Below are 57671 nucleotides of genomic sequence, written 5' to 3' on the forward strand. Positions count from 1 at the left end.
CTCACCCAGGCCATCACGGTGATCGCTTGGCGGGTGTTCCAGAAAAACGACTTGAAGATGGGCGGCACCAACGGCATCCGTGTCACCTTTAGCGAAGAGCTGTTCGGCAACCCGATCGCGTTCCAGGAAGGCCTGTCGCTGGCCTCGCAAACCCGATTCAAGCTGTACATCCTCTCGGTGATTGCTTTGATCGTGACGCTGATTGTCGCCAAGGCGATGGTGCGTTCGGGCTACGGCCGAATCTTGCTGGCGATCCGCGACGACGAGACGCGCCTGCGTTTTTCGGGCTATCAGCCGTGGGTCTACAAGGCGCTGACCTTTACGGTTGCGGGCATGATGGCCGGACTCGGCGGGGCGCTGTACTTCCCGCAGAAAGGCATCATCACGCCCACCGAGATGGAGCCGTCGTGGTCGATCCTCGTGGTGGCCTGGGTCGCCTTCGGCGGGCGTGGCACATTGTGGGGCGCGGTGCTCGGGGCGCTGGCGATCAGCCAGATCTACAACTTCATGACTTCCGAGGCTCCGGAGTATTGGATGTATGTCCTCGGCGGGTTGTTCATCCTCGTGCCGTTGCTGCTGCCCGGCGGGCTGATGAGCATCCCGACGCTGATCGGTAACGGGCTGTCGCGTTCCAAGCCGGGCGGCACGCCACCGCCACCCGCGGTGCCCGCCTCCAACACGGGAGGTGCCGCGTAATGCAAACCGCCACGCCCCCCGCCACCGATCCCCGCCAGTACGACTACGCGGTCGAAGGCCCGCGTCAGAGCCAGCTCTGGGCGCAGCGTTACATCCTGTTCCTGCAGGACGTCACCGCGGTGTTCGACGGGTTCAAGGCCCTGGACATCGCCGACCTGGGCATCGGGCACAACGAGCTCCGCGTCGTTGTCGGCCCCAACGGCGCGGGCAAGACCACGATGTGCGACGTCATCTCCGGCCTAACCAAACCCACCACCGGCAAGGTCTACTTCAACGGCGGAGAGATCACCGGCCAGGACGAAACCCTCATCGCCCAGCAGGGCGTCGGCCGAAAGTTCCAGATCCCTAACGTGTTCGACTCGCTGAGCGTCTGGGAGAACATGCTGCTGGCCTTGCCCAACCCCGCTCAGGGCATCGGCAGCAAAGACCACCTGCGCAAACTCGACCCGCGCATCTCCGGCCCCGGCGGCCTGGCGATGCTGCGCTTCTTTAAGCACTGCCAGACCGTCGGCGGCAAGGCCACCCCCGAAGCCCGCGACCGGATCCACGACATCCTCACCCGCGTCCGCCTCATCGACGACCTGCACACCCCCGCCAAGTCGCTCAGCCACGGCCAGCGTCAATGGCTCGCCATCAGCTCGCTCATCCTCGCCAGCCCGAAGCTGCTGCTGGTCGACGAACCCGCCGCCGGCCTGACCGACGCCGAGACCGCGCTGACCGCCGAGCTCTTGCTTGAACTCAAAGACGAACACACCATCATCTGCATCGAGCACGACATGGAGTTTGTCCGCCAGCTCGATTCGCGCGTGACCGTGCTCAACGAAGGCCAGGTCCTGGCCGAGGGCACGCTGGATCAGGTGCAGAGCGACGAGGCCGTGATCGAAGCGTATTTGGGAAGATAAGAATCAGCATGCTCAATCTCCGCAACATCGAATTCGCCTACGGCGGCGTCAAGGCCCTGGACGACGTCAACATGACCATGGCCCCGGGCAAGATGACCTGTGTCATGGGTCGCAACGGCGTGGGCAAGACCACCCTGATGCAAAACATCATCGGGCTGCTGCGCGGCAGCGGCTCGATCACGCTCGGCGACGAAGAGATCAGCGGGATGACCGCGCACCGTCGGGCACAGATGGGTGTCGCCCTCGTACCCCAGGGCCGGATGATCTTCCCCAAGCTGACCGTGGAAGAAAACCTGCGCATCGGCCTGCAGGCCCGACGCGACGGCGGCAAGTCGATCCCACACGAAGTCTTCGAGGTCTTCCCCATCCTCAAGGACTTCCTCAAACGCAACGGCGGCGACCTCTCCGGCGGGCAGCAGCAGCAGCTCGCCATCGCCCGGGCCATGGTCGGCGAGCCGCGCGTCATGCTGCTCGATGAACCGACCGAAGGCATCCAGCCCAACGTGATCCAGCAGATCGGCCACGTGCTCAAAAAGCTCATCGCCGAGAAGGGCATGACCATCGTACTCGTCGAGCAGTACCTCGATTTCGTCAAAGAGTTTGGCGACCACGTCTACATCATGAACCGTGGCACGGTGGTTGCAGAAACCTCAGCCAGCGACATGACCCCTGAACTCGTCAACGACCACCTCAGCGTTTAACCTCCCACGATGCTCAGCGCCACCGCCCCGCCCGATCACGACTCAACGCCCCGCGCGCTAGCCGAGGCGGACCTGTCGAAGCCGGGCCGGGGGCACGTCGCGTTCGAGCACGTGGCGGGCAAGACCGCGATCACGCGCTGCCGTGCCGCGGCGCCGCTGAAATTCCTCACGCCGTCGCGGCGCGGCGACGCCGCCTGGGCCTACGCCAACACGTTCGGCGGCGGGCTCGTGGCGGGCGACACGATCGACCTGTCGCTCGACGTCGGCGACCACGCCACCGCGGTGCTGACGACGCAGGCCTCGACCAAAGTCTTCCACCAGCAAGACGGGCTCGGCGCCCAGCAGCACCTCACCGCTACGCTCGGCGAACAGGCAAAACTGCTCGTGCTGCCCGATCCGTTGACATGCTTCGCCGACGCGATCTACCGCCAGACCCAGCGTTTTGAACTAACGTCTTCGTCCTCATTGGTGTTGCTCGACTGGTTCACCGCCGGGCGCAGCGCCTCGGGTGAGAGCTGGGAATTTGCGGACTACCGCAGTCTCAACACCGTGCATGTCGATGGCCGGGAGATCGTGTTCGACCAGACACGGCTGACCGCCGACACGCTCGCCGGCACCGGGCCGATGTGCGTCGGGCCTTATCAGGTGGTGGCAAACCTTTTCCTGGTCGGCCCCGGCGTGAGCGAAGGGATCGACCAACTCGAACAGTGGATCGACAAGCGGCCCATCCACGACGAGTCGCGCTACCTCGCGGGCTTCAGTAGCGCAGACTGGGGCGGGGTCTTGCGCTTGATCGGGCGAAGCACACAGACGTTAACCGGGCTGCTCAAACAACAGCTATACTTCACCCACCCCTGGATCGGTGGGAGTCCATGGGACCGCAAGTGGTAGACGAGGAGTGAACCGCGATGCATTTGACGCCGCGCGAGATCGAAAAACTGATGCTGCACAACGCGGGCTTCGTCGCCCAGAAGCGCCTCGCCCGCGGATGCAAGCTCAACCAGCCCGAGACGGTCGCGCTCATCGCCACGGTCGTGATGGAGTTGATCCGTGACGGCAAGCGTGTCGCCGAGTGCATGGACCTCGGCCGGCAGATGCTGGGGCGTCGCCAAGTGATGCCGGGCATCGCCGAGATGCTGCACGACGTGCAGGTCGAAGCGACTTTCCCCGACGGCAGCAAGCTCGTGACCGTGCACCACCCCATCGCCGCAGAAGACGGCAACCTCGAACTCGCGCTCTACGGCAGCTTCCTGCCGGTGCCCGATCTTTCCGTCTTCGGCAACGCGTCCACCGCCACCGACAGCGCCCCCGGCCAGGTCACCGCGCAGGCGGGCGACATCGAACTCAACGCTGGCCGTGAAACCGTATCGATCGACGTGACCAACACCGGCGACCGCCCGATCCAGGTCGGCAGCCACTACCACTTCATCGAGACCAACGCGGGGCTGACCTTCGACCGCAGCGCTTCGTACGGCAAACGGCTGGACATACCGGCCGGCACCGCGGTACGTTTCGAGCCGGGCGAGACCAAGACCGTCACCCTCGTCGCCATCGCCGGCGACCAGATTATCCGCGGCGGCAACAACCTTGCCGACGGTCAAGTCGACTCCGCCCAACAAAGTGAAGCCCTCAAACGTGTCGAAGCCCAGGGCTTCGGCAACGCAACCAACTAACCCCTGTTTATTTCCTCTTACCCCAAAGGTAAAACCATGCTTCAAGCTCTGACCACCCTCGCCCACGAAGGCCACGACCACAGCTACTTCCTCGGCGGTGAACTGCACCACTGGCTCTGGATCGCTGCAGGCGTCGCTGCCGTTGCTGTCCTTGTCGCGCCCGCAGTCCGCCGTTGGTTCGGCCGCTGAGTTGATGGACCGCCATGCGTAGGGCGGGCACCGCCCACCACGTGATTTCAAAACGGTCGCGGTGGGCAGTGCCCACCCTACAAGGCCCATGGTTAATTCCCAAAGGTTGTAACCCATGCCCTACAACATGCCCCGCGACGCCTACGCCCAGATGTTCGGCCCCACCACGGGCGATCTCATGCGGCTGGGCGACACCTCGCTCACCCTCCGCGTTGAGAAAGACCTCACGTCCTACGGCGATGAGTGCAAGTTCGGCGGCGGCAAGGTGCTCCGCGAAGGCATGGGCCAGCGGGCCGGCGGCGACCCCGATGAAGCGCTCGACTACGTCATCACCAACGCCCTCATCGTCGACTACACCGGCATCTACAAGGCCGACGTCGGCATCAAGGCGGGGATGATCACGGGCATCGGCAAGGCCGGCAACCCCGACGTCATGCCCGGCGTCACGCCCGGCATGGTCGTGGGCGTCACCACCGAAGCCATCGCCGGCGAGGGCCACATTCTCACCGCCGGCGGCCTGGACACTCACGTCCACTACATCTGCCCGCAGATCGCCGACGAAGCGATCGCCTCCGGCCTCACCACGCTTGTCGGCGGAGGCACCGGCCCGGCGACGGGCACCTGCGCCACCACCTGCACGCCCGGCGCGAACAACATCGCGATGATGATGCAGGCCGTGGACGACATCCCCATGAACTTCGGCTTCCTGGGCAAAGGCAACACCGCCCTGCCCCAGGGCCTGCCCGAGCAGATCGCCGCCGGCGCGATCGGGATGAAGCTCCACGAAGACTGGGGCACCACCCCCGCCGCGATCGACTGCTGCCTCGGCGTGGCCGACGACATGGACGTGCAGGTCTGCATCCACACCGACACACTCAACGAGTCGGGTTTCGTCGAAGCCTCGATCGCCGCGTTCAAGGGACGCACGATCCACACCTACCACACCGAAGGCGCCGGCGGCGGCCACGCCCCGGACATCATCAAGGTCTGTGGCGAAGCCAACGTCATCCCGTCCTCGACCAACCCCACCCGGCCGTACACCGTCAACACGATGGATGAGCACCTGGACATGCTCATGGTCTGCCACCACCTCGACAAGAACCTACCCGAGGATGTCGCCTTCGCCGAGTCGCGCATCCGTGGCGAGACGATCATGGCCGAGGACATCCTGCACGACCTGGGCGCGTTCTCGATCATGGGCAGCGACAGCCAGGCCATGGGCCGCGTCGGCGAAGTCATCACCCGCACCTGGCAGACCGCCAGCAAGATGAAAGACCAGCGTGGCACGCTCGGCGGCGACACCGAAGGCCAGGGCGACAACGAGCGCATCAAACGCTACGTCGCCAAGTACACCATCAACCCCGCGATCGCCCACGGCATGTCGCACCTCATCGGCAGCATCGAGGTCGGCAAGCTCGCCGACCTGGTGCTCTGGAAACCCGCGTTCTTCGGGGCCAAGCCCGAGATCGTGATCAAGGGCGGCCACATCGCCTGGGCCCAGATGGGTGATCCCAACGCCTCGATCCCCACGCCCCAGGCCGTGTACATGCGTCCGCAGTTCGCGGCGTTGGGTAAGGCGGTCGGCCACACCTCGTTCAGCTTCGTCAGCCAGGCCGCCCAGGACGCCGACGTCCGCGAGGCCTATGGCCTGTCCAAGCGGACCGCCGCGGTGAAAAACTGCCGCAACATCGGCAAGGCCGACATGAAGCTCAACAGCACCGCTCCGAATATCGAAGTTGACCCGGAGACCTACAAAGTCACCGCCGACGGCGAGTTCCTGCAGTGCGAGCCCGCCGAGTCGCTGCCGCTGGCTCAGAAATACTTCCTGTTCTGAGCCCAACAGAGTCCGTTGATCAAGCTTTGGACGCCGGCTAAGGCCTGCCTGCTTTTTGTGCGACCGGGCGATGGTTTCATGGCTTTGCGCGGTTCTTAGGCGAAATCCCACCCTGAATCGGCCCAGAACCCACTGGCCTGGTTTTTGTTGGATGTAGGGACTCATGAGTCCCCGATTCTCCATGTTCAAAATGCTCGGGCTTCCGGTCGCCGTGTGCGTCGTGGTTTCGATGGTCGGCTGCGGGATGACCCCGGCGGCCTCGAACACCACGGCGGTTCGGCAGCTCGTCAGGGACCACGGTGGCTGGTCGCATCAGCCGGCCCACCAAGCGCAAGCCGAAGCACTGCTGGCGAGTTTGGCGCCGTGTCTCGGAGAATCAACCGACTTCACCCCACGCATCCGGGTGATCGCTACCTCGGCCCCCGTGGCCTACGCGGTGGCACCGTGTGATGTGCTGGTCTCGGAAGGTTTGCTGGACTGGGCCACGCCCGATCAGGTCCGCGCCGCGGTCGCCCACGAACTGGGGCACCTCATCGAAGCGGAAGACGGCGTGGTGTCGGCGTTGCTCGGGCAGCCCGGCATGGAATGCCCCGAGGCCCGAGCCGACCACCTGGGCGTCGGGTTGTTGGACGCCGCGGGCTTCGACAGCTCGGCCATGGCCACGCTCCTCAGCGATCTGGCCAACCACCCCACAACCCGCCAGGCCGTGCAACTCCACCTCGAACATCGCCACGGCCTTCTCACGCAACACACGCACTAACTTGCCGATGTGATTGCGACGGCCCTTTTTCACCACAAACCAAAAGAGAAAGCCGCGGACCTTTTGGCCCACGGCTCTCTCAGGATGGTCTTTGATGACCGGGAGGGATGGTTGGATCAGCGGTTGGTGTTACGGCCGCCGTTGATCACGTTGGCGTAACGGTTGGTCGAGCGGTCGGCTTTCTTCACGGCCACGGTTTGGCCGGTGAGGGCGTAGACGTTTTGCTGCGACTGGGCGTTCTGGAAGGCGATCCGGGCGTTGTCGGCACCGCGGTGTTGGGTGCGGGCTTCGGCGGAGGTCGCAGTGGCGAAGGTCAGTGCGGCGGCCAGGGCGGTAAAGGCAAAGAGCTTGTTCATGGTTTCATCCTGCTTTCGTTGGGCGGTTGGGCCCGAGGTTTCTGGGTTGGGTCCCGCAACGTGCGGGGCTCTTCTGAGTCTGGCGATCCCGGCCGGGTGTCGCGTTCGATGTCTGCCCTATCAACCCCGGATCACCACGTTGTATTTCCGCGACGGAAAAAATCTGACGGCCAGGTACGAACAGCTTGCAAACCCGCGGGGCGAAATACGCCGCCTTTCGGGCTGCGCAGCGAATAGGCAATCTGACCGAAAATAGATACACCCGCGCGTTTATTATGCGGGAGACCGCGTCTATCGGCTCAAAAACGGCCTTCGGGCAGCTGGCATCCCTTTTGCCAAAGAGAGGGTTAGCACTTGTTTCACACCCCGCCCGGAAACCCTTTGGAGAGATTCTCGATGACCCGATTCAAATCGCTTATCCGCCGCGCTGCCGCTGCCGCCCTCACGGGTGTGTTGGCTGTTGCCCCGTTCACCTCGGCCCAGGCCGACCCGCTGAAAATCGGCTACTCCGACTGGCCCGGCTGGGTCGCGTGGGAGATCGCCATCCAGAAAGGCTGGTTCGATGAGGCTGGCGTCGAAGTCGAGTTCGCGTGGTTCGACTACGTCGCCTCGATGGACGCCTACGCCGCCGGCCAACTCGACGCCGTGTGCATGACCAACGGCGACGCCCTGGTCACCGGCACCGCCAAGCCCTCGGTCGCCATCATCATCAACGACTACTCCAACGGCAACGACATGCTCGTCGCCACCCCCGACATCAAGTCCGTCAAGGACCTCGAAGGCAAGAAGATCGGTGCCGAGCTCGGCTTCGTCGCCCACCTCCTGGCCATCACCGCTCTGGAAGAGAACGGTATCGCGGTCGACAGCGTCGAATGGGTCAACACCCCCACCGACAAGACCCCGGCCATGCTCTCCTCGGGCAACGTCTCGGCCATCGCGGCCTGGCAGCCCAACTCCGGCGAAGCCCTGAAGGCCGTCCCCGGTTCGACCCCGATCTTCACCTCGGCCGACGCCCCGGGCATCATCTACGACGTCCTGGCGGTCAGCCCCGAAAGCCTCGCCGAGAACCGCGCCGAGTGGGCCAAGGTCGTGGCCGTGTGGTACCGCGTCGTGGACTACCTCAAGGACGAAGACAACTGGGACGACGCGCTGGCCATCCTCGCCGCCCGCGTGCAGATCAGCCCCGCCGAATACGAGCCGTTCTTCCAAGGCACCTACATCCTCTCGCTTGAGGAAGCCCTGAAGGTCTGGGAAGAAGGCGACGGCCTGAGCTCCATCTACGGCTCGACCGACTACTCCAACAAGTTCAACGTGGAGTACGAAGCCTACGACTCGCCCCTGGAATACAAGACCTACCTCGACCCCAGCCTGACGCTGGAATACGCCAAGTCGGTCAAGTAATCCCTTTCTCACCCGAATACCTCCGCCCAAGCCCGGCCTAACCGCCGGGCATGGGATTTGACGGCCCGATTTTTCCACCACGCCCCGCGACGGTTCATCCATGAGTGAGACTCCCCCGCCCAAACCACCCCGCGACCCGTGGTTCCGGATCCGCACCAACCTGACCGGACGCCGACGAGCGGTCCTCATGATCCTCTCGTTCGTACTGCCGATCGCGATCTGGTCGCTGGCGACCTACCTCCCGGCCTTCCAGTCCGAGATCAAGTTCACGCTGGTCACCGAAAAGATCGGCAACTCGGCCGCGTTCTCCGTGGGCGACCGTATCGACAAAGAATATTTCTCGGTGTACCTCGACCAGGTCCGCGACGAAAACAAAGCCATCCTCGAGGCGAGGGAAGCGGGCGACGCCAAAGGTTCATCCCGGGCCAACAAGAAACGCCTCCGCCAACTCATGCCGCTCGCCGAGTCCATGGGCGTCATGGACGGCGTCCCCCAAGACGACTTCGCCGCGGTGGACGGCAAGCTGTTCAGCCTCTACGGCTCGTTGGCCGAGGGAACCGCGACGGTCTCCAATGACCAGCTCACCGCCGAGAACCTGGAGATCGTGAAAGCCAACTGGGAACTGCTCAAAGAGTTCGCCCCGTACGACAGCAAGAACTTCATCAAGACGCCGCTGCTGCACCTGTTGCCGCAGGGGGTATCGTCGTCGCCGGTCTTCCTGCCGCCGCCGCACGAGTGCCTGATCGCGGCTTGGGACGACTTCACCAAGGAACCCGCGAACCAGCAGCCGTGGATGTACGAACGCCTGCTGGGTTCGCTCAAGGTGGTGTTTGGGGCGTTCCTCTTGGCGTGCTTGATCGGTATCCCGATCGGCCTGCTCTGCGGCACATACGACTTCTTCGCCAAGCTGATCGAGCCTTTCACCGACTTCTTCCGCTACATGCCCGCCCCGACGTTCGGTCTGCTGCTGCAAGCCATCTTCGGCGTGGCCGGAGCGCCCAAGATCGCGATGGTCTTCATCGGCACGTTCCCCCACATGATCCTGATGCTCGGCAACACCACCCGCCAGCTCGACCGCGGCCTGCTCGAAGCGGCCCAGACCCTGGGGGCCAAGCCCCGCGCTTTGTTCACCAAGGTGATCGTGCCCGGCATCATGCCGCGCATGTACAACGATCTGCGGGTGCTGCTCGGTTGGGCGTGGACCTGGCTGGTCATCGCCGAGCTGATCGGCGAGAAGACCGGGCTCACCGCCTTCATCGATACCCAGGGCGGCAAGTACAACTTCGACCGCGTCTTCCCGGTCATCATCATGATCGGCATCATCGGCTTCCTCACCGACCAGATCCTGCAGTGGATCGCCCGCGGCCTGTTCCCCTGGGAATACAACACGCAGGGCGGATTTATCTCCAAGATCGTCGGGCTGCCCGGCCGTCTGCTCTCGAAGATCGGCAAGAAAGAAGAAGCGATCATCCCCGCCGAAACCGCCTAAGCGCACTCGCCACTCGAAAGGTTCAACGTGTCCACCGAACAACCCATCATGGAAGGCCCCGCGCCGATGCCGCCCGACGTGGCCGAGCGTTTCGAACGCATCAAGCAGCGCCCGGTGGTCTTCGACGTACAACACCTGGGCCGGGTCTTCACCAGCCCGCAGGGCGAAGCGATCCAAGCCATCGGCGACCTGTCGTTCCAGATCCGCCGCCGCGAGTTCATCACCGTCATCGGCCCGTCGGGCTGCGGCAAGTCGACGCTGATCCGCATCATCGCGGGCCTCGAAAAAGCCACCTCCGGCCAGATGCTGCTCGACGGACAACCCGTCACCGGACCCGGGGCCGACCGCTGCATGGTCTTCCAGTCGTACACACTCTTCCCCTGGCTGTCGGTGAAGAAGAACGTCATGTTCGGCCTCGAACAAGCGGGCCACAGCCCGACCGGCGCGGCCAACGAAGCGATGCAGTGGATCGAGATGGTCGGCCTCGGAGACTTCGCCGAGCACTACCCACACCAGCTGTCCGGCGGCATGAAGCAGCGCGTCGCGATCGCCCGCGCTCTGGCCAACAAGCCGCGTGTGTTGCTGATGGACGAGCCCTTCGGTGCCCTCGACCCGCAGACGCGCTGCACGATGCAGAAGTACCTGCTGCAGATCTGGCAGAACGTGGACGTCACCATCATCTTCATCACCCACGATATGGACGAAGCGATCTACCTCGCCGACCGCGTCATGGTGCTGGGCCGCAACCCCGGCCACCTCAAGACCATGGTCGAGGTACCCCTGCCCCGCCCGCGTCACCCCGATCAACTCGTCGACCCGCTGTTTGTGCAGACCAAGAAGTACATCGACGACCTGATCCACCCCCCCGGGGAAGAAGAAGACAAACCCCTGCCGATCTATCGGATGACCGAAGTCGGCGACGACGTGTTCTGATTTTTTTGGCTGCGTAATTTCTGTACTCCGTCACTTGATCTCGATTTCCCATGGGCCTGAACAACCGCGAAGACGCGGAGAAAACCCGACGCCGGATCATCGACGCCGCGCTCATGCTCTTCTCGAAGCGCGGCTACGGCCACACGTCGCTGGAGATGATCGCCAAGGAAGTCGGCATGACCCGCGGCGCGGTGTACGGCCACTTCAAGAACAAACTCGCTCTCTACAGCGAACTCATGCAGCTCTCGCAGACCCCGCTGTACGACATCATGGAGCGGGCGTTGTCCAACCCCGCCCCCCCGCTCACGGCCCTGCGCAGTTTCATGATCGAGTGGTTCGAGCTGCTGGAAAGCAACCCGCAGCACCGCGAGGCCTTCGAGATCCTGCTGAACAAAACCGAACTGACCGAAGAGCTCAGCGAATACCTCGAATCGGAGTATTCGCTGACGCAGGCCATGGTGGACGGCATGGGGCGGCTGATCCAGACGGGGGTGGAACAACAGGCGTTGCCCGCGGACACGGACGTGCGTTTCCAGGCGTTGTCGGCTTACAACCTGCTCATGGGCGCGACGCACACCTGGCTCTTCAACCCCCGACTGTTTGCGATCAACACCTACGGCCCCCAGCTGGTGGACCAGTTCTTCTTTGCCCTGAAACGTTCGCCGGAACACAGTGCCGCGGCGAAGATCGCCTGACTTTCTCACCCCCGTTACGATACGGCTCTCGCTAATCAACCCGGCCTACTGGCCGACGCCTCAACCTCGGAGAATCACGGATGCCCGACGAACCCCTGAAAGAACCGCTCGACCCCAAACAGATGAAGGGCTACCTTGCGGCGCTCAAAGAAGAGACGCTCACCGAAACCGCGACGATGGACAAGATCGCGCAAGACCTCGAGATGGGCCTGCCCGGTGCCGACTCGATCAGCGACCCGAACATCAGCACGTTCTCCCGCGGCGAGCTGCCCCACTACGCGGGCATCAACACGGTCATGAAGACCAAGTATCTCGAAGACGTCCGCCAGATCGGCAACTACGACGTCGCCTTCATGGGCATCCCCTTCGACATCGGCACCACCTACCGCTCGGGCACCCGCTTCGGCCCTCAGGCGATGCGTCGCATCTCGGCGCTGTACACCAGCTACTTCTACGAGCTGGGCGTGGACCTCGTCGAGAAGGTCAAGATCTGCGACGTCGGCGACGTGTTTACCATCGGCAACATCGAAAAGTCCTTCGACCAGGTCAGCCGGGCCGTCAGCCACATCTACGCGAACGGCTGCTTCCCCATGCTGATGGGCGGGGACCACTCCCTGGGCTACCCCAACGTCCGCGGCATCGCGCCGCACGTCGACGGCGATATCGGCATCATCCACATCGACCGACACATCGACACCCAGGAAAAAGACATGGACGAGCGGATGCACACCTGCCCGTGGTTCCATGCGACCAACATCCCCAACGCCCCCGCCAAGAACCTCGTGCAGGTCGGCATCGGCGGCTGGCAGGTCCCCCGCCCCGGCGTCAAAGTCGCCCGTGAACGCGGCAGCACCATCATCTCGATGGACGACGTGGATGACCACGGCATCGACAAGGTCGCCGAGATGGCCCTCGAAGCCGCCTGGAAGGGCAACGTCAAACAGGTCTATCTGTCCTTCGACATCGACAGCGTCGACTGCGGCTTCGTCCCCGGCACCGGCTGGCCCGAGCCCGGCGGCTTCCTACCCCGCGAAGTCCTTAAGCTGCTCAAGCTCGTCGCCAAGGAAGGCATCTGCGCCATGGAATGCGTCGAGGTCGCCCCGGCCTACGACACCTCAGACATCACCGCGCTCCTTGGCATCCGCGCGATGCTCGACGTGCTCGCCACGCTCGTCGACGAAGGCCACCTGCCCCGCCAGAAGAAGCACACCTCCGACGCGGGCATCGATGCGTGGAAAGGTACGTAAAAACGTGCCTTTCCGTTAACCCCGGGTCAATGACCCGGGGCCGCCGCGGCCTTCAACCATGACCGACTCCACCCCCGACTTCCGCCCCCCATCCCAAGGCCTCGACGCCGTCGCCCGTGAGGCTTCCCTGCCCACCGGCAAACGGGAAGCGGCCGACGCCCGTGCGTTGGAGATGGGATTGCCCGGGGCCGAGTCGATCACCGATCCGAACATTGGCACGTTCTCGCGGGGCCCGCTCCCGCTCTACGCGGGCATCCCGACGATGCTGAAACTGCCCTACGTCGAAGACGTTCGGCAAGCACATCAACACGACGTGTCGTTCATGGGCGTGCCCTTCGACATCGGCACCACCTTCCGCCCCGGCACCCGCTTCGGCCCGCAGGGCATGCGCCGCGCTTCGGTGCAGTACACCAGCTTCTACAGCTTTGAGATGGGCGTGGACCTCTTCGAATCGCTGAACATGTGCGACCTCGGCGACGTGTTCACCATCGGCAACATCGAAAAGTCCTTCGACCAGATCAGCCGCGCGGTCGGCCACGCCTACACGCAAGGCACGTTCCCCGTGATCATGGGCGGCGACCACAGCATCGGCTACCCCTGCGTCCGCGGCCTCGCCCCGCACATCCGTAAACCGGACGGTTCCCCCGGCAAGCTCGGCATCATCCACATCGACCGCCACCTCGACACGCTCGAGAAGGACATGGACGAGCGGATGCACACCTGCCCGTGGTTCCACGCCACCAATATCCCCAACGCCCCGTCGACCAACCTCGTGCAGATGGGCATCGGCGGCTGGCAGACCTCACGCGAGTGGGTCAAGGGCGCACGCGACAAAGGGACATATGTCCTGACCATGGACGACATCGAGACCATGGGCATCGAAAAGGCCGCCGAGGTCGCACTCGACATCGCTTGGAAGGACGCGGATGCGGTGTACCTGAGTTTCGACATCGACAGCGTCGAAGCGGGCCACGTCCCCGGCACCGGCTGGCCCCAGCCCGGCGGGTTCCAGCCTCGCGAAGTGCTCAAGCTCCTACGCCTCATCGCATCGCGCGGTTTGGCGGCGATGGAATGCGTCGAGGTCGCCCCGTGCTACGACATCGCCGACGTCACCTCGATCATGGCCGTGCACGCCACCATGGAAGTGCTCGGCTCCCTCGTCGACCACGGCCACCTACCCGACAAACGTGCTCCCATACTCGACGCCGACCTGAATGCATGGAAAGGAACCTGAACCTCCAACACCCCAGGAAGCTCAAATCAATCCCCACTGACTTGTCTTCGCGCCCTCCGCGCCTTCGCGGTTCACCCTCACCCCCATGCACGAACTCTCCGTCGCCATCTCGATCGTCCAGAGCATCACCGACGCCACCGCCGCGGAAGACCACGGCCAGATCGCCGCGGTGAACGTCCGCGTCGGCGCGATGTCCGGTGTCATCCCCGAAGCCCTCCAGTTCGCCTGGACCCCCGCCACCCGCGACACGCCGCTCCAGGGCAGCGAACTCCGCGTCGAATTCATCCCCGCTGCGATCTATTGCGAAAACTGCTCCGACACCGTCGAATTGCCCGGGCAACGCCTGGTGTGCCCGGTCTGCCAGACCCGTTCGCCGCGCCTCGTGCGCGGCCGAGAACTCGATATCCTGTCCGTTGAACTTCAACCCGAGTCCCAACATGCCTCCTGAATCACCCACGCCTGCTTCCGATTCCGCCGTCGCCAAGCCCCGCATCCTCGAGGTCCGCACCCAGATCCTCAAGAAGAACGACGAGTTGGCCCGCGACCTGCGCGACCGCTTCCGGGCGGCGGGCTGCTTTGTCGTCAGCCTCGTCTCCAGCCCCGGCACCGGCAAGACCGAGTTCCTCAAGCAAACCCTTATCCGCCTGCAAGAGCGCGGCGGCCTGAAGATCGCCGCCCTCGTCGGCGACCTGCGCACCGACAACGACGCCGCCCGCCTCGCCGAGTCGGGCGTTGATGTCCGCCAGATCGAGACCGGCACGATGTGCCACCTCGAGGCCGACATGGTCGAACGCGCGATCGAAGAAGCGTCGTGGGACTGCGACGACCTCGACCTGCTCTTCGTCGAAAACGTCGGCAACCTCGTCTGCCCTTCCGGTTTCGACCTGGGCGAAGACCTCCGCCTCGTCTTGGTTTCGACCACCGAAGGCGAAGACAAGCCGCTGAAGTACCCGACGATCTTCAACACCGCCGACGTCGCGGTGATCACGAAGATGGACCTCGCCGAGGTGCTTGAGTACGACGCCGAGAAAATGCAGAACAGCATCCAGGACGTCCGCCCCGGCATGCGTGCCTTCGAAGTCTCGGCCAAGTCCGGCCAAGGCATGGACGAATGGATCCAGTGGCTGACCGATCAAGCCTCTTGAGTTAGCCGTTCCCGCACCGCGGCCCGCACATCCTCGTCCAGATCGAACTTCAATAGCTCCAGGCTTGATGGCGGCAGTGTCGGATTGGCCACCGCCGCCAACCGGATGGCGGGGATAGCGTCGTGTAGAAGCTCACCAAGTGCCTCGGCCGAGACATCGGCGCGGTTGACCAAAGCCCAACGGACATCGTGCGCCACGTCGTGCACCATCGCATCCGCGACCCCGGCGGGTGTTGCAGAGTTCTTGGCCACCGCGACGCGGACCGCCATGTCATCGTCGCGTGACAGTTTTTCGAGTTGGGTTGTATTGGCTGAGCGTTGTCGGGCCGCGAGGCGTCGTGCCCAAGGGCCAAGCTTGGCGAGTCGGTCGATTGACGCAACCGGTAGCGATCGTGCTCCCCGCTCAAAGCCTTGGAGGTCGTCGCTGCTGCCCGCCGCCACGAGCAGATCGATCAGGTCACGCGGGCAGGCGGGGTGACGCAGCGCCACATCACGCAGCATCGGATCACCCGATGTCACCAACACAGCGAGAATGCGGCTGGGCGTCGCGGGGTGCCGGGCGGCCAGGCGTTGGCCCCAACCCCCGGCCGCCGCGAGTTCTTCTAGCGAAGCTTCATCCAACGCGGGATCTGGCTCGATGAATTGCTGCAGGTCGGGCGTGGTCCCGGCCGCCGTGAGCCAATCCCGGTCGGCTTGGGTCAACGCGGGGTGTGCCGAGACAAATTCGCGCACCGCCGAGGAACCGTCGAGCGCGAGTTGGCGCAGCAACGACGCGGGCGTGCCCGGGTTGCGGGCGATCTCCACGCGGATGCGGATGTCGGGTTCTTCCGCGAGTTGTTCCAAAGTCGCTGCGGGGGTTTGGGGGTGTCCTGCGACGCGCTGCCGGGTCTCGAATACGTCCAGTCCCGCAAGCTCTTCGAGCAACACACCTGCTGCTGCGGGGTTCTCCGCCACGGCTGCCCGAACGCGCCAGTCGGAATCTTGGGCCAGCTCCGCCAAAGTGTCGGGATCGATGCGTGGATGACGTGCCGCAAGTTGCTTGCTGTAGCTACCCGCCGCGATCAGCCCTTCCGTATCGATTTCTCCCGCGGGCACGTCTTCTGCCCAACCCGATAGATCCGGTCGGCTGCCCGCGGCTTCCAACATCGCCACGGTCTCGCGGGGCACGTTCGGATGCGCCGCGGCCGCTTGTCGGACCTGCGCATCCACGTCGCCGCAGAGCGTGCGCAACACCTCGGCCGGACACGCCGGGTGCGTGGCCACCGTACGCCGCAGTGCATTACCCCCCGACTCGGCCAAGTTTCGCAGCGTCGCCGGACCGGTGTCGGCGTGCTGCGCCGCCAGCAGACGCCCCCACTCGCCAAGGCCAACCAGCTCGGCAATCTCCTGGGCCGACAACGCATCCGCGCCGCCGCCAAACCCCATCAGGTCCGATGTTGCCCCCGCCCGCCCAAGCAGTTGCAACGTCGCGCTCGGCGTCGAAGGATTCTTCGCCGCAGCGCGACGGACGTGCAAGTTCCCGTCCGCCGCCAGCATGGCCAACACCCCCGGCGGGGTGTCGGGCGACGAAGCCAAGGCCTGGCGCTGCGGCGCGGATTCCATCTCAGACTCAGACAACATGACGCGGATGATGACGCCAAACGACTCTTGCGTCTACTCGCAGACTCAAGAGGGCCGCGCTATCCGCGCAAAACAAAACCCCGCAAAAGCAAACGCTCGTGCGGGGTTAAGTGGGATGGGACGCGAGGTCCCAGTGGAGCCGGGGGGATTCGAACCCCCGTGTCGGTACAGTCAATCGGTAGCTTCTTCACGCATAGTCGTTGATTTAATTTCGAACCGCAGACGGCCAGCGACAGCCTGCTGCTTATCTAGTGCCAGTGTTGTTTAATCCGCACCAGCTGAAACGCCTGGATTGGACGAGCCCGTTGTCATCCCCATGTTTGCCACGGGCCCAGCGCCCATGGGGGTTCGTTACCTAATCAAGATTAGGCAGCGAGTCGCATTTGGCCGAAGCCGATGCGACCAGCGATGTTTTCATCGTTGGCATTTATGGTTTTGTACGTGGTTTAACGAGGCCAACGTACACCTCGACGTGCGACCACCGACCTTCCCTGTCCGGTCGATACCAGTCGGCCCCAATTGTCAAAGAGCGATCCACCATTATACCCATCGGCCACCCCGGAGGCGAGGGTTACAGCAGCCCCAGTTCCACCGCGGCCATCGCCCCGAGGAAGAACGGCAGGCTCAGACCGATCGCGGCAAGGATCACAATGAATAGCCCGGCGAGGCAGCCGACGTTGGTACAGCGGAATGAGAGTTCCATGGCTCATATTTTGGGGCCAAGGCCTCTCTCCGGGCCGGGAAACCGTCACCCGTCGCCCCCAAGTTCGCAGTTCCAGAACACGTGGCGGAACTCAAGCTTGCCTGGGTATCCGCATCCCACATTCCGGGCAAGCTCCCTTCGAAGCTCTGAGGTCGTAGCCACACTTGCGGCAAACGCCTGGGACCTGCGGAGAATGGTCTGAGGTCAAAGCGATCGATATCCCGATCACCAGTGAAACAAAACAACCAGCAAGCGCAGAAATACCTCCGAGTGCCGCGACACCAAACAACTCACTGCTTTCGTCACCGTAGACACGCGCCGCAATCACCATTGCGGTGATCAGAAGCAGCACACAGCCCCCGCATCCTACGGCTATCGCCATCAGGCCCTTTCCGATGGCTCTGAGTCGGCTGTTCAAAAAATACCCCTGGGTTCATGAGTGGGTGAGGACGCGACTGATGTGTTCAACGCATCAATCTTTAGTTTACATACGAATGACCCCAGATCGCGTTACGAGCTAAGTTCGCAGCTCCAGAACTCGTACCCGGGCTCGAATCCGCTGGACGCGTACAAGCCCTTGGCCACGGCGTTGTCGGCGTGGACCTCGAGTGTGGCGTAGCAGCAGCCGCGTTGCCGGGCCTCGGCGAGTACTGCCGCCATAAGTGCTCGGCCGACGCCGCGGCCGCGTGCTTCGGGGGACACCGCCAGGTCGTGGAGGTTCAGCTTCGGCTGGGCCCGGAAGGTCGACAGCCCTTCGAAACACACCGCGACGCCGAGCGGCGCTGCATCGTGCGAGTCGTCCGCGTAGGCCAGGAACACGACGCAGCCCGGCGTATTGTGAAGTGCCTCGGGTAAGCGCTCGCGGACTTCGTCGGGAAGCGTCACGCCGCCCGCCAGCGGGTCGGTCGCGTACATCGCCACCATCTCGACCACCGATTTGGCGTCACGCGCATCGGTCAGGTCGGCTTCGCGGACGAGCAGTTCGGGATAAGCGGGGTCTTGGGGCATCGGTGAATCCTTTACATCGAAACATACACAGAAAAACAGGCCGAGTACGCTCGGCCTGGGAGAAACAACGAAAGAGTAAGCGTTGGTTACAGGCCGTAGATCGGCAGCAGTTTGTTTTCGAGTTGGCGCATCAGCGGGTCGGCCGAGAGGTCTTTCCCCGTGACGTGCTTGCACAGCTCGGCCGAGTGGTAGGTGTTGCCCGACGAGTGGATGTTCGTGCGCAGCCAATCGAGCAGCGGGGCAAATTCGCCGCGTTCGAACATTCCGTGGACCGTATCGCTCCCGCCGAGCGCTTCGCAAGCGGCCTCAAAGAACTGGGCGGAGTACAGGTTGCCCAGCGTGTAGGTCGGGAAGTAACCCAGGGCGCCCATCGACCAGTGGATGTCTTGGAGGCAGCCCTGCGCATCGCTGGGCACGTCGATGCCGAGGTAGTCGCGGTACTTCTGGTTCCAGGCCTCCGGGAGGTCGGCCGCCTTGATGTCGCCCTTCAACATGGCCCGCTCCAATTCGAAGCGGATCATGATGTGCAGGTTGTAGGTCGCTTCGTCCGCCTCGACACGGATCAGGCTCGGCTGCACGCGGTTGGCTGCGGCGTACACGGCGTCGGGCGAGAGTCCCCCCACCGCGTCGCCGAAGTACTGCGCGAGCTTCGGGAAGCACCACGTCCAGAACGCGCGGGACCGCCCCACCTGGTTTTCCCAGAGGCGGGACTGGCTCTCGTGGATCGATAGGCCCACCGCGTTGCCGCGCGGCGTGCCGAGATGCTCGGCAGGCAGCCCTTGCTCGTACAGGCCGTGGCCGGTCTCGTGCAGGGTCGAGCCCAGCGCGTCGTTGACGTTGTTCTTGGCGAACCGCGTGGTCAAGCGGATGTCGGCGTAGTGCGTGCCCGAGCAGAACGGGTGGGACGACACGTCCAGCCGACCCCGGCCGTAGTCGAACCCAACCGCGGCGCTGACCTCACGCACAAACGCTTCCTGCTGGGCGATGGGGAGTTCCAACTCGTTGAACCCGTTGTCGGGTTGCGCCCCAGCCCCCATCAGCCGATCCAACAAGCCCACAAGCCGATCGCGCAGCGGCGTGAACACCCCCTCGACATAAGCCGCGGTCATCCCGGCCTCGTAGCCCTCGGCCAGCGCATCCCACGGCTCGCCGTCGTCCGACCAGCCGTAGCACTCCGCTTGCTTGCGGGAAAGCTCAATGATCTTGTCCAGCCACGGCGCGAAGCGGGCGTACTCATCGGCCTTGCGTGCCTCGGCCCACTCGGCCTTGGCTTTGCTGGTGGTCTCGGACATCTCCACCACCAGCGCAGCCGGCAGCTTGGTGGAGCGGTCGTAGCCGCGCCGCCACTCGCGGACGTTTACCGCGGCATCGCTCAGCGGGTCTTTAGTCACCGAATCATCTGCCTCGCAGGCCGAGAGCCAATCGGCGATCCGCGGATCGGTCGAGCGGGCGTGCACCATCTGCGCGAGTTGGGCGAGCTGCCGGCTCCGGTGCTCCAGACCGCCGGGCGGCATCATCACTTCCTGGTCCCAGCCCAAGAGCGACGCGGTGGACGACAGCAGCGACGCATCGCGCTGATGGTCGAGGAGTTCGGTGTAGGCCTGCGATGTCGTGGCGGGTGAATCCATGCCGAGATTGTAGAGGTAACTGCCGCGCTTGCCTTGCCCGCTCTCCCTCCGGGGGAGGGTTGGGGTGAGGGGACGCGGTTGATTTACACGTCCAAAGCGTATTCCAGAGTTAAGTTCCCCCTCCGACCCGCGACGCGGGCCACCTCCCCCGATGGGGGAGGGGTTCAAGAAAACCATCGCGGGGTTACCAGCTATTGAATCAAGCCTGATCGGTCGGGTCGAACTCGAAATCCAGCAGCTTGGTGTGCGGCGGGGTCATCGGGCAGGAGGGGCCGGTTTGCTCTTCTTCTTTGGCGAGCTGATGTTCGAGCCGTGCCTTGGCGTCGGCGATCGGGGACATGCGGGGGTTGATCGCGAGTGCCCGGCGGTAGCAGTCGATGGCCTGGCGGAGTTGGCCGAGGTGGGCGTAGCAGTGGCCGAGCCCCGCCATCGCGCCGAAGTGGGTCGGCATCAGGGCCAAGACCTGACGGCAGGCCGAGACCGACGCCTCCCACTCGCTGCTGAGGTAGTGGGCGATGGCCAGCTGGTTGTAGGCCTCGGCGAAGGCGGGGTCCTGGTCGACCGCCGCGCGGAACGCCTCGATCGCGGCGGGGTAGTCGTCTTCGGTGAGAGCGGTGACGCCGGCCCGGAATTGGTCGGCCGCGGCGCATTTGCCGCTGCGGAACCAGATGGACCACAAGGCGTCCTCGGCGAAGTGGTGCACCTGCTCGTCGTCGTCGTGGAGGCAGCGGGTGAGGCAGCCCACCACCGAGACGTCGCCGGTGACGCCGAGGGTGACCACGGCCGTGCGGCGGACGTCGAGCTCTTTGTGGCGTAGCAGGCCGCAGAGGTCGTGGGGCTTCCACTGGTCGCTGACGACCTCGCGCAACGCCTCCACGTCCCCGCTGTTGAGCGCGGGGGTCACGGTGGCCAGGAACTCATTGGCGTTAATACAGCCCATCTTCCAAAGCATAGGCGAGGCGGAGCAGCGATGCCGCTAGGGGGATTTACCAAATCTAAACCCGATCACGCCGTTCCGCGTTCAAGTTTTTGAATATCGGTCACCGATGAGGGTATTGGGTCCGAAAAGCTCACCCCGGACGGACCTTGATTCAGATTTCGCCCGGAAGACGGGAAAGAGAAAAGAGCCCTCATGATCATGCCCATCCTGACCCGAGACCGACGACGCAGCCCCCGTGTGCCGTGCGAGAAGCCGGTGAAAGTCCGCTGCGGTGTGACGGGCAAGTACCTCTCGGGCGAGACCATCGATTTGTCCGACGGCGGCTGCCTGATGCGGCTGGACCGCCGGGTCATCGTCCAGGCCGGGCAGACCGTCCGGGTCGGCATCGCCCACCGCCCCCTGCAGTCGCTGATCCTGGCCGACCAGATGATCGAGGGCACCATCGTCCGACGCTTCGGCCACGGCGACGCCCAGCACGTCGCGGTGAGCTACGAGAGCACGACCTCGCTCGCCGAAGCGGGTTGATCCAATCCACGACCTTTGAATACGCAGCGGGTTAGCCGCGTCGCTTGACGACGCGCGGGGCCAAGCCCCGCGGCTAACGTGGTGATGGCATTTTGCAGTCGCTTGCGGCTACAATGCGCCGATGGCGATGACCGAGCTGTTTGCCAGAACCATTGACCACTACCTGGCGCCGATCCGGCCCTACCTCAGCGACTCCTCCGTCACCGAGGTGATGGTCAACGCGCCCGACGAGATCTACGTCGAGCGTGAGGGGCAGCTCGTCCTGACCGACGCCAAGTTCGACGACAAAGAGATCTACGAGGCGGCGGTCAACAATATCCTGCAATTCACCGGGAAATCGCTCGCCGACGAGGAAACGCTCATCGACGCCCGGCTGCCGGACGGCTCGAGGGTCCACGTCGCCAAGGCCCCCTGCGCCCGCCACGGCACGGTGATGAGCATCCGCAAGTTCAGCAAGATGATGCTCGACATCGACTGGCTGATCGAGCTGGGCTCGCTGACCACCGAGGCCCGCGACTACCTCAAGATGGCGGTGATCGCCGAGCAGAACGTGCTCGTTGCCGGGGGCACCAGCTCGGGCAAGACGTCGCTGCTCAACGCGATGTCCGCGTTCATCCCCTCCGGCGAGCGGCTGGTCGTGATCGAAGACTCGGCCGAGCTGCAGCTGCAAAAAGAACACCTGGTCTCCTTGGAATCCAAGCCCGCCGACACGTTCGGCCGGGGCGCGGTGGGCGTGCGTGAGCTGTTCCGCTCGTCGCTGCGTCTGCGTCCGGACCGCATCATCATCGGCGAGGTGCGCGGCGGCGAGGCGCTGGACATGATCCAGGCGATGACCTCCGGCCACGGCGGATCGATGGGCACCCTCCACGCCAACACGCCGGCCGACGCACTAAACCGCCTCGAGACCATGGCGCTGATGTCCAAGGTCGAACTCCCGCTGCACGCGCTGCGCAGCCAAGTCAGCTCGGCGATCGATCTGGTCGTGCAGATGTCCCGGCAGATCGGCGGCCGACGCCTGGTCACCCACATCAGCGAGGTCCTGCCGCTGGGCGACCAAAGCTACTACCAGCTCCGCGACATCTTCACGCTCCAGCAGATCGATGATGATGAGGGCGGCAAAGCGATGTGGCTGACCTGGACCGGCCAGCCCTCGGTCTTGGCCGGCCGACTCGACGCGGATCAGCAGGCCCAGGCCGCCCCCGCCGTCCGCCCGATTTTTGGTCTGGATTGATCACCCCGGTTCCGATAAAATAGAGAACTATGGACGAAAGCCGTTTGTCCACCACCCCCCGCTCCGGATCATGCAAACACCGTATTGTCGTGTATTTATCGCGTTTTCGTAGAAAATGGCGAAGAAACGGCGAGCGTGGAGCTACGATGTTGGAGTGGGTGCTGCTGCTCGCCGCAGTCGCGCTGCCCAGTTACTTTATAATTCAGACTGGTTTGGCGATCCTTTTCGCCCACTACCGTCTGGTCACCACGATCAACGGCCTGCCGCTCCCCTAGTGACGCCCGGATAGGTCCCCCCACCGGCCCCCGCCACCCACCGCCGACGTCCCTCGTCGGCGACGCGCAGACCGTCGCCCGCATCCCCCGAGGCCCTCGCCATGAAAAAACTGCTTCCCCTGGTTCAGAAATCCCGGAGCGTCCTCTCGAAACTGCACCGCGACGAACGCGGCGCCGAAGGACTGGAAAAGCTCTTGATTGTTGCCGCGATCGTCCTGCCCCTGCTGGGCCTGCTGATCATCTTCCGCCAGACGCTGGGCGACTGGGTCGTCGGCGAATGGGACGATGTCCGAGATGCCGCGGACAGCGACCTGAGCGGCCCGAGCAACAGCGAGTAACGTCCACACCCGTTTGGACGGCCCGCCGTCCAACCCCGCCCCCCTCCTTCCGCGACGAGTGACAATATTTGGCTGTAACCGCGTGGATCATGTATTCGCTGTTGATGATCGTCGTCGCGGTGGCCGCGGTTATTGACTGGCGGACCCAGCGGGTCCCCAACCGCCTGACCTACCCCGCGATCCTGGCGGGCCTGATCATCTGGCCGATCGCCGGGGCCGTCCTCGGCGGGGGCGAACTGGCCCTCGAACTGGGCCGGGCGTCGTGGATCGGCATGCTTTGCGGGTTGATCCCGTTCGCCCTGCTGGTGATGACCGCGGGGCTCGGAGGAGGAGACATGAAACTCATGGCCGCCGTCGGTTCCCTGTCTGCTTCGTGGGAGGTCGTGCTGAGCACGACGATCTACGCGTTGGTGGTGGCGGTGGTGATGGCGGTGGTCGTGATGGTCCGCAAGGGCGTGGTGAAAGAAACGCTCAGCCGGGTGTTCTCCGCGGCCCTGCTCGCCTCGGCGAAGGTCAAGGCCGAGCTGCCCGAGGACGGGCCGAAGGTCGCCTTCGCGGCGGCCGTGGCGGTCGGGGCGGCGATCGCGGGGGCCGAGCAGATGCTGGGCCTGGCCACGCCCTGGCGCGGATTCAGCCCGTAACGCCCCTTTCGGGGGACCGAATTGTTCCTTGTTGCAATACCCCGCACGATTTACGCGTATTGCGGGTAAAATAAAAGGCCCCATGCCCGACCCCTCCACCCCCGGCAATCCGAACCCCGCCGTCACCACCCTAAGCCTCAAACCGGGCGACAAGGTGGACGCCTTCACCGTGGTCGACACCATCGCCACCACCGGCTCTGCGGTCGTCTACAAAGCCCACGACGACCTGCTCGATCGCCACGTCGCCATCAAGCAGATCATCCTCGGTCAGGAAGACTCCGACGAGGCCCTGCGCAAACGCATCCGCGAAGAAGCCGCGATCCACAAACGCGTCTCGACATCGCAGCCCAAGCACCTGATTCAGTTCATCGATGCCGTGGACGACCCGCGCGGCCTGATGCTGGTGGGCGAGTACTACCCGTCCACCTCGCTCGAAGACCTGCTCCAGAAAACCGACGCGCCGCTCGACGAACGCCAGGCCCTGGGCATCGTCGCCGCCACCGCCAAGGGGCTCGAAGCCATCCACGGCATGGGCGTCGTCCACCGCGACCTCAAGCCCAGCAACATCCTGCTCGGCGACGACGGCGGTCTGAAGATCTGCGACTTCGGGCTCTCCGCTCTCATCGAATCCCAAGACTCGCTCTCGCTCGGATCGGTCCGCTACATGGCCCCCGAGCTGCTCAAGTCCGAACCCGCCGACGGCCGGGCCGACCTCTACTCGCTGGGCATCATCGCCTACGAGATGCTCGCGGGCCGGGGCAACTTCGACGTGGCTTTCCGCAACGTCCTCCGCGACCAGCGCAACCAGGCGATGCGATGGATGAAGTGGCACACCAACCTGCGTGTGTCCGCCCCGCTGCTCGACGAATACCTGCCCGACCTGCCGACGCACCTGGTGCAGCTCGTGTCGCGGATGATGGACAAGGACCAGGCCCGCCGCGTGGGCTCGGCCGAAGACGTGGTCGAAGCGATCCGGCGCCACTTCACCGGCGACGGGCCCGACCTCGACCTTGCGCCCAGCCGATCCATCGACCACCCCGCCATCACCACCAGCACCCCCGGCGACACCACCGCCCTGCCCAGCCGCAGCAAGCTGCCCCTGCTCCTGGGCAGCTTCCTCCTGTTCTGGGTTGTCGTGTTCGGCGTCCTGTTTGCGATCAACGACTACAAGAAGACCGCGGCCTACGAACAGAAGCTCGCCGCCGCAACGACGTCGATGGACCAGGGCAACACGCTGTACCAGGAAGGCGACTTCGCCGGGTCGCTTGAGAGCTACGAATCCGTGGTCGCGGACTGGCCCGCCGAGAGCGACATGGCCCAGCGGGCGACGCGCGGCAAGCTCAAAGCCATGGGCCGGATCGCGTTTGCCGAAGCGCGTTACGACGACGCCGTGGACGTCTTCGAGCAGTACAAAGATGCTGGCGGCAACCCCGCCAACGTGGACGGCCTGATTCTCGAAGCGAAAGACAACGAAGCCTTCGCCCAGATCGATCTGACCATCCAGAACGACGTCGAAAACGCCGACTTCACGGCCGCGCAGGACACCCTGAAGAAAGCCCGCGAGCGTGACTGGAACGACGGGCAGAACGCCCGGCTGGATGCGCTCGAAACCCTGATCGAAGAACGCCGGGCCGAGGCCCTCGCCGCCCAGCGGATCGAAGACGCCCGCCGGCTGGTCAACGAAGGCGACCGCCCCGCCGCGATCGCCACCCTCGAAGACCTGGCCAACCTCCCCGAAGAGGGCCAGACCCTGCTCGAAACCCTCAAGGCCGACCAGGCCTACGACGACGCCATCGCCAAAGGCGAGGAAGCCATCCGCACCGGTCGGCTCGGCGAAGCCGTCGACTCGCTCAACGCCGCCCTCGCCCTCCGCCCCGACTCCGAACTGCAAGCCCGCATTATCAAACTCGACGCTCGGCGACTGGCTGCCGAGGCCGCCGCGCTGTTCGACGACGGCGAAGTGGGGGCCGCCAAACTCCGTATCGCCGCGGCGCTCGAAAAAGACCCCGAGAACCCCGACGCGCTGCGCCTTCAGAAACAGATCGCGGTGAAGACCGAGCTGACGCAGATCGAGCAACGGGGCGACGCCGCACTCGCCGCGGGCAACCTCGACGCTGCGATCACCGCGTTTGAAGAAGCCCTCGCGCTGGCCCCGGGCGACACCGCCCTCGCCGGCAAGCTCAACCGCACCCGCGTCCGACGCGGGCTCGATCAGGCCCGTGCCGCGATCGACGCCGACGAACTGACCCAGGCCGAGGCCCTACTCAAAGACGCCCAGCTCCTCGATCCCGACAGCGAAGACATCCTGGGCCTCCTCGCGCAAATCGAAACCCAACGCGGCTACGACACCTTCGTCCAGCAGGGCGACCGGGCCAAAGAAGCGGGCGACTTCGGACGCGCCAAACGCTTCTACCGCCAGGCCAAGGAGCTCATCCCCGGCAAGGAAATCGATCAACTGCTCGAAGACCTCGACTACGCCCAGTACCTCACCCAAGCCAGGGACTTCATCGCCAAGGGCGAGTTCGCCGCCGCCCGCGCCATGCTGCTGCAAGCACAACGCATCCGCTCAACGCCCGAGATCGAAGAGCTGATCAAGAAGACCGAAAGCCAGACCCCACCCGAGGGCGAAAGCCCGCCCCCCGCGGACGAGTGACCCCCACTCGTGAGCACCGCCCGATCCCGGCCTCGGCCGCGTCGGCCATCAACCCCACGCCCCGGACCGATACCCGGAACCGCCCCCCGGAACCCTTGCCATGAGTCAAATGCCCGGTTCGCCCACCGTTCCACTGCCCAAAAAACCCGGCAACCTCGGCGTCTCCAACCCCGGCCCCGCGCCCGCCAGCCCCAAGCTCGTGGGCCTTGCGCTGCTCATCGCGCTGATCGCCGTGGTACTGGTCAACCTCTACATCATCGGGATCAAGAAGGCCGCTCAGGAAGGCGAGTTCCGCTTCTTCCGTCTGGTTGTCGCCAAGGACGTCGGGCAAACGCTCGAGCTCGAAGACGTCCGCCTCGTGGGTGTGCCCGAGAGCTTCCGCGACGCGTTCCGCGACGTGGTCGAATCCAACAGCCAGGGCCAACCGCTGCGGCTGGGCGACCCGTTCACCCGCCGGGCCGAGGTCGGCGAGCCGCTCACCACCCGCATGTTCGACGACCTCACCGGCGACGAAGCCCGTCGGCTCATCACCCAGGGCTACCGCGGCGTCTCGCTGCCGGTGGTCTCCAAGACCCTGCCCGACCCGCTCAAGTCCGAGATGCGTGTCGACATCCTCGCCCCGGTGCGTGCCCCCGGCGGCCGACAAGAGATCCTGCCGGTCATGGAAAACGTCCGCGTGGTGAGCGTGGGCTCCCGCACGATCGTCGATGAAAAATCCGGCGGCCGCGCCTCGTCCAACTTTGAAACCCTCACGGTCGAAGTCCGACCCGACGAAGCCGTGTTGTTTGAAGCCATCACCCAGGAAGTACAGAAGACCGGCGTGTACCGCGTCCTGCTCCGCTCGCCCGACGATCAACGCCAGGCCTACATCACCGAAGGCGGCCTCAACCCCGAAATCCTCGAACGTTTCGGACTTAGCGCCGCTTCGCGGCAGTGATGAGTTAACAGTGAACAGTGATGAGTGAGAGTCACTGGAATCTGTAGAAAGCTCGTGCCTTTACTCATCACTGTTCACTCGTCACTCATCACTCTGACTTGATATGCAATTCTGGCTCTACGACCACAGCAACAACCTCCGTCACACCCTCGAGGCCGAGGGCGACCCGATCCATATCGGGCGTGACGACGGCTGTGACATCGTGCTCAAGAGCCCCTTCGTCGCCCCCCGCCACGCCCGCATCCTGCGCAAGGGCAACCGCATGGTCGTCGAAGCCCTCAGCCAGGCCGGTACCCGTGTGGCCAACCGCGAGGTGCAAAAAGGCACCCCGCTCTACGTGGACTTCGGCGACGAGATCCAGATCGGCCAGTTCACCATCGCGATGGTCGGACGCAACGGCGACGCCGTCGACTCCCGCACCGCCGACGACGAACTGCTCCAGGCCCGGCTCATGGAGCTCGAGCAAGAGGTCCACGCCGAGCTGCTCGAGCGGATGAACCTCCGCGTCACCGGCAGCATCCGCAAAGACGACTCGGCCTTCCTCAACGAAGTCCTGTTCCACCTCGACGAGGTCTTGCAGAGCCGCATCAACGCCCTCGACTCCGACATCATCCGCCTCGCCTGCCGACACCACCTCGAGCGCCTCGTGACCGCCGAGGTCGTCCGCCAGTGCCAGGGCAAAGTCCAGACCGAATACAAGTCCGGCGACGACCGGCTGCTCGACCCCGCTCAGGAAACCAAGATCACCGAGCTGGTCACGTCGCTCGTCGACATGATGCCGCTGCTGTTCGACCCGTCGAGCGTCAGCGAAGACCTGGCCGTGGCGGAAGACTCGTTCGACGAGTTATTCGACAACGAATACCCCACGCTCGACCACGAGGTGACTCGCTACATCGTCCAGCGCACCGTCGCCAAGGACATCCAGGACATCATGCTCGGCCTCGGCCCGCTGCAGGACCTCCTGGAGATGCCCTCGGTCAGCGAGATCATGGTCGTCGGCAAAGACCGCATCTACATCGAGAAGAACGGCATCATCCAGCCCACCACCCGTACGTTCTTCTCCGACGACGTGCTGCTGTCGATCATCGAGCGCATCCTCGCGCCCGTCGGCCGACGCGTGGACACCTCCGTGCCGCTGGTCGATGCGCGTCTGGCGGACGGCAGCCGCGTCAACGTGGTGATCCACCCGCTCTCGCTGGTCGGGCCGTGCCTGACGATCCGCAAGTTCGGCTGGGTGCCGTTCACCATGGACGACCTGGTCGAACGCGAGGCGCTGAGCGCCAACGTCGCCAGCTTCCTGCAGGGCTGCATCATCGGCCGCTCCAACATCGTCATCGCCGGCGGCACCGGCTCGGGTAAGACCACCCTGCTCAACGTGCTCGGCGCCTACGCCCGCCCCAACGAACGCATCATCACCGTCGAAGAGTCGGCCGAGCTGCAACTGCCCCAGCCCCACGTCGTGAAACTCGAAGGCCGTCCCGCCAACATCGAGGGCAAAGGGGCCTACACCATCCGCGAGCTGGTGCGCAACAGTCTGCGGATGCGCCCCGACCGCATCATCGTCGGCGAGGTCCGCGGCCCCGAAGCCATGGACATGCTCCAGGCCATGAACACCGGCCACGACGGCTCGCTCTCCACCGTCCACGCCAACAACCCCCACGACGCGATGAAGCGCCTCGAAGCCCTCGTTCTCATGGCCGTCGAGATGCCCATCCGCGCGATCCGCGAACAGATCGTCACCGCCGTCGACCTCGTCGTGCAGGTCACCCGCTTCGCCTCCGGCCACCGCCGCGTGACCGCGATCTCCGAAGTGACCTCCATCGACCCCGAGACCGGCCAGGTCCGCCTCGAAGACATCTTCACCCTCAAGAACCCTAAACAACCCACCCTCCGCCACACGGGATACATCCCCACCTTCGCGGAAGAGATGGTGGAGCGCGGCGACTTCGACGTCGACGTTTTTCTCTGACCCATGTTTAATCCTCCGCTCTTCATCCTGCTCAACCTCTGCGTGTTCGCCGCCGCGTACCTGCTGGTGCGCTACGGCAAAGAGCCCGCGGTGCAGTTCCGGGCGCGGCAGGAGTTGGCGTACGACCGCGTGCTGCGGCGACAGCTGATGATGGACGTCGAACCCAGCCAGGCGTTCTGGATGGCGGTGTCGGGGGTGGGGGTGGCGTTCCTGTTTTCGTTTTTCCTGACGTTCAACCTGTTCGTCGCGGTGGTGTGCGGCATCGCGGCCTACTTCATGCCGGCCATCGTGATCCGCCACCTCGAACAGAAACGCCGCCAGCAACTCGAGTCGCAACTGGTGGACGGGCTCACCACGATCTCGGCGGGCGTGAAGGCGGGGCTCAACCTCGTGCAGTCGATGGAGATGCTCGTCGATAACCAGACCGGCCCGATCAAGCAGGAGTTCGAGCAGCTGCTGCGTGAGTACAACATGGGGCGCGACCTCAACCAGGCGATGCGGGCGGCGAGCAACCGCATCGGCTCGCCGTTGTACCGGCTGACGTTCACCGCGATCGAGATGCACCGAGTGCGCGGCGGCGACACCGGCGAAAGCATGGACCGCCTGGCCGATGCGGTGCGTGAGATCAAGAAGCTCGAAGGCAAGCTCGACGCGATAACGGCCCAGAGCCGATCGCAGGCATCGATGATGGCGGTGATGCCGTTCGTGTTCGTGTTCATCCTGTGGATCATAGACCCCGAAGGCATCCGTCTGTTGTTCACCGAAACCATCGGCCGGGTGCTGCTGTTGATCTGCGGAGCGCTGATCCTCGGCGCGTTCCTGTGGATCCGAAAAATCATGGCGGTGGACGTGTGATGGACCTCGAACTGATCCTCATCTCGGTTATCGTTTTCGTCGGTGTGTTCCTGCCGATCTACGCGATCTTCCGCTACCCGGTGCCCGCCGCCCCGCCGGTGAACCGACGGATCGCGCGGGCGATGGGGGCCGACCGCGCGACGATCTTCGAGCTGCCCGCGCTCGCGCCGGTGCTGAACGCGGTCGTCGCGATCGCCAACCGGTTGAACCTGCCGAAGATCCGCGCCGACATCCGGCAGGACCTCGACGCCTCGGGCAACGCGTCGGGCTACAGCGTCGAGCAGTACCTGGCGTTGTGCGTGCTGTCGGCGTTGAGCGTGGCCTTCCTCGCGGGGCTCGGCGAGCTGTGGCTAGGCGGCGGCCTGCTGCTGGTGGTGCTGCCGCTGGGGGCGGCCGGCGGGTTCTACGTCCCGCTCATCCTCCTGCACGGGGCCCGCAACCGCCGCGTGATCCGCATCGCCAAGCAGCTGCCCTACACCCTCGACCTGATCGCGCTGGTCATGGCGGCGGGTTCGAGCTTCGGTGAAGCGATCCAAACGCTCATCCGCGACAACCCCGAAGACGAACTCAACCAGGAACTCAAGATCGCCTTGTCCGAGATCGAGTTCGGCGCGACGCGGGCCACGGCCCTGAAGAACCTGGCCCAACGCATCCCGCTGGAGAGCCTGCGCAGCGTCATCGCGTCGGTGAACCAGAGCGAAAAGCTCGGCACGCCCATGGCGGCGGTGCTGAAGGTCCAGGCCGACATGCTCCGGGCCCAGCGTGGCGTGATCGCCGAAAAAAAATCCGCCTCGGCGAGCCTGCGCATCCTCGTTCCTTCCATGATGATTATGATCGCGGTGGTGCTCATCGTGTTCTCGCCGATGATCATCCGTTTCATCAAGGGTGAACTGTTTTGAATCAGCATCTGCTCGAAATCACGATCACCGCCGGCCCGAGCGCGGGCCAACGCGTGCGGGTCAACCACTCCCCCGCCACGTTCGGCCGGGGCATGGACAACGCGCTGGTCATCGACCTGCAGACCGTCTCGCGCGTCCACGGCGAAATCCGATACGAGGACGATCGCTGGGTCGTGGCCAACCTCTCGAAGAACGGCACCAGGCTCAACCGCCGGGTCATCGGCCGTAAGCCCCGCCCGCTGAGCGACAACGACCAGATCGTCGTGGGCAATCAGCCGGTGATGACCGTGGCGCTGCGTGAGGGCGAGGGCGACGGGCCGACCGTAGCCGCCGCCGAAACCAAAGACGTGGGCACGGCCAACGCCGCGCCGCCCCGCCCGGGCATGAGCCCGCGGACCAAGCTCTGGCTGGCGATCCTGGGGTTCTGGGTGACTGTATTCGGCGTGGCGTTTTTTGTTTCGAGCGGGGCCGACAGCGGCGCGACCCGGACCGGGCCGAGCGTGCCCATGCTGACCGATCAGGAGATCGCCAAGGCCATCCGTGCCCCTCTGCCCAAGCAGGAGGCCTCGCCCCGCACCGCGGCGAATCACTTCGACGAGGCCGAGGCGTTCTACGGCATGATCAACGCCGACCCGCAAAACGCCTTCCGCGCCCTGTTCGCCTACAAGACCGCCCTGTCCTTCGCCTACAGCGACGACTTCATCGACGACCGCGACGACTGGGGCGGCAAACCCGTGGCCGACCTCGCCGTCGCCCAGAAGAACTACATCGAACTCGAAGCCCAGCTCATCGACGACGTCCAGCGTCTCTACAAAGACGCCCACGGCAAGCTGATGGACCGACGCCACGGTGAGGCTAAACTAGCTTTTGAGAAAGTCTTCAAACTCTACAACGACCCGCAGAACCCGATCTACAAAAACGCGCTCAAGCAGCGCGACCTCGCCCGGCAACGCCAGGACGCCAAAAAATAATCGCCCCTCGGAATGATCCCCGGGCCCGAAAGAACCCCATGAACCAGTCCGCCACCGAATCCGCTCTCCCCGCCGCCCCGTCGGTCCCCGACGAGTTGGGCCACTACGGCCCGTTCGGCGGCAGCTTCATCCCCGAGACGCTCCACAAAGCCGTCGCCGAGCTCGGCGAGGTTTACGAGGTCGCCAAGGACGACCCCGAGTTCCAGAAGCAGATGGCCGAACTCAACCGCGACTACATCGGCCGGGCCACGCCGCTGCAGTTCGCCCCCCGCCTCACCGAGCACGCAGGCGGCGCTCAGATCTGGATCAAACGCGAAGACCTCGCCCACACCGGCGCCCACAAGATCAACAACGCCATCGGCCAATGCCTGCTCACCATCCGTATGGGCAAGAAGCGCATCATCGCCGAGACCGGCGCTGGCCAACACGGCGTCGCCACCGCCACCGCCGCCGCGAAGTTTGGCCTCGACTGCGAAGTCTTCATGGGCACCGAAGACATGCGCCGCCAACGCCCCAACGTCCTGCGCATGCAGCTCATGGGCGCGAAAGTAACCGGCGTCGAGTCCGGCAGCAAAACCCTGAAAGACGCCACCAACGCCGCCATGCGCGACTGGATGGCCACCAGCGAAACCACCCACTACACCATCGGCAGCGTCGTCGGCCCCCACCCCTTCCCCATGATCGTCCGCGACTTCCAGTCGGTCATCGGTAAGGAAACCTACGAGCAGAGCCTCGCCCAGCTCGGCAGACTTCCCGACTGCATCACCGCGTGCGTCGGCGGCGGGTCCAACGCTGCGGGCATGTTCCACCCCTTCGCCGTGCGTGAAGAAGCCAAGGACGTCCGCCTCGTCGGCGTCGAGCCCGGCGGCGTCGGCACGGAGTTCGGCAAACACGCCGCGTCCCTCTCCCAGGGCAGCCCCGGCGTACTCCACGGCTCGCTCTCCTACGTCCTCCAGGACGACGACGGCCAAACCGCCCCCGTCCACTCCGTCTCCGCCGGCCTGGACTACCCCGGCGTCGGCCCCGAACACGCCTACTGGAAAGACTCCGGCCGCGTGTCCTACGCCAGCGTCACCGACACCGAAGCGCTCGACGCCTTCCAGCTCATGTCCAAGCTCGAAGGCATCCTCCCCGCCCTCGAGTGCAGCCACGCCATGGCCCACACCCTCAAGCTCGCCGCCGAGATGCCCAAGGACGAAATCATCGTCATGAACCTGAGTGGCCGCGGCGACAAAGACCTCGACGAAGTCGTCCGCGTCCTCAAGTTGTAATAAGCCGCTTGCGGCTCAGCGCTCCCCACCCCCACGAAGCGTCGCGGCTCCGCCGCGCTAACGCGGCCAAGCCGCGTCGCTTTCATGTAATGCCCCCATCCCGAAACACCTACTTACGGAAAAATCGCGTCCAAAATCGGTGTCCGCCAAACCATCACCACAACCGTCGCGCCACACAGGTACGGCCCGTAAGGGATCACGCGCACTTTGCCTTTAACCAGCGCCGCCACCCCCGCCATCACGACCGCCGCAACGATGCCGAAGAACGGCGCAATGAAAAACGCCAGCGTCGTGTCCCGCCAACCGATCACCGCGCCGACCGCCGCCATCAGGTGCACATCACCCAAGCCCATCGCTTCCTTGCCGAAGCCCAGCGTGCCGAGCACCCGGGTCGCCCAGACGATGCCGCCGCCCGCGAGGTAACCCAGCTGCACCCCGCCGATGACCTGCCATAACGGACTTATGGATTCATCGATCAGTTCGGGCGGTGCCGTCCGTCCAGCGGCAGCCAACGCTTCGCCAACAAAAAATCCTATCGCCGCGCCCACGATCGGGAAGATCAAAAACAACATCTCCTTGCCGATCTCACGCCGCGGGTGCGGGTGCACCAAAATCAGATTCGGGTCGTCCGGGTCCGCGCTCTCGGGCAGCGGGATTTCCTCCGCGAAACTCAGCGGCAGCTTTTTCAGCCGCAGCAACACGATCGCCACGATCAGCCCCACCGTGCCGCCGATCGCCAGGCCGACTTGATCCGTCACCGGGATCAACATCTCGTACGAATCGCCCACAACCAGCAAATCTTCCGGCACCCAACCCGCCGCCACCACAATCGGCAACCCGCCCACCGCGACGCCGGTGATGAGCCAGGTGATCCCCAGCGGGATGATGTACAGCTTCGCATCAATCATCGTCGCCGCGATCATGCACGACAGCAGCACCAAATGCACCGCCAGCACCGGCCACGTGTCCACCACGCCCGGCACCGCAAACACCTCACGCAAATCCGTGAAGTAGTACGCATACGTCAGCCCGAAGAACAACAACCCCGTCACCGCTTCGACCAGCGGGTACTGGATGCTGATCTTCATCTTGCAATACCGGCACTTGCCCCGCAGCCACAGCCAACCCAGCACGGGCACGTTGTCGTAGATCGCCAGCTTCTTCTCACACCCCGGGCAACGCGACGGCGGCGAGATCACGCTCAGCCCCGCCGGCACGCGGTAGATCACCACGTTCAGAAAACTGCCCACACAGGCGCCCCAAATGGTCAACAGGATGAGGGCAAAGACTTCGATGGGCATGGGGGTGGGGATTTCGGATTGGGGATTTGGGATTTCGGGAAGCTAGACGCTGGTATATCGGCTAGGAACGCGGACCATCCGAAATCCGCAATCCGAAATCGAGCTTCATTCGGCGTCTGAATCGCCTTCAGCCTCGCCATCCGCGGTCAGTTCCCCGATCTTCTTCTCCGCCGAGTCGAGGATCGATCGGCAGCGTTGGATGAGCTTGGTTCCGTCTTCGTAGCGCTTCAGCGCGTCTTCCAGGCCGATCTCGCCGGACTCGATCTGCTCGATGAGCTCTTCGAGTTGGTCGATGGCTTGCTCAAAACTCGGGGCCTTCTTGGTCATGGGCAGCATTATCGCGATTCGGGCGTGTTGTGCGTTCTCCCGGTCTCCGCCTCGGGTATCGGTGAGCCCAGGCATATGTGATCAGGCCCGCATTCTATTGCTCACATCGGTTAAGACCAATGCGACACTTTCCGAGGCCGTGCCACGCTGCGGCGTTGACTGCCGGATGGGGGCAAGCACGACGACAAGCGCTGTCTTGATCGATGGCGCAGAAGTGATCAAAACACAGCGGCTTTTATGTCAATCAACCGCTTTATTGCATTCATACTTAGGCCATGGCAGCAATTGCCTCGTCCCTCGCGGATGGTTGAGTTTCTTTTTTTGTTTCTATTCTGGAGCCCACACAATGAAATCGCGGTTTGGAATTTCTATCTGGGGTATCGCTGCGCTCGTGGCCATGCCATCCCTCGGTGGTCAGGCTTCGGCCCAGGATGTTTACCTTGAAAAAGACGGGCTACTAGTGCTCGAGGCCGAAGCCGCCGACGTTCCCAGCAACCACTGGCAAGTCGAGAGTGCCGTTGCGGGCGCTTCGGGCGGGACCTACCTGCGGGCCAAGACCAATTCATTCGGAACCCCGGGTATGGGCATCATCGATTACCACTTCGAAACCACCACCACCGGCACCTTCCAATTCAACTACCGCACCCGCATCGGCCAGGGCAGCAGCAGCACCGATCACAACGATACCTGGGTCCGCCTGGTGGATGACAACAGCAACCCGGTGGTGCCCGTGGTGAACAACAACGACATCCGCACGGGGCAGTGGATGAAGGCGTACCGCAATGGCGATATTACTCAGTGGATATCCCAAGCCTCGAATCTCGACAACGTCGGCCGATCGATTTCGTGGTCGCTGGAAGAAGGGATGCGCTACTCGCTACAGATCTCAAGTCGATCGGCCGGGCACCTGGTCGATCGACTTTATCTATGGGATAAGTCGCAATACAACTTCGCCGACAAGGATCGCGGCTTCGGAGCCAACGAGAACGCCCTGAATGCTTTTGGCAATTCCCAGCTGGTCCCCGAGCCGGGCACCGCGGTGCTCACGCTTGGCGTGGTAGGTGCCGTACTGTTGGGCCGCCGAAGATTCGGGACATCGGCTTAAACTGATCCGGTCTTTCCTCCGGACAACCGGCACGCTTTCGCGAAGTATCTCCAGGCTTTCACCGCTCGCCCCGAATCGCAAGGCTATTCACGCAAACAATGTCGGCTCGCCATCCTCGCCCTTCAGGGGTTTGGCCTTCCGGGGCGTGCGTGGTTTACGGGGCTTGGGGGCTGGCGTTTCGCCGTTGACCGTCGACACCACCTTTCCATCCGCCAATACGGTCGTCAGCTCGCTCCCGGCCGCGGCGTCATCGGCGTTTCGCAACAACTTCCCGCCCACCAGCGTGTAGCTGTACCCACGCTTGAGCACGTTCGTCGGCGAGACCGCATCGAGCGTCCGAGCCATCGCGTCCAGTCGCTTGCGTTCGTCGCCCACCCGACGGGGTAGGGAGGCGGCGAGTTGTTCGCCAAGCCGGTCGACGCGTTGGCGGGCGTCGTCAACAAACCGCTGGGGTTGGCTGAACAGCGGGTGACGGGCCGCGGCGTCGAGTCGGTGGCGGGCGACCTCGGCCCGGCGTTGCAACGCCAAGCTCATACGCCGAGCCAGTTGATCGACCTGCTGCTCAAGCACCGCACGGTCGGGCACCAGCGTCATCGCGGCTTGCGTCGGCGTGGCGCAGCGCAAGTCAGCAACCAACTCGGCGACGGTCGTATCGGTCTCGTGGCCGATGGCCGCGATGATGGGCAGCGAGCAGTCGTACACCGCGTCCGCCACGATGCGTTCGTTGAACGCCCAGAGGTCCTCGATGCTGCCGCCGCCGCGGGTGAGGATGATCGCGTCGATGCCTTGCTTGGTCCCGTTCTGCGACAGGTCTTCGAGCGCGGCGGCGATCTGCGGGGCCGCCTCATCACCCTGCACCCGAACGTCAACGAGCACGAGTTCGCAGCCCGCCCAACGCTGCTGAGCGGTGTTGATCACGTCCTGCAGGGCTGCGGCCGAGCGCGAGGTGACCACCGCGATCTTGCGCGGCACGGCCGGCAGCGGCTTCTTGTGTTCGAGGTCGAAATACCCCAGGCCACGCAGCTCCTGGATCATCGCTCGGAGCGCGAGTTCGCGGGCCCCCTCGCCGACGGGTTCGAGCTTGTCGACGTAGAGCTGGACGCTGCCCTGGGCGTCGTAGAAATCGATCCGGCCGGTGGCGACGACTTCGAGGCCGTCGCGGACCGGGAAGCCGACCTTGCGGGCCGCCGAGGCGAACATGACGCTGCGGATGGAGGCGTCCTGATCCTTGAGGCTGAAGAACCAGTGGTTGCGGTCCGAGAGGTTCGACACCTCGCCGACGACGCGGACCCGCCGGGGGAGGTTATCGGTGAGCGCCGCCTTGATCTGCCCCGCCAACTCCCCGACGGACCACGGGCGGTCGGCGGATTCATCGGGTTCGTTGCGATCTGAATACAAACTGGACATGGGGTCAGTGTAGCGGGTCGGCACCGTTCGCCGCGTCGCTTGACGACGCGCGTCCGGGGCGCTTACCGAGTCGTGGTCCAACACCCACGCGCGGGGACAAGCCCCGCGGCTAACGGATCGAACGCGCGCACAACACGTCGCATTGGCACAACGAAAACACGGCCCGTGTCAAAAAATTTTGTTTCTTGTCCGCACACAGTTTATGGGGAACGCCAAGTCCATCACGACCCCACAGTGCGCACCATGCCGACGCCCCGCCCCTCATTGACGACACCCCCGGAACGCGCTCTTTGACAACCGCATAGCTCACACCCCGCCGATGTTCGGCGGCTTGCCACTGGTCTGGTCTAATGGTGGTCTAACCGCAGACCAGACCACCAGACCAAAACCGGACCACTTCCGGACCCTCAGGCCGTGGGCAGTTCGCGGTTGAGCGTGACGCCGTTGCCGTGGGCAGCCGCGCCTTCGGGGAAGATCGCGACGCCGTCGGTGCCGAGCTTCACCCCGTCGGCCGGGTCGCTCCCGGGGGCGAGCAGCAGAGCCCCGTCCATATCGACGTAGTCGAGCAGCGGCAGGAACTGGGCCACCGCGCTGATGCCCACGGTCGTCTCGGTCATGCAGCCCATCATGACCTTGAGGTCGAGCTCACGAGCCTTAGCAATCATCCGCCGGGCGGGCGTCATGCCGCCGCACTTGCTGAGTTTGATGTTGATGCCGTGGAAGAGGCCCGCGCACTTCTCGACGTCGCTCTCGGTCTGACACGACTCATCCGCCATGATCGGCAGGTCGCTGCCGAAGTACACCGCCTCGTGCTCGCTCCGCGGCGCATCGGGCGGCAGCGGCTGCTCGATGAACTCGACGTCCAGGTCTCGCAGCGGGCCCGACGCGCGGATCGTTTGCTCCGCATCCCACCCCGTGTTCGCATCCACCCGGAACACCGCATGCGTCTCCTCCCGCAGCCGACGCAGCACCGCCAGGTCGACCTCCAGTCCACCATCCGCCTCCGGCCGACCGAGCTTGATCTTGTAACTCGGAAAGTCGGGGTACTCGCGGAGCTTGGCGACCATCACCTCGGGGGCGTCCATGCCGAGGGTGTAGTTGGAGAGGAGCGAATTTTGATGGTCAAGGTGGAGTAACTCGCCAGTTGAGATATCGCGGTTCTTGGCACAGAGATCATGAGCCGCTTGATCAATCGCGCATATCGCAAATTTAATCTGGGTTTCAAAACCGTCTGCGTAACCAGAAGGAAAGAAAGGTGGTTCATCCTGGCCGTACAACCCCCAATCGTCTTCCACAACGCCTGGCTCAGGTATGCCTGTGATGTAATTCAGAGTAGATGTTGGTCGTACTCCTTCAAACCATGCCACCATCTTTTCAACCGTCACCCCCATGTACGGAATCGCCGGTGCTTCGCCGTAGCCGGTGTGGCCGGTTTCGGGGTCGTGCAGGGCGACGATGAGGTTGCGTTGGACGGTGCGGGTGCCGTGGGCGATGGTCCAGGCGTGACGCAGGGGGAGTTCGACGGGGTGGAGGGTGAGTTGGAGCATCGCTTTGTTTTTGCCGCAGATTTCGCAGATGACGCAGATTCCGTTTCGAATTTAATCGGTGCAATCTGCGAAATCTGCGGCTAACTGCCTTTCCCAAGTTCAGCCTTCAACGCCAGCACCGCGTCCACCAACCGCCCCGGGCCTTCGCGGTAGACATCGCACACGGGCAAACCCAATTCGTCTTCAACGCGCTGGCGTTCGGCTTCCACGGCTGCGTCATCGGGTAACCGTCGGCTGTTGAGCGCGACGCCGATGAACTTGCACGGCTTTTCGAGGTTAGCGACGTGTTCGTAGAGTGGTTTGATCGTGGCGAGGGGCGTGAGCGGGAGGTGGGGTCGGCCGTGCATGTGGGGGCGGTCGGCCTCGTAGCAGAGGATCAGGCCGTCCGGCAGGGTGCCGTGGAGCAGGCCATAGGTCACGCTGGAGTAGCTGGGGTGGACGAGCGTGGCCTGGCCTTCGATGACGAGGATGTCGTGGTGCTGGTTGCGTTTGATGAGGCGCTCGGAGGCACCGTTGATGAAGTCGGCGACGACGCAGTCGATCGGGCTGCCACCCGCCGTCGGATCGTTTCGTTCCTCGTCGGTCATCTCGATCGCTTCGTTGATCCCGGGGGCGACCAGGATGCCCGTCTGCCCGGTGGCGACGAACTTGGCGTCCTGCCCGGCCCGCTGCAGCCCCAACGCCACCTCCACCGACGCGACCATCTTGCCACACGAACAGTCCTGCCCAACCGTGTGGATCTTCAAACACTCGGCCCGCAGGTCTTTGCGGTCCGCCACCACCCGCTCGTCGTTCTTCCGCACATCCCACAGCGTCGCCCCGCCCCGCTCGGCCGCCGCCACGATGCCCGGGTCATCGGCCAGGAACTGGTGCAGCCCGGCCGTGACATCGATGCCCCGGGCCGCGGCATGCAGGATCACGCTCCGCATCGCCCCGGGCAGCCGGCCGCCGGGCGGGGCGACGCCGACGATCAACTCCTCAGGCCACCCACCACTCTGTTCCAGTTGTTCCAACCCCGCCACGATCGGCGTGTCGCCACCACAACCCAGTAGAGCCTGGGCCGTACTCCCCGCTTGCTCGCTGTCGATCAACGCCACCACCTCGTCCCCGCGGTAGCGCAGCAGGCTTACGGCGGTCTTGGCGGACAACGGGTTGGTCTGTCCCTCGGTGAGGACGGCGAGACGGCGGGGCAAAGCGGGCTCCTGAAGGGGTTTGGACCTCGTTATAGGATACCGCCGAAGCCCGGCGGAGAGTGTCGTAAACACTTGTGATTCCGCACGTTTCTCGTCTTATTAACACGTCGGATTTGACACTAGGACTTAAATGCCTAGTGTGTCTGCTCACGCGCTGCCTGCGACGGCGGCCGAGGCTCACCGCCTCATCTCCCACCCCTCATTTTGGAGTATTAGAGCAATGGCGCTCAAAATCGGTATCAACGGATTCGGACGCATCGGCCGCCTCGTCTTCCGCGCCGCCCAGGCCACCGAAGGCGTCGAAGTCGTCGCCATCAACGACCTGTTCGACAACGACGCCCTGGCCTACCTGCTGAAGTACGACTCGGTCCACGGCCGATTCGACGGCGAAGTGTCGTCCGACGACGAGAACCTCTACGTCAACGGCAAGACCATCCGCTCCACCGCCGAGCGCGACCCCGCCAACCTCAAGTGGGACGCGGTCGGCGTCGACTACGTCGTCGACTCCACCGGCTTCTTCACCGACTACGACGGCTGCGTTAAGCACATCGCCGCCGGTGCCAAGCGTGCCGTGATCTCGGCCCCCACCAAGAGCCCCGACCAGGTGCCCACCATCGTCATGGGCGTCAACCACGAGTCGCTCGACGCCTCCGCCAAGGTCGTCTCCAACGCGTCCTGCACCACCAACTGCCTCGCCCCGATCGCCAAGGTCATCAACGATGAGTTCGGCATCGCCAAGGGCCTGATGACCACCGTCCACGCCATCACCGCCACCCAGCCCACCCAAGACGGTCCTTCCAAGAAGGACTGGCGCGGCGGCCGTGCCGCGGGCGTGAACTGCATCCCCGCCTCGACCGGCGCCGCCAAGGCCGTGGGCCTGGCCCTGCCCGAGCTCAAGGGCAAGCTCACCGGCATGGCGTTCCGTATGCCGACCATCGACGTCTCGGTCGTCGACCTCACCGTCGTCACCGAAAAAGAGACCAGCTACCAAGCCATCTCCGACGCCATGAAGGCCGCGGCTGAAGGCCCCATGAAGGGCTACCTCGCCTGGACCGACGACCAGGTCGTCTCCACCGACTTCATCCACGACCCCCACTCCTCGACCTTCGACCACGGCGCGGGCATCGAGCTCGACTCGACCTTCTTCAAGGTCGTCTCCTGGTACGACAACGAATGGGGCTACTCCAACCGCGTCATCGACCTGATGAAGTACATGGCCACCCAAGACGGCATCAGCTAAGACCGCCGCAACAACTTAAAGCCCAAAGCCCACACGTGATCTCAGATCATGTGTGGGCTTTTTTACAACGCCAGAGCGCAAGCGTTTCTTTTGCGGCGTCCCCGAATCTACATGGGAGGGCGAGGCTCTGCCGAGCCGTGAAATTTCGGCGACACCCGGCTCGGAAGGAGCCTCGCCCTCCCGTCAAACCGTTATGCATCCATCGGTTCCGCGATAAGCTATCGCTCATGGCCCGCCCCACGAAAACCGCCCAAGCCCTGATCGACGCCGCCCGCGAATTGTCCGATGCGTGCGACCGCCTGTCGTTTTCCGACCCGGTCACCCACGTCTACAACCCGCTCGCCTATGCCCGGCCAATGCACGAGCAGTACCTCTCGCGCTTCGGCCGATCACGCAAACGCATCCTCATGCTCGGCATGAACCCCGGGCCCTGGGGCATGGCCCAGACCGGCGTGCCCTTCGGCGAGGTCGCCGCCGTCCGCGACTGGATGAAGATCACCCAACAGCTCGACAACCCGCCCACCCCCGACACCGGCCAACACCCCAAGCGCCCCGTCGAAGGGTTGGCGTGTTCACGTTCCGAAGTCTCCGGCCGCCGCGTCTGGGAACTCATGCAGCGGCGCTACGGCCAACCCGAAGCATTCTTCAAAGAACACTTCATCACCAACTACTGCCCGCTCGTGTTCATGGAGCAAGGCGGCAAGAACCGCACCCCCGACAAGCTGCCCGCCAGCGAACGCGAGCCGCTCGAAGCCGTGTGCAACGCGCACCTCCAGCAGATCGTCGAGATACTCAAGCCCGCCTGCATCGTGGGCATCGGCAAGTTCGCCGAGCAAAAAGCCCGGACGGTACTCGGCGAAACCGATGCGATGAAGATCACCACGATCCTCCACCCCAGCCCCGCCAGCCCCCTGGCCAACCGCGGCTGGGCCGAACGCGCCACCCAGCAAATGATCGAAGCCGGTCTTTGGTCCGCCTAGCTCAAACCATTCCCGGTGATACAACAGATTGACCAAACCCCGAAATGTTTGATGAAATTTAGAAAGCGGGTGACCGGATTCGAACCGGCGACATTCAGCTTGGGAAGCTGACGCTCTACCAACTGAGCTACACCCGCATTTTGATCACAAGCCGTTGTTGGCAAGGGGCTTGCGAAGCCGAAATCCGTTAGGCGCATGGCCGCTCGGAGGGTTTCCAACCATGGTTCTAACCAAAACTTGGTTGAAGTGCCGAGTGTACCACCCTTGACGCCCGGCGACCACAGGTGGCTTGCAGATGCACTACAGGTGACGAGGCAGTGGTATGTCTCTCGATCGACCTAAGAGGTCGCATCGAAGGTTCCAGGAAAGTGCTTCAATTGTTCCCCTGGCTGGAGTTCCAAAACGGCGGTCGCATCCACTATATACCTGATCGGGGTCGACGGGCCAGGGCTATAGCACCTGATAGAAAGAGTACAGAGAAAGCACCTGGCTCCGGAATGTAACTGGTAATCCAATCCCCAGCATGTGACAGTCGCACGACGCCAACCATATCTGTGTAGCTTGAGTTGTTACTTCCATCCCATGCGAGGTTCATACTAATCGTTCCGATCAATACCGAGTCACCGTTAATTTCGGCAAAAACACCGCCTCCGCTATCACCGATCGTAGGAAGCATCTCTAGCGCCAACGGATCAGCCGCGCCCATGCGGTTGATTCTCCGATCGCCAGCCAAGATCGTTGGAATAGCGGTATCGCCGAACGCGGAGTTTGCAGGCAAGGCCAGTTCAAGCGGATATGGGTAATCAAAATCAGCCATCAAGAGACTGTCGTCTAGCAAGAACCAGAAATCCGAACCTACTTCATCGAGGGTGTTATGCCCCGCAATCTTCTGGCCAAAATTGCTAGTCGGTCCCGACAAGCCATGACCTGTGCGGCCGAAACCAACAAAAGTCGTGACTTCACCCAAGACTTGAGCCGAAACATCAATGACCGCAGGATTCACACCAACCACAGGACGGTCGAGATGCACCAGCGCCAGGTCATTGCCACGGAACACACTTCCGCTCCAGTCTGGATGGATCACTACGCGGTCGGCGTCGTAGATCACACCATCGATCAGAAAGTGGTTCCGCGAGCCAACAATTGTATGAGCGGCGGTCAGTACCCATCGGCTGCCAATCAGGGTGCCTGAACTGTATTGCCCTGAGCCCCCATCTTCAGCGCCCGACCAGATGCGTCCGACCGAAGGGTATTGCTCCGCGAGCTCACGATAATACTGATCAGATGTGTCGTGGCGAACAATGCCTGCAACTGTTGACCCACTCGTAACGGTCAAAAGAAGAAACACAAATGAGAACAAAATACAGAAAAGGTCAACTCTATTATCCATATCGATACTCCACTCAGTTATTTCACAAGGACCGGTGACGTCCACCTATACCCGCCAAAAGGCCAAGAATCGCCAATCCCGCAGTCCCCGGCTCCGGAATCACTCCGGGTGCGGTGAAGATGTGGGTATCACTTAAGGCCTGCGATTGGATAGCCCATACACAAAAGATCTGGTCATTAAAATCATCGTCGCTGGCATATCCATAGCCGTTCAATTCAGCTGTCGTTCGATGCAGGTCCTCAATACCCATCACAATGCTCTCACGCGACTCATTTGCAAACAGCATTGCCACATGTCGTGAATCCGCAAGCATGCTGTCGGTATCTAAACCTGCATTCGCTTCATTCTCAGGATTCAGCATATCCAGAGTGTAGAACACTAAGGGGTCTTCTTGGTCACCACCGAAACCGGCTACGTGGTCACCGGTCCACCCAGACTGGACCAGAAAAAAGCCAATCCGAGTGCCCGGATCAAATTCAGTACCATCGCCCAGCAGAACCGTATCACCATGAAGCAACCGCCCGCCTTTTCCTTGGGCGGCAGCTTTCGCAAAAACCATCCCGGTCTCGACGCCATCGATTGCACTGAGCTCAGAAATTGAAACCCCTTGAGTTAAATCAAGGTTGATGTCACCATGAGTTAGTGACTCAAAAGTACTTTCTTGATAAGTGAAATAACCCAGGCTATTTTGATATGAAGCGCCTTCATCGTTGAAAGTCACTGCAATCTGGGTTCTCGCCCCCACCACAAGATTAGGATCGTATTCCGGATTCAAGAATTCCGCTTGAACATTCGTTCGCTCAGGCAAATACTCACTGATGGCGTTTCGTGAATGCTCACAAACATCCACTTGAAATAAATTCGTAGGCCGATCAGATAATGATTGGATCGCAGTCGGAATCTGCGTATTAAAAAGCGCCTCGATTGGGTTTGAAGACACAAGGAACACTGCGTCATTGAAGTCTTCATCACTAGGAGCACGTTGGGGGCTATAGTTGGTACCCGTGCGTTTGAGATCTTCAAACCCCATAATGATCGACTCACGCTCCTGCCCGGCAAACAACATGGCAACGTGCCGCGAGTACGCCTCATTACTTGGGGTATTGATGGTAGCTTCAGGCCGATTTTCTGGATTTAGCATGTCAAGGGAGTAGAACGTTAGGGCGTCACCTGCGTCATCCGAATACCCTTTAACCACTCCACCAGCCCAGGCATTTTGCAACAGGAAGAAACCAACTTCCGTACCCGCATCAAATACGCGATTATCTGCTATCGCAACACTGTCTCCAGCAACCAACTGCCCCCCTCCGTTTAATCGCGATGAGTTGGGGAAGACAAGACCGTAATCAACGCCACCTACTTGTGATAACTCGTCGAGAGAAATCCCTCCACGACGATCCAGATCAATATCGCCATAGGTCAAAAAATCAAACGCACCGGTAGGATATGAGAAGTAACCTAGCGAATTACGGAAACCCGCACCTTCATCAAGAAACGTAACACTAATTTGCGCATCTTGGGACAAAAAGAGATTGGGCGAGTAACTCGGATCAAGAAAATTGGCATTGACTGCCGCACGCTCCGGGAGTTCGCGTCGTACAGTTGATACAAGTTCAGGCGACACCTCCTCCTGACTTATACCAATAGGAATTTCGTCTATAGACCCATGCGCATAGCAAGAGATAATCGACAAACAGGGTAAAAGTAATACGACAGGCAATGATTCTTTAATAACCACTTACAATCTCCCACAAAGATAGAAATAAATACATAATGTGATAATGGCAAGAACCGTGCCATATCACAGATTTGTTGTTTTTTCGTATGAAGAGATACTTATTCTCATAATGAGAATCAATCTGAAATAACTATATTTGTTTGTTTCAAAGTGACTCAATCGCTTGGCAAATAATGTCCAGCGATAATAAGTTTTTTAAAATATACAATTCATTACAGTTTTACTATTTTTGACTTACCTGTACGCGTAGAAGTACGCTGCCACAGAAGACATGCACTGCTATAAAGCAAACTCATAAGACGTGGTCGAAATCACACAGCATTTCGCAGAAGTCGCGACAGCTCTTCGACGCTTCGCCGAATATTCTCGATATTAGAATTACTTCGTATTAAGTCTTCACAAAGACCGGCGGCCTCTGTAATTTCCGGGAAGCCATGACTTGTCCCGGTACCCCTTAGGCGATGAGCAAGAGCTTGAACACTACCCCAATCACCGTTAGCAACAAACTCACTCATACTCGTTAGAGATGCCTGGAGTGATTCGAGATATGCCTCTAAAAGTGGCCTAAACTTCGCATTGTCAGCCATGGTACTAACGAGTGGCTCATACCCCCCCCCATCCAAGCCAACTACGTCTTGATCAGGCTGCAAGTCATCCTTGCTTATGAGCTTCGCGAGCGAACGGTAGAGGTTGTCCGGTACAATAGGCTTGCTCACATAATCATTGCAGCCAACGATTAGACAACGCGCTTTATCTTCAGCCATAGCATGAGCGGTTAACGCAATGATTGGAACCTGAACTCCATTTTCGCGCATGAGCCGCGTAGCGGAATACCCATCAAGGACGGGCATCTGGATATCCATCAGGACTGCATCAAATGCCTGATTAAGAGACGGATTAAGGATGATATCAACCGCTTCTTGGCCGTTCATCGCTGGGGTAACAGCAATATTCATTTCATCTAGAAGGAAACGAATGATCCGCTGATTGTCAGGGTTATCATCAACAACAAGGACATGAGCTTGATCAAGGCTTGCGTAGTCGCTTGTTTCGCCAATAGTCACCGAACAGTCATCTTCGGCATCTAAATATGAGGGCCCTTTGCAAAGAATATCAAATGCAAATTCACTACCTCCCTGCTCACCATTTCGCGCGGAGAGCTTTCCGCCAAGCATACCCACCAAATGGCGACATATCGTCAAGCCTAACCCAACTCCCCCGCCAGAGCTGGGCTGAGATTGCTTAATCTGATTAAAAGGCCGAAAAATCTCATCTAGTTTCTCTGCCGGTATACCCACGCCTGTATCTAAAACGGAGAAGCACATCCGGGACCCATTACTTTGGGAGTCGCCCACCACAACTTCCTCCACACATATTGTAACCGACCCGTGATCAGTAAATTTGAGAGCGTTGTGCACCAAGTTGATGAGTACCTGTCGCAAACGCGTCGGATCACTATGAAGCTTGCGATCTGTAGAGAACGACTTCACAACCCTTAGATCCAGCATCTTCTCCATGGCCAGAGGGCGAAGCAATGACGTTACATCATCGACAACATCATTCAATGAAAACGACTCATGGGAAATCGTTAGCTCACCTGCTTCAATCTTCGATAAATCAAGAATATCGTTTAACAACCCCAGCAAGTGCTCTGCACTGCGACGGGTTTGAGTGGCCCATTCTTGCTGCTCCTCGCCCGAAATATTTGGCCGAGTGAGCATATCGGCATAACCTAAAATAGCCGTCATGGGAGTACGAATCTCGTGGCTCATATTTGCCAAAAAACTACTTTTGGCTTTATTCGCAATTGTTTCTCGCTGAAGCGACTCACTAAGTTCGATGCGATGTTGCTCTTGGGCACGCTCAGCTATGTGACGCTCAATTGTACGAGACAAACTCTCAACTACGGTTAGTAACAGCGAGACCTCTTCATCCATCCACTCACGAGGGTACGTAGTTTCATCAAAACCCAATAGCCCGGTCAGCTTGCCATTGAGAATAATCGGCACGGCAAGTACTGCTCTTGTCTGATAGCGGCGCAGGGCTGCACAAATCCGGTCGGGCAAAACGGTTTCGTCCAGGTCTTGAATCACGATCGGCTTGCCGGTACTCAGTTCATCAATCCACCATCCGAACTCACTGATAGGAACATCTTGAAAACGGGAAGACTGGCTGGGGAAACCATCTGAAGTCCACTCGTGAGTATTGTAAACCAATTGTTCGCCATCGCGAAAACGCATAAAGTACGCGCGAGAAACGTCGAGGTGTTTCCCCATTTCGCTAAGGATATAGTTAATTGCTTGAGTTAAATCCTGAGATTTAACGAGATAGTGTGTTAAATCCTGAACAACTCGATTAAGCGCTGAAACACGATCTCGACGTGATCTCTGAGCGACACGCTCGCTAATGTCCCTCGCAAAAACACAGTTATATTCAATCCCATCCACCTTGATGTAGTTAGCCGACACCTCGACGGGAAAATGCTCACCCGATCTACTGACGTGTACTGATTCGATGGTGAGCGACTTCTTTTCACACAACTCGTTCCAGTGACCTGCCCAGTCAGAAGACATCATTTCGGCATCAAGATCAAATACACGCAGCTCTGCTATTTCTGCACGCGTGTAACCTGCGGCCCTACAAGCCGCATCGTTTGCATAGATAAAATTAGCGTCGGAATCCACCCAGTACACTGCATCGGCACACCGGTCGACCGCAAACTGTGTAATGCGCAGCTTGTCTTGCGCGTCTTGGCGCTGCTGCATTTCATCGCGCAGCCTAGCGTTTGCATCAGCCAGCTCCGCAACACGTGACTTCACTCGATCTTCTAGCGTTGCGTTTAGTGCATTGGCTATTTGATTTGCGTTGTATAGCTCGAGGCTTTTCGCCTCAAGTAGTTGTTCCGCAACCTCGCGAGCCTTGCGTTCACGGATTGCGCGCCGTTCCCAAGCTGACTCGGTCACATCACGCTCCGTAAGGTAAAGCGGACATAAGATCCTTTCGGATCTGCCAAATCTTCGCCATCTATGCTGACGTTTTCATTGAAGTGATTAAAGCAACCTTTCATAAGCCCTACTGCCAGGCCGGCAAAGCAACGCGAGGACCTATAGTCCAGAATGAGTATTGTAGGCTTCGGCTGCGAATATGAAAATGATGGCAACTCGGCATCAGGATAGAGCTTGCGCACTTCCACGTGTATCACGTCCTCGATTTGTTTTATAAACGTGAATGAATCCTCGATTCCGTCAAAGAAAGATGGGTATTTTTGCGCCAAAGAAGCAAACAAAGACACTCCAAATCCTTCGATCAGCTGATCGATATCGATGCCTGTCCGCTTGTGAAGGTAGCTGACCATCATCAGCAGCTCTTTGTGATCGTACGTCCCAACAGCGGTATATGCCCCGCCGTCGGTTAGGTTATTCGCCGCGATCATATCCTCACATATCTCGACACCAAGCTGGCTGGTTACGTGATCAAGAAACTCGGTAAAGATGATTCCTTTCATTCGGTCTATCTCCGTGTCTTTTCTAAGATCGCTTCCTGGTAGGCATTGATACCCGTATTTCGATGTCCACTATCGGAAATACTGCTAAAGTTAAAATCATTCACCGGCTCACCGATTTGCGTGGCAATTAGGCCTAGCTCAGCCGCACGACGAGCTATCATTAGTGTATCGGCAAGTTCGGCTCCAAATGTACGACTTGGTGCTTCACGCGGGACCAGAACGACGTCGCCGGGATGCAGACGAGCAGATAACCTAAGCTGATTTTGTCCTTTTTGTGCTAAGCTTTCCACGTTGCCGTCGGCCCTGATCACATAGACTTGGTCTTGATCTGCCAAATCGGTCGTACCGCCTACACGGTCTAACGCCTGCATTACTGTGAGCCCGTCTTCAGCAACAAAGCTGTTGGGTGTGAATACACAGCCGATGACTGCCACAGTTTCCTGGCGACGAGGTACCACCAGCCGATCCCCGGGTTCGAGAGCTAAGTTGTAGGGGCTGGACGGGAAGTCGGGGGTATTGAACGGGATTACGATCCGACCGTTGCTGTCCTGCCTGCGCATGCGATCTACCAATTGTTCGGTGTCCTGAAGTGCAAGCTTTGCTGCCAGCCCCTCTTGTGGACGCCCCGATTGAACCATACTACGAAGTGAGTCTTCAAAGAGTCGTTGAGTGCGTTCACTCAGATGGTTGAAACGCGAATTCTGAAGCTGCTTCACACTCTCGCGGCTAAAGACGGCGGCACGTAGGTCCGCGTTATCCGCTAACCCTCCTGCGGCTGCGATCAGGTCCGTAATTTTTGCGTCAGCCGGGAATACATACTCACCAGGAAATCGAACCTGTCCTTCAATACGCGCTTTGATCTCGGCCTTACGCATCTTGCGGATAACCAAGCGATCGCCGTTCTTCAATAGCGGGTCGTGCTTTCCACCGAGATCTAACGCATCTCTTAGATTAAACCGGTAGCGCTTTACATCCAAGTGGTTATCCGAATCGTCATTAACACGGCGAATCAGCTCCGCCTCGTCGTAGTAGACATCCGGGGTGACATTGTCGGCCAGTGCGATCAACTCAGAAACGCGAAGCCCCACCGTCAATTCGTATGCTCCCGGCTTTTGTACCGCTCCCATGATCTCCACAATCGGACTCACCGTAGCGCTGGAACGGGGGCGAATAGACAGATGGTCCAGAGGTAACAATTCCAGATCGTGTGCAGCGTCCTGAGCAAGAGCTTTTTCTAGGTCCACTACAATCACTCGCCTACTCGAAGCCAAACTCTTCCGGCCAGCGACAAGCTCGATCGATCCAGGAGTACCAACCTGCCGTGAAATAAAGGCTTGAGGCAAGAAAGCATCAATGGTGAGGCCGTCGGCGAGCGTGATGAGCTCACTAACGCGTAGCCCCGAGCGATATTGGAATTCACCGGGTCGTACGACTTCCCCCGAAACCTGCACAATCGGTTGCAGGCGATCGTCTACCGCGCCGATTATCAGGATTTCACCGTCGTGGATCAGCCTTTGGCGTGAAGCGTCGTCAAGAAGCACATCGACCGTTTCACGGCCACGCCCCTCAGAGGTACGCTCAATCTGTAGATACGGCGTAAACGTGAAAGGGGTCGTACCACCGGCGAGACGCAACGCCTCATCCAGGTTAACGACTTCTGACATTTCATAAATCCCCGGCCGTTGGACATAACCTGCGACTCCGATCGTTTTCCCAATCGGCGGAACATGTATGACATCTCCCGCCAGAACGACGTTCCGCGGGGGCTCCTCAACACCGACAAGAAAATCGTACAGGTCAATGCTTGTCTCAGCGCGGCCGTCTCGCTTCCATGAGATGTTACGTAGGCTGCCCGTTTTTTTCGGCCCACCTACAGAAGCGAGGACATCCAGGATGTTGGCACGTGCACTGATCTCAATCATGCCGGGACGGGCTACTTCACCAACCACGTGGACCCGGATACTACGGATACGTCCAAGGCTGACGCTGAGTTGGTATCCCTTACGCACTTGCTTAAGCGCTAGGTCAATCGTGTCTGCCAGCTGGTCGTACCGCAGGTCCGCAACCGGGATAGCACCGACATCAGGGATCACCACGGTACCTTCTCTACTGACCTCGAGGCGGTAGTACGCCTCGAAGCTCCCGGTAACCGCGATCAATATCTCATCTCCTGCACCGAGACGATAATCTGCCGGAACCGGGCCCGAAGCCGCTGGCGTGTGTTGATTCTGGAAATAGTCATATCCAAATTGAACCAGGTTACGCGAGGCATTTCTTTCGTACTCACCGCGATACAAACGCTCGAGCGGTGCAACAAATGCTTCCGGGGCCAGCGTTGGCTCGGATGCAGCGTTGCTTTCATCACGATGAATATTCACGATGACTCGATGATCCGCGTTCCGTGCAGATTGTTGAGATCGGGAAAGACTCGCCGTATCACGGAGGTTGGATGCTGGACGACTAACAGGACCGGTAAGGTCACGAGGGAGACCACGGGGCGTGACGTTTGAACCAGAGCTGAAAGAGGAGGGGGAGGTCACCTCGTGTGAACTCAAGTCTTCACTAGCTGGGATTAGCTCGACCGGCTCACTGATCGCCACAGCCCAGGCCGGTACTTGTCGTCCATTACCCTCTTGCGAACTTGGTGTTTGCGGGGTCGAGCAGCCTATGGCGATCATAGCGGTCGTAACGGTTGAGAGGATGATACTGATTTTCATTGCGGCTTCCATATTGGGGCAAGGACACCACTTGAAAGGCAAGCCCTGTGCCAGTCGTTGAGAGCAGTGAAGTGCTTTCAATCTGACTCATTCTGATAGTCGTTCAGCGGTCACTCTCTCATCTTGACCACCAATATCAATCAAATCTCGCGAAAGGGTGGGCGTTTAGTGCGAAATCGTATTGGCACAGGCATTGCCTTTACCAATACGTAAGCCAACAGCGACTAGCAAAAGGAGCAATTCGTGCATCTCATCTACTCAGCATTGATCGTTGACGACGACCCGATCGCGTGTGCATTTATGAAGTGGTTCCTCGAAGACCGCTTTCCGTATCTTCGTGTTGTTACGAGTACCGAGCCTAAGGCTGTACACGGTTTTAGTCTCTATTTCCTCGATAACGACTTCGAGGGAGATGAGCGAGCGGTTGATCTGGTCCAAAAGATTCGAGGCGAAGCTAAAAACGCGTTCATCTCGGTATTCTCGGCACGCTTGGATACTGCCGCGTTTAAGCAGCTGCTCAATGCAGGCTGCGACGGAGCATTTGAAAAAGGAAAACCAGGCGAGCTTTCGGTTCTGGAGAGCAAAATTCGCGCGTACCTATATCAGCGTGAACTACGGGCTTCTCAGGTTGTAGATCGAGGGTTCACTTCAACCTTCAAGGCAATGACCGGCCTGGTCACCGGCTGGAACCAAAGACTGAATGCTACCGTCACCCATAAAGGAGGGAACTGATGGAGACGACAACCGACCGCAGCATTTGGCAGTTCCTCCAGCAAGTTTTAGCGGCTCTCGCTCTACTTCTGCTTATTCCACTACTAGCTTGTCTATATGTGATCGTACGGCTGGAATCAAAAGGTGCATTTCTATTCAAGCAAGAGCGCCGTGGGTTTCACGGCAAGCCCTTCCGGATTGTTAAGGTCCGCACGATGGCGGTGGCAGCTGAGTCGGCAACTCGATTGGGGACAACTCAGAATGGCCCTTATGTGACACGTGTTGGAAAAGTCCTACGAATTCTCAAGCTGGATGAGATTCCTCAACTGTGGAATATCGCCCGTGGTGACATGGCGCTAGTCGGACCACGACCACTCCCTATCGCGCTAAGTGATTACCTCGAGCAGAATATACCGGGGTTTGAGGTTCGCTACAGTATTCGCCCAGGCCTCACGAACCTCGGACAAGTGTGCGTTACCGATAACGACCTTGATGAACAGTTGTTAGTGGATTGGGGCACCCGATTTGAAGCCGAGCTGCACTACTTACAGCATAAATCGGTCCGTTACGACATAGTCCTAATCGCATTGACAGTCCTTTATGTGCTGCGAAGCTTTACCTCGCACGCACCGGCGATCTGCCAAAGCAATCACTGCGACAAGCCTGTGGCCGATGCTACGCGAATTGTCACGACCCCTATTTCCAACCTCAACTATCAAGGCGTTATCTCGCATATTCGTTCTGCGGTTACTTCAAGCCAAGCAAACTACGTATGCGTCGTCCCGGTGCACAGCATCATTGTTGCACTATGGAATCGAACCCACCGTGCTGTACTCAAGGGTGCCTCGATCTGCACCGCTGACGGGATGCCGGTTGTATGGATTCAGCGCTTGTTGGGCTATCGCTCGGCAACACGGGTCTACGGCCCCACTCTGATGAGTAAGGTCTTAATGGAAGCTCAAGATAAACAATGGCGTGTGGCATTCGTAGGTGGTAGTGAGCAGACCCTGGCAAAACTCGCGAACAACGTCCAGGACGAATACCCCTCGTTACAACTTGTGGAGGCATACAGTCCACCGTTTCGCCCTCTGACTCAAGCCGAGGACGACGAATTAGTCGAACGCCTGAAGAGAAAGCAAGCGCAGATCATCTTCGTGGGGCTCGGGTGCCCCAAGCAAGAACGGTGGATGTCCGAGCATAGCTCAAAGCTACAAGCCACAATGTTAGGTGTTGGTGCGGCCTTCGACTTCCACGCAGGATCTCTTCGGCAATCACCACCCGTTCTGCAGAAATTAGGGCTGGAATGGGCCTTTCGCTTAGCAATGGAGCCGCGGCGTCTATGGAAACGGTACGCCACAACGAATCCCACGTATGTCTTGTGCGCTGGAGCACAGGTATTTGCCAGCGTCGTTCTGGGTAGAAACTATCAGCTCAAAACAAACGCTGCTGAAGGAGGTCGGCCGTGAAGTATCGCTTGGCGATCTGTATCGCGACCTATCAACGCCGCTCCTTGCTCGCGGACACACTTAGGAGCCTGTTAACCACGCGTCTTAATGGGATCGATATTGAGCTACGCGTGGTTGATAATGATCGAGAAGCTAGCGCATACTCCATCGTTACCAAGTACGCGTCGATGATGCCCTTCCCCGTCCGTTATGCGATTGAACCGATTCAAAATATCGCGATGGCACGCAATCGGGCACTGGATATGGGGCCGGCTGATTACGTTGCGTTCATAGACGATGACGAGATCGCACGCCCAGGCTGGCTTCGTACGCTAGTTGAGGCCATCCAGCAGTCTAGAGCTGACGCGGTATTTGGATCTGTCGACGCGGTCCTGGTCGGTGACCAGCAAGTGCGGGGTAAGCAAACGCGGTGGTTTAACAAGCCTATGGCTGACACCGCGAAACGTCTGGATTGGACTCAGACCCGAACAAGCAACACCCTGGTTCGTGGCGAATGGTTCTACCGCTATGGATTTCGTTTTGATGCCAGCTACGGGCGATCGGGTGGCTCAGATACCGCACTGTTTGCTCACATGGGGGTGAGTGGGGCAAGGTATCACTCGGCACCACGAGCGGTAGTAACCGAGATTGTTGATCCCGAACGGTTGAGCTTGGGTTGGTTGCTGCGACGCCGTTTTCGCGGCGGAGTGGTTTACCACCGTATATCCGAAGAGATTGGCGGCACCCATCCGATGCTGGTGGCTGCACGACGCACGGCACGCGCCATTGGCCTACTCACCGTTGCGGCGATCAAATTGCCCGCTCTACGCACAGAGAAATTAACTGAAGCCCTGCTGTGCCTGGGCGTGTTGTCAGGCGGAGTTTACGCCTGGGCTTTCCCCAATCGCGGGAAATCATATGTTGAATATCACACCAAAACCACCGAAAGGACGTTATGCGCGTAGCCTTCTTAACCAATATCGTCAGCCCCTATCGCCTCCCCGTTTTCCAACGACTCGCACAAACACCCGACTGGGATTTTCGGGTCATGGTTAACGCCATGTCGGAGTTTGACCGGTCGTGGGCAGTAAGCCACAACGCCTGCCCTGTCCGAAAGTCGAAGACTTGGTCGTTACGGAGAACCGTACACAGCGATGTCCCTGTACCCTTCGACCAGACGATCACACTTCACTTTCCCGTTGGACTGTGGGGCGATCTCCGACGCTTTCGCCCGCAAGTTGTGATTAGCCATGAATTAGGTCCGCGGACCATGCTTGCCGCCGCCTACTGCAAAGCCTACGGCATCCCACTAGTGATCTGGTCCTATCAATCTCTGGTCAGTGCTACCCAAGGCAGCGGTTTAAAACAGATCGTCCGCCGACGCCTGATCAGCCAAGCCTCTTGCCTGATCGGGATGGGCGGTCAAGCACGAGATGTACTGCGTGGCTGGGGAGCGTCTGATGAAAATATTATTGATGCACCGAACACCGCGGACAACGAAACACTCATCAGGCGTTACGCCGACGCTGCTTCTAAGAACGCAGCACAAAAGCTTCGCTGGGAGTTCGGCAAAGGTCGCAAGATCGCGACGGTCATTGGTCGGCTGGTTCCACTTAAAGGAACCGCGGCCTTACTGGAGCAGTGGTCTGCCTTGCCCCAATCGATAAGAGATCAATGGCGACTTGTCTTTGTGGGGGAAGGCCCGTTGGCCAAGCTAGTCCAGGACTCGGAGGATGACAGCGTTTACCACGCCGGCCAAGCGGACGCAACACTTATGGCCGATTGGTACCAGGCAAGCGACCTGCACATCTTCCCTACCTTAGGCGATGTGTGGGGCTTGGTCGTTAATGAGGCCATGCTCTGCGGCACACCAACGCTCTGCTCAGTACACGCGGGGTGTAGCACCGATATGATTCATGATGGATGCAACGGCTTTACTTACGATCCCACCGTATCCGACGCAGCGAGTCGACTGCACGCTGCCCTTACCCATCCACAATTGGGCCGCGTAGGCGAACAGGCTCGTCGAACCGCAAATCAATTCACGCCTGACCGATTGGCGCACGGTTTTCGTGAAGCGGTTAATAAAGTTACTCGCATCACCGAATATGAAGAACTCATACCTGCGGTTGCTTGACTCGTTCACGGTCTGCACCCCACCATCGCAGGTAAACGGCAAACATGAGCACGAGCTCAAGGCCAGCCATCACCGTTATAGCCCCTTCCGTCCCCCAGTAGGAGCAGGCCGGCCACATCAGCAGCAGCGACATGACGGAATGGAGAAGCCTGGCCTTCGCAACAAATTTAGACCCCACATTAGACTGGACCTGTAGCGCAGTTACCAAGAATGAGGTTACACCGGCAATAGTAGCATAGCAGGTGTATAAGACCAGCGGTTTAGACGCGTGAACGTACCACCCCCCAAGCAATTCGGTCCCCAACCAGTCTCCTACGACCACAAAGAGCATCGCCATGGTTAAGCCGAGACCAATGACCGATGCACAGACTAATAACATCAATCTACGAACCTTAGCGATGTCGGCTTGATGATAGTACAAGCCAAATCTAGGTCGAACGACTCCGGAGATCGCCATCCCTAACATGCGCAGCGGACCAACAAGTGCTGCCGCCCCACCGAATCGCGCCACCTCAACCGAAGTCGCTACAAGCGCGAGGATGATCGGCTGCAGCCTCGATCCCGCGGAGTAAGCCAAAGAGCCGTATAGGATCGGCCGCCCCTTAGTCTTGAGCAGTAGCCGCAACCTCTCATCTGGATACTGACCGCTGAAGAATCGGCGCCTGTCGAAGCAGATAATTGCTAAGCCGGCCAGCAAATTAGCGAGAACCATCGCCCACCAAAAACACCACAGTACCGAGTCTGCCCCCAGCCAAAACCACCCAGCCAATGCCCCCAAGATCGGGATTCCAACGCTGAATAGATCAGACCAAAACACATGCCAGGTCTCAAACGATAGGTTTCGCCAACTGCGGAGCGCGGCCAGCAGCCCCTGCAGCAGTGTTGCAACTGCGAATCCCAATGCGACAAGTCCACTCAACCCCGAGAATCCGACGAGAGCCCACAGGATGAAGGCGGGTATCCCAACGAACAGGGATACCCGCAGTACCTGGGTTGCTACATAACGAGACAACCCATCGCGTTGAGCTTGATGCAAGCCCGGAGCCATATGCAGAAGCGGGGTGACCAGACCCGCCCCCAAGAGAGTGGTCCAGATCACCTCGATAGACACCAAGATGACAAACGTCCCGTAAACATCCGCCCCGCAAAGACTCGCAATCAACAGATTCACCGCGAGACGAGCGACAGATCGCGTTGCGGTATTCAAGAG

General features: G+C 61.1%; 51 protein-coding genes, 1 tRNA gene and 1 other RNA gene (2 of these 53 cut by a window edge). 34 read left to right on the forward strand and 19 right to left on the reverse strand.

Translation table 11 applies throughout. From position 1 onward, the window contains the following. The 8 genes from urtB to HNQ40_RS00245 form a co-directional block, all read left to right on the forward strand. On the forward strand, positions 1 to 696 hold the final stretch of the coding sequence (gene urtB / locus HNQ40_RS00210) for an urea ABC transporter permease subunit UrtB (RefSeq protein WP_184675207.1). Its footprint begins 2334 nt before the window's first position; the window shows 696 of its 3030 coding nt (coding positions 2335-3030); the start codon falls outside the window, past its left edge; it ends in the stop codon at positions 694 to 696. After that, positions 696 to 1598 carry an ABC transporter ATP-binding protein gene (locus tag HNQ40_RS00215; protein ID WP_184675209.1) on the forward strand — a complete coding sequence of 301 codons (903 nt, stop codon included), beginning with the start codon at positions 696 to 698 and terminating at the stop codon, positions 1596 to 1598. Before urtB ends, HNQ40_RS00215 begins: the two co-directional genes overlap by 1 nt. Positions 1599 to 1606: 8 nt before the next feature. Next, the gene (gene urtE, locus HNQ40_RS00220) at positions 1607 to 2299 is read left to right on the forward strand and encodes an urea ABC transporter ATP-binding subunit UrtE (protein ID WP_184675211.1); all 693 of its coding nucleotides are present in this window, start codon (positions 1607 to 1609) and stop codon (positions 2297 to 2299) included. A 9-nt stretch (positions 2300 to 2308) separates the two neighbouring features. Beyond that, on the forward strand, positions 2309 to 3190 hold the full coding sequence (locus HNQ40_RS00225) for an urease accessory protein UreD (protein ID WP_184675213.1): 882 nt from the start codon (positions 2309 to 2311) through the stop codon (positions 3188 to 3190). A gap of 17 nt (positions 3191 to 3207) precedes the next feature. After that, positions 3208 to 3972 carry an urease subunit beta gene (gene ureB / locus HNQ40_RS00230; RefSeq protein WP_184675215.1) on the forward strand — a complete coding sequence of 255 codons (765 nt, stop codon included), beginning with the start codon at positions 3208 to 3210 and terminating at the stop codon, positions 3970 to 3972. A gap of 36 nt (positions 3973 to 4008) precedes the next feature. Beyond that, positions 4009 to 4161, forward strand: a complete 153-nt coding sequence (locus HNQ40_RS00235) for a hypothetical protein (RefSeq protein WP_184675217.1) — start codon at positions 4009 to 4011, stop codon at positions 4159 to 4161. Between the two features lie 115 nt (positions 4162 to 4276). Beyond that, positions 4277 to 5995: an urease subunit alpha gene (gene ureC / locus HNQ40_RS00240; protein ID WP_184675219.1), complete on the forward strand. Its 1719-nt coding sequence runs from the start codon at positions 4277 to 4279 to the stop codon at positions 5993 to 5995. Positions 5996 to 6158: 163 nt separating this feature from the next. After that, positions 6159 to 6755, forward strand: a complete 597-nt coding sequence (locus tag HNQ40_RS00245) for a M48 family metalloprotease (protein WP_184675221.1) — start codon at positions 6159 to 6161, stop codon at positions 6753 to 6755. Positions 6756 to 6871: 116 nt separating this feature from the next. On the opposite strand, the gene HNQ40_RS00250 is transcribed toward HNQ40_RS00245, so the two are convergent. Next, positions 6872 to 7111 (reverse strand): hypothetical protein, encoded by a 240-nt coding sequence (locus HNQ40_RS00250; protein WP_184675223.1) that lies wholly within the window; start codon positions 7109 to 7111, stop codon positions 6872 to 6874. Positions 7112 to 7507: 396 nt separating this feature from the next. Here HNQ40_RS00250 and HNQ40_RS00255 point away from each other — a divergent pair, with 396 nt between their 5' ends. The 8 genes from HNQ40_RS00255 to hypB all read left to right on the forward strand — a co-directional run bounded on the left by HNQ40_RS00255 (position 7508) and on the right by hypB (position 15255). Beyond that, on the forward strand, positions 7508 to 8512 hold the full coding sequence (locus HNQ40_RS00255; protein ID WP_184675225.1) for an ABC transporter substrate-binding protein: 1005 nt from the start codon (positions 7508 to 7510) through the stop codon (positions 8510 to 8512). 100 nt (positions 8513 to 8612) lie between these two features. Next, positions 8613 to 10001, forward strand: coding sequence for an ABC transporter permease (locus tag HNQ40_RS00260; RefSeq protein WP_184675227.1), 1389 nt, complete (start codon positions 8613 to 8615; stop codon positions 9999 to 10001). A 48-nt stretch (positions 10002 to 10049) separates the two neighbouring features. Next, entirely contained in the window at positions 10050 to 10934 is an 885-nt protein-coding gene (locus HNQ40_RS00265) for an ABC transporter ATP-binding protein (RefSeq protein ID WP_184679150.1), read from the forward strand. A 50-nt stretch (positions 10935 to 10984) separates the two neighbouring features. Further along, the gene (locus HNQ40_RS00270; RefSeq protein ID WP_184675229.1) at positions 10985 to 11629 is read left to right on the forward strand and encodes a TetR family transcriptional regulator; all 645 of its coding nucleotides are present in this window, start codon (positions 10985 to 10987) and stop codon (positions 11627 to 11629) included. An 80-nt stretch (positions 11630 to 11709) separates the two neighbouring features. Further along, on the forward strand, positions 11710 to 12876 hold the full coding sequence (locus HNQ40_RS00275; protein WP_184675231.1) for an agmatinase family protein: 1167 nt from the start codon (positions 11710 to 11712) through the stop codon (positions 12874 to 12876). Positions 12877 to 12934: 58 nt separating this feature from the next. Next, positions 12935 to 14110: an agmatinase family protein gene (locus tag HNQ40_RS00280; RefSeq protein ID WP_184675233.1), complete on the forward strand. Its 1176-nt coding sequence runs from the start codon at positions 12935 to 12937 to the stop codon at positions 14108 to 14110. Between the two features lie 85 nt (positions 14111 to 14195). Then, positions 14196 to 14558 carry a hydrogenase maturation nickel metallochaperone HypA/HybF gene (locus tag HNQ40_RS00285; protein WP_184675234.1) on the forward strand — a complete coding sequence of 121 codons (363 nt, stop codon included), beginning with the start codon at positions 14196 to 14198 and terminating at the stop codon, positions 14556 to 14558. Then, positions 14548 to 15255, forward strand: a complete 708-nt coding sequence (gene hypB / locus HNQ40_RS00290; RefSeq protein WP_184675235.1) for a hydrogenase nickel incorporation protein HypB — start codon at positions 14548 to 14550, stop codon at positions 15253 to 15255. Before HNQ40_RS00285 ends, hypB begins: the two co-directional genes overlap by 11 nt. Here the strand turns inward: hypB and HNQ40_RS00295 are convergent. From HNQ40_RS00295 to HNQ40_RS00315, 6 genes are all read right to left on the reverse strand, one after another. After that, positions 15243 to 16874 carry a hypothetical protein gene (locus HNQ40_RS00295; protein ID WP_184675236.1) on the reverse strand — a complete coding sequence of 544 codons (1632 nt, stop codon included), beginning with the start codon at positions 16872 to 16874 and terminating at the stop codon, positions 15243 to 15245. The two genes, hypB and HNQ40_RS00295, sit on opposite strands and share 13 nt — an antisense overlap. Before the next feature lie 131 nt (positions 16875 to 17005). Beyond that, positions 17006 to 17391: a transfer-messenger RNA gene (gene ssrA, locus HNQ40_RS00300) on the reverse strand. Between the two features lie 54 nt (positions 17392 to 17445). Further along, complete coding sequence (locus HNQ40_RS18460) at positions 17446 to 17577, reverse strand: hypothetical protein (RefSeq protein WP_261356877.1); 132 nt, start codon at positions 17575 to 17577, stop codon at positions 17446 to 17448. 510 nt (positions 17578 to 18087) lie between these two features. After that, positions 18088 to 18585, reverse strand: coding sequence for a GNAT family N-acetyltransferase (locus HNQ40_RS00305; RefSeq protein WP_184675237.1), 498 nt, complete (start codon positions 18583 to 18585; stop codon positions 18088 to 18090). An 86-nt stretch (positions 18586 to 18671) separates the two neighbouring features. Next, on the reverse strand, positions 18672 to 20213 hold the full coding sequence (locus HNQ40_RS00310) for a carboxypeptidase M32 (protein ID WP_184675238.1): 1542 nt from the start codon (positions 20211 to 20213) through the stop codon (positions 18672 to 18674). A 199-nt stretch (positions 20214 to 20412) separates the two neighbouring features. Then, a complete protein-coding gene (locus HNQ40_RS00315; RefSeq protein WP_184675239.1) occupies positions 20413 to 21153 on the reverse strand; it encodes a tetratricopeptide repeat protein in 741 nt (246 codons plus the stop codon). 192 nt (positions 21154 to 21345) lie between these two features. Between HNQ40_RS00315 and HNQ40_RS00320 the strand changes: the two genes are divergently transcribed. The 11 genes from HNQ40_RS00320 to trpB all read left to right on the forward strand — a co-directional run bounded on the left by HNQ40_RS00320 (position 21346) and on the right by trpB (position 33718). Next, positions 21346 to 21678, forward strand: a complete 333-nt coding sequence (locus tag HNQ40_RS00320; RefSeq protein WP_184675241.1) for a PilZ domain-containing protein — start codon at positions 21346 to 21348, stop codon at positions 21676 to 21678. Positions 21679 to 21799: 121 nt separating this feature from the next. Beyond that, complete coding sequence (locus HNQ40_RS00325; protein ID WP_184675242.1) at positions 21800 to 22909, forward strand: CpaF family protein; 1110 nt, start codon at positions 21800 to 21802, stop codon at positions 22907 to 22909. Positions 22910 to 23285: 376 nt separating this feature from the next. Continuing rightward, entirely contained in the window at positions 23286 to 23522 is a 237-nt protein-coding gene (locus tag HNQ40_RS00335; RefSeq protein WP_184675246.1) for a Flp family type IVb pilin, read from the forward strand. Between the two features lie 89 nt (positions 23523 to 23611). After that, positions 23612 to 24163 carry a prepilin peptidase gene (locus tag HNQ40_RS00340; protein WP_184675248.1) on the forward strand — a complete coding sequence of 184 codons (552 nt, stop codon included), beginning with the start codon at positions 23612 to 23614 and terminating at the stop codon, positions 24161 to 24163. 82 nt (positions 24164 to 24245) lie between these two features. Further along, the gene (locus HNQ40_RS00345) at positions 24246 to 26816 is read left to right on the forward strand and encodes a serine/threonine-protein kinase (protein ID WP_184675250.1); all 2571 of its coding nucleotides are present in this window, start codon (positions 24246 to 24248) and stop codon (positions 26814 to 26816) included. 100 nt (positions 26817 to 26916) lie between these two features. Beyond that, positions 26917 to 27753 (forward strand): hypothetical protein, encoded by an 837-nt coding sequence (locus tag HNQ40_RS00350; protein ID WP_184675251.1) that lies wholly within the window; start codon positions 26917 to 26919, stop codon positions 27751 to 27753. 103 nt (positions 27754 to 27856) lie between these two features. Further along, positions 27857 to 29722 (forward strand): ATPase, T2SS/T4P/T4SS family, encoded by a 1866-nt coding sequence (locus HNQ40_RS00355; protein ID WP_184675253.1) that lies wholly within the window; start codon positions 27857 to 27859, stop codon positions 29720 to 29722. A 3-nt stretch (positions 29723 to 29725) separates the two neighbouring features. Continuing rightward, the gene (locus HNQ40_RS00360) at positions 29726 to 30577 is read left to right on the forward strand and encodes a type II secretion system F family protein (RefSeq protein WP_184675254.1); all 852 of its coding nucleotides are present in this window, start codon (positions 29726 to 29728) and stop codon (positions 30575 to 30577) included. Further along, positions 30577 to 31476: a type II secretion system F family protein gene (locus tag HNQ40_RS00365; RefSeq protein ID WP_184675256.1), complete on the forward strand. Its 900-nt coding sequence runs from the start codon at positions 30577 to 30579 to the stop codon at positions 31474 to 31476. The genes HNQ40_RS00360 and HNQ40_RS00365 overlap by 1 nt, the downstream gene beginning before the upstream one ends. Next, a complete protein-coding gene (locus HNQ40_RS00370) occupies positions 31473 to 32447 on the forward strand; it encodes an FHA domain-containing protein (protein ID WP_184675257.1) in 975 nt (324 codons plus the stop codon). Before HNQ40_RS00365 ends, HNQ40_RS00370 begins: the two co-directional genes overlap by 4 nt. A 38-nt stretch (positions 32448 to 32485) precedes the next feature. Beyond that, positions 32486 to 33718, forward strand: a complete 1233-nt coding sequence (trpB, locus tag HNQ40_RS00375) for a tryptophan synthase subunit beta (protein WP_184675259.1) — start codon at positions 32486 to 32488, stop codon at positions 33716 to 33718. A gap of 113 nt (positions 33719 to 33831) precedes the next feature. On the opposite strand, the gene HNQ40_RS00380 is transcribed toward trpB, so the two are convergent. Both HNQ40_RS00380 and xseB read right to left on the reverse strand, forming a co-directional pair. Next, positions 33832 to 35019 (reverse strand): prepilin peptidase, encoded by a 1188-nt coding sequence (locus tag HNQ40_RS00380; protein WP_184675260.1) that lies wholly within the window; start codon positions 35017 to 35019, stop codon positions 33832 to 33834. 105 nt (positions 35020 to 35124) lie between these two features. Next, complete coding sequence (gene xseB / locus HNQ40_RS00385) at positions 35125 to 35346, reverse strand: exodeoxyribonuclease VII small subunit (protein WP_184675261.1); 222 nt, start codon at positions 35344 to 35346, stop codon at positions 35125 to 35127. Between the two features lie 397 nt (positions 35347 to 35743). Here xseB and HNQ40_RS00390 point away from each other — a divergent pair, with 397 nt between their 5' ends. Next, positions 35744 to 36451 carry a PEP-CTERM sorting domain-containing protein gene (locus tag HNQ40_RS00390; RefSeq protein ID WP_221435308.1) on the forward strand — a complete coding sequence of 236 codons (708 nt, stop codon included), beginning with the start codon at positions 35744 to 35746 and terminating at the stop codon, positions 36449 to 36451. A gap of 87 nt (positions 36452 to 36538) precedes the next feature. On the opposite strand, the gene xseA is transcribed toward HNQ40_RS00390, so the two are convergent. The 3 genes from xseA to HNQ40_RS00405 form a co-directional block, all read right to left on the reverse strand. Then, positions 36539 to 37858 carry an exodeoxyribonuclease VII large subunit gene (xseA, locus tag HNQ40_RS00395; protein WP_184675264.1) on the reverse strand — a complete coding sequence of 440 codons (1320 nt, stop codon included), beginning with the start codon at positions 37856 to 37858 and terminating at the stop codon, positions 36539 to 36541. 407 nt (positions 37859 to 38265) lie between these two features. Next, the gene (locus tag HNQ40_RS00400; RefSeq protein WP_184675266.1) at positions 38266 to 39405 is read right to left on the reverse strand and encodes a dipeptide epimerase; all 1140 of its coding nucleotides are present in this window, start codon (positions 39403 to 39405) and stop codon (positions 38266 to 38268) included. Between the two features lie 80 nt (positions 39406 to 39485). Beyond that, positions 39486 to 40598: a DUF1611 domain-containing protein gene (locus HNQ40_RS00405; protein WP_184675267.1), complete on the reverse strand. Its 1113-nt coding sequence runs from the start codon at positions 40596 to 40598 to the stop codon at positions 39486 to 39488. Between the two features lie 220 nt (positions 40599 to 40818). Between HNQ40_RS00405 and gap the strand changes: the two genes are divergently transcribed. Continuing rightward, complete coding sequence (gene gap, locus HNQ40_RS00410; protein WP_184675269.1) at positions 40819 to 41838, forward strand: type I glyceraldehyde-3-phosphate dehydrogenase; 1020 nt, start codon at positions 40819 to 40821, stop codon at positions 41836 to 41838. Positions 41839 to 42065: 227 nt separating this feature from the next. Next, entirely contained in the window at positions 42066 to 42818 is a 753-nt protein-coding gene (locus HNQ40_RS00415) for a uracil-DNA glycosylase family protein (RefSeq protein WP_184675270.1), read from the forward strand. 64 nt (positions 42819 to 42882) lie between these two features. Here HNQ40_RS00415 and HNQ40_RS00420 read toward each other — a convergent pair. From HNQ40_RS00420 to HNQ40_RS00445, 6 genes are all read right to left on the reverse strand, one after another. After that, a tRNA-Gly gene (locus HNQ40_RS00420) sits at positions 42883 to 42955 on the reverse strand. Positions 42956 to 43236: 281 nt separating this feature from the next. Further along, a complete protein-coding gene (locus HNQ40_RS00425) occupies positions 43237 to 44208 on the reverse strand; it encodes a S1 family peptidase (RefSeq protein ID WP_184675271.1) in 972 nt (323 codons plus the stop codon). A 22-nt stretch (positions 44209 to 44230) separates the two neighbouring features. Further along, positions 44231 to 45946 (reverse strand): DUF4114 domain-containing protein, encoded by a 1716-nt coding sequence (locus tag HNQ40_RS00430; RefSeq protein ID WP_184675273.1) that lies wholly within the window; start codon positions 45944 to 45946, stop codon positions 44231 to 44233. 311 nt (positions 45947 to 46257) lie between these two features. After that, a complete protein-coding gene (locus HNQ40_RS00435) occupies positions 46258 to 48909 on the reverse strand; it encodes a GAF domain-containing hybrid sensor histidine kinase/response regulator (RefSeq protein ID WP_184675274.1) in 2652 nt (883 codons plus the stop codon). Continuing rightward, positions 48906 to 49451, reverse strand: coding sequence for a heme NO-binding domain-containing protein (locus HNQ40_RS00440; protein ID WP_184675275.1), 546 nt, complete (start codon positions 49449 to 49451; stop codon positions 48906 to 48908). The genes HNQ40_RS00435 and HNQ40_RS00440 overlap by 4 nt, the downstream gene beginning before the upstream one ends. 5 nt (positions 49452 to 49456) lie before the next feature. Continuing rightward, positions 49457 to 51829, reverse strand: coding sequence for an SLBB domain-containing protein (locus HNQ40_RS00445; protein ID WP_221435309.1), 2373 nt, complete (start codon positions 51827 to 51829; stop codon positions 49457 to 49459). A gap of 582 nt (positions 51830 to 52411) precedes the next feature. On the opposite strand from HNQ40_RS00445, the gene HNQ40_RS00450 reads away from it, so the two are divergent. The 4 genes from HNQ40_RS00450 to HNQ40_RS00465 are packed head-to-tail and all read left to right on the forward strand — an operon-like array spanning position 52412 to position 56461. After that, on the forward strand, positions 52412 to 52900 hold the full coding sequence (locus HNQ40_RS00450) for a hypothetical protein (RefSeq protein ID WP_184675277.1): 489 nt from the start codon (positions 52412 to 52414) through the stop codon (positions 52898 to 52900). Beyond that, positions 52900 to 54345 carry a WecB/TagA/CpsF family glycosyltransferase gene (locus HNQ40_RS00455; protein WP_184675278.1) on the forward strand — a complete coding sequence of 482 codons (1446 nt, stop codon included), beginning with the start codon at positions 52900 to 52902 and terminating at the stop codon, positions 54343 to 54345. The genes HNQ40_RS00450 and HNQ40_RS00455 overlap by 1 nt, the downstream gene beginning before the upstream one ends. Beyond that, complete coding sequence (locus tag HNQ40_RS00460) at positions 54342 to 55289, forward strand: glycosyltransferase family 2 protein (RefSeq protein ID WP_184675280.1); 948 nt, start codon at positions 54342 to 54344, stop codon at positions 55287 to 55289. Before HNQ40_RS00455 ends, HNQ40_RS00460 begins: the two co-directional genes overlap by 4 nt. Next, the gene (locus HNQ40_RS00465; RefSeq protein WP_390674559.1) at positions 55280 to 56461 is read left to right on the forward strand and encodes a glycosyltransferase family 4 protein; all 1182 of its coding nucleotides are present in this window, start codon (positions 55280 to 55282) and stop codon (positions 56459 to 56461) included. The genes HNQ40_RS00460 and HNQ40_RS00465 overlap by 10 nt, the downstream gene beginning before the upstream one ends. Here the strand turns inward: HNQ40_RS00465 and HNQ40_RS00470 are convergent. Beyond that, positions 56442 to 57671, reverse strand: partial view of a lipopolysaccharide biosynthesis protein gene (locus tag HNQ40_RS00470; RefSeq protein WP_184675284.1) — the 3' portion only. It continues 72 nt past the right edge of the window; 1230 of the gene's 1302 nt are visible here — the last part of the coding sequence; its start codon lies beyond the right edge, outside the window — the gene reads right to left on this strand; it ends in the stop codon at positions 56442 to 56444. The two genes, HNQ40_RS00465 and HNQ40_RS00470, sit on opposite strands and share 20 nt — an antisense overlap.

This window comes from Algisphaera agarilytica (genome assembly GCF_014207595.1).
Classification (GTDB): domain Bacteria; phylum Planctomycetota; class Phycisphaerae; order Phycisphaerales; family Phycisphaeraceae; genus Algisphaera; species Algisphaera agarilytica.

Coding starts and splice junctions, on each gene's coding strand:
- HNQ40_RS00215 (WP_184675209.1), top strand. CDS start 696: ATGCAAACCGCCACGCCCCCCGCCACCGATCCCCGCCAGTACGACTAC.
- urtE (WP_184675211.1), top strand. CDS start 1,607: ATGCTCAATCTCCGCAACATCGAATTCGCCTACGGCGGCGTCAAGGCC.
- HNQ40_RS00225 (WP_184675213.1), top strand. CDS start 2,309: ATGCTCAGCGCCACCGCCCCGCCCGATCACGACTCAACGCCCCGCGCG.
- ureB (WP_184675215.1), top strand. CDS start 3,208: ATGCATTTGACGCCGCGCGAGATCGAAAAACTGATGCTGCACAACGCG.
- HNQ40_RS00235 (WP_184675217.1), top strand. CDS start 4,009: ATGCTTCAAGCTCTGACCACCCTCGCCCACGAAGGCCACGACCACAGC.
- ureC (WP_184675219.1), top strand. CDS start 4,277: ATGCCCTACAACATGCCCCGCGACGCCTACGCCCAGATGTTCGGCCCC.
- HNQ40_RS00245 (WP_184675221.1), top strand. CDS start 6,159: ATGAGTCCCCGATTCTCCATGTTCAAAATGCTCGGGCTTCCGGTCGCC.
- HNQ40_RS00250 (WP_184675223.1), bottom strand. CDS start 7,111: ATGAACAAGCTCTTTGCCTTTACCGCCCTGGCCGCCGCACTGACCTTC.
- HNQ40_RS00255 (WP_184675225.1), top strand. CDS start 7,508: ATGACCCGATTCAAATCGCTTATCCGCCGCGCTGCCGCTGCCGCCCTC.
- HNQ40_RS00260 (WP_184675227.1), top strand. CDS start 8,613: ATGAGTGAGACTCCCCCGCCCAAACCACCCCGCGACCCGTGGTTCCGG.
- HNQ40_RS00265 (WP_184679150.1), top strand. CDS start 10,050: ATGGAAGGCCCCGCGCCGATGCCGCCCGACGTGGCCGAGCGTTTCGAA.
- HNQ40_RS00270 (WP_184675229.1), top strand. CDS start 10,985: ATGGGCCTGAACAACCGCGAAGACGCGGAGAAAACCCGACGCCGGATC.
- HNQ40_RS00275 (WP_184675231.1), top strand. CDS start 11,710: ATGCCCGACGAACCCCTGAAAGAACCGCTCGACCCCAAACAGATGAAG.
- HNQ40_RS00280 (WP_184675233.1), top strand. CDS start 12,935: ATGACCGACTCCACCCCCGACTTCCGCCCCCCATCCCAAGGCCTCGAC.
- HNQ40_RS00285 (WP_184675234.1), top strand. CDS start 14,196: ATGCACGAACTCTCCGTCGCCATCTCGATCGTCCAGAGCATCACCGAC.
- hypB (WP_184675235.1), top strand. CDS start 14,548: ATGCCTCCTGAATCACCCACGCCTGCTTCCGATTCCGCCGTCGCCAAG.
- HNQ40_RS00295 (WP_184675236.1), bottom strand. CDS start 16,874: ATGTTGTCTGAGTCTGAGATGGAATCCGCGCCGCAGCGCCAGGCCTTG.
- HNQ40_RS18460 (WP_261356877.1), bottom strand. CDS start 17,577: ATGGAACTCTCATTCCGCTGTACCAACGTCGGCTGCCTCGCCGGGCTA.
- HNQ40_RS00305 (WP_184675237.1), bottom strand. CDS start 18,585: ATGCCCCAAGACCCCGCTTATCCCGAACTGCTCGTCCGCGAAGCCGAC.
- HNQ40_RS00310 (WP_184675238.1), bottom strand. CDS start 20,213: ATGGATTCACCCGCCACGACATCGCAGGCCTACACCGAACTCCTCGAC.
- HNQ40_RS00315 (WP_184675239.1), bottom strand. CDS start 21,153: ATGGGCTGTATTAACGCCAATGAGTTCCTGGCCACCGTGACCCCCGCG.
- HNQ40_RS00320 (WP_184675241.1), top strand. CDS start 21,346: ATGATCATGCCCATCCTGACCCGAGACCGACGACGCAGCCCCCGTGTG.
- HNQ40_RS00325 (WP_184675242.1), top strand. CDS start 21,800: ATGGCGATGACCGAGCTGTTTGCCAGAACCATTGACCACTACCTGGCG.
- HNQ40_RS00335 (WP_184675246.1), top strand. CDS start 23,286: ATGAAAAAACTGCTTCCCCTGGTTCAGAAATCCCGGAGCGTCCTCTCG.
- HNQ40_RS00340 (WP_184675248.1), top strand. CDS start 23,612: ATGTATTCGCTGTTGATGATCGTCGTCGCGGTGGCCGCGGTTATTGAC.
- HNQ40_RS00345 (WP_184675250.1), top strand. CDS start 24,246: ATGCCCGACCCCTCCACCCCCGGCAATCCGAACCCCGCCGTCACCACC.
- HNQ40_RS00350 (WP_184675251.1), top strand. CDS start 26,917: ATGAGTCAAATGCCCGGTTCGCCCACCGTTCCACTGCCCAAAAAACCC.
- HNQ40_RS00355 (WP_184675253.1), top strand. CDS start 27,857: ATGCAATTCTGGCTCTACGACCACAGCAACAACCTCCGTCACACCCTC.
- HNQ40_RS00360 (WP_184675254.1), top strand. CDS start 29,726: ATGTTTAATCCTCCGCTCTTCATCCTGCTCAACCTCTGCGTGTTCGCC.
- HNQ40_RS00365 (WP_184675256.1), top strand. CDS start 30,577: ATGGACCTCGAACTGATCCTCATCTCGGTTATCGTTTTCGTCGGTGTG.
- trpB (WP_184675259.1), top strand. CDS start 32,486: ATGAACCAGTCCGCCACCGAATCCGCTCTCCCCGCCGCCCCGTCGGTC.
- HNQ40_RS00380 (WP_184675260.1), bottom strand. CDS start 35,019: ATGCCCATCGAAGTCTTTGCCCTCATCCTGTTGACCATTTGGGGCGCC.
- xseB (WP_184675261.1), bottom strand. CDS start 35,346: ATGACCAAGAAGGCCCCGAGTTTTGAGCAAGCCATCGACCAACTCGAA.
- HNQ40_RS00390 (WP_221435308.1), top strand. CDS start 35,744: ATGCCATCCCTCGGTGGTCAGGCTTCGGCCCAGGATGTTTACCTTGAA.
- xseA (WP_184675264.1), bottom strand. CDS start 37,858: ATGTCCAGTTTGTATTCAGATCGCAACGAACCCGATGAATCCGCCGAC.
- HNQ40_RS00400 (WP_184675266.1), bottom strand. CDS start 39,405: ATGCTCCAACTCACCCTCCACCCCGTCGAACTCCCCCTGCGTCACGCC.
- gap (WP_184675269.1), top strand. CDS start 40,819: ATGGCGCTCAAAATCGGTATCAACGGATTCGGACGCATCGGCCGCCTC.
- HNQ40_RS00415 (WP_184675270.1), top strand. CDS start 42,066: ATGGCCCGCCCCACGAAAACCGCCCAAGCCCTGATCGACGCCGCCCGC.
- HNQ40_RS00425 (WP_184675271.1), bottom strand. CDS start 44,208: ATGGATAATAGAGTTGACCTTTTCTGTATTTTGTTCTCATTTGTGTTT.
- HNQ40_RS00440 (WP_184675275.1), bottom strand. CDS start 49,451: ATGAAAGGAATCATCTTTACCGAGTTTCTTGATCACGTAACCAGCCAG.
- HNQ40_RS00455 (WP_184675278.1), top strand. CDS start 52,900: ATGGAGACGACAACCGACCGCAGCATTTGGCAGTTCCTCCAGCAAGTT.
- HNQ40_RS00465 (WP_390674559.1), top strand. CDS start 55,280: ATGCGCGTAGCCTTCTTAACCAATATCGTCAGCCCCTATCGCCTCCCC.